General features: G+C 64.4%; 58 protein-coding genes (2 of these 58 only partly in view). 26 read left to right on the plus strand and 32 right to left on the minus strand.

Annotated elements, in window-relative coordinates:
* The 3 genes from XI04_RS20015 to XI04_RS20025 all read right to left on the minus strand — a co-directional run.
* On the minus strand, positions 1–1,640 hold the 5' portion of the coding sequence (locus XI04_RS20015; RefSeq protein ID WP_271610354.1) for an acyl-CoA synthetase. Its footprint begins 268 nt before the window's first position; the window shows 1,640 of its 1,908 coding nt (coding positions 1–1,640); it begins with the start codon at positions 1,638–1,640; its stop codon lies off the left edge, out of view.
* A 168-nt stretch (positions 1,641–1,808) separates the two neighbouring features.
* On the minus strand, positions 1,809–2,630 hold the full coding sequence (locus XI04_RS20020; RefSeq protein ID WP_028142870.1) for a hypothetical protein: 822 nt from the start codon (positions 2,628–2,630) through the stop codon (positions 1,809–1,811).
* Position 2,631: 1 nt separating this feature from the next.
* Positions 2,632–2,976 (minus strand): hypothetical protein, encoded by a 345-nt coding sequence (locus XI04_RS20025; protein ID WP_244439158.1) that lies wholly within the window; start codon positions 2,974–2,976, stop codon positions 2,632–2,634.
* Between the two features lie 199 nt (positions 2,977–3,175).
* On the opposite strand from XI04_RS20025, the gene XI04_RS20030 reads away from it, so the two are divergent.
* Positions 3,176–4,270 carry a SecDF P1 head subdomain-containing protein gene (locus XI04_RS20030; RefSeq protein WP_028142868.1) on the plus strand — a complete coding sequence of 365 codons (1,095 nt, stop codon included), beginning with the start codon at positions 3,176–3,178 and terminating at the stop codon, positions 4,268–4,270.
* 252 nt (positions 4,271–4,522) lie between these two features.
* Positions 4,523–5,329, plus strand: a complete 807-nt coding sequence (locus tag XI04_RS20035) for a Crp/Fnr family transcriptional regulator (RefSeq protein ID WP_038948040.1) — start codon at positions 4,523–4,525, stop codon at positions 5,327–5,329.
* Positions 5,330–5,339: 10 nt separating this feature from the next.
* Here the strand turns inward: XI04_RS20035 and XI04_RS20040 are convergent, their stop codons facing one another.
* Positions 5,340–5,981, minus strand: coding sequence for a glutathione S-transferase family protein (locus XI04_RS20040; protein WP_095426140.1), 642 nt, complete (start codon positions 5,979–5,981; stop codon positions 5,340–5,342).
* A gap of 243 nt (positions 5,982–6,224) precedes the next feature.
* Between XI04_RS20040 and murI the strand changes: the two genes are divergently transcribed.
* The 6 genes from murI to XI04_RS20070 all read left to right on the plus strand — a co-directional run bounded on the left by murI (position 6,225) and on the right by XI04_RS20070 (position 11,147).
* The gene (gene murI / locus XI04_RS20045) at positions 6,225–7,016 is read left to right on the plus strand and encodes a glutamate racemase (RefSeq protein WP_028142865.1); all 792 of its coding nucleotides are present in this window, start codon (positions 6,225–6,227) and stop codon (positions 7,014–7,016) included.
* A gap of 61 nt (positions 7,017–7,077) precedes the next feature.
* Positions 7,078–7,851 (plus strand): HpcH/HpaI aldolase family protein, encoded by a 774-nt coding sequence (locus tag XI04_RS20050; protein WP_028142864.1) that lies wholly within the window; start codon positions 7,078–7,080, stop codon positions 7,849–7,851.
* 67 nt (positions 7,852–7,918) lie between these two features.
* The gene (locus tag XI04_RS20055) at positions 7,919–8,302 is read left to right on the plus strand and encodes a cupin domain-containing protein (RefSeq protein WP_028142863.1); all 384 of its coding nucleotides are present in this window, start codon (positions 7,919–7,921) and stop codon (positions 8,300–8,302) included.
* A gap of 103 nt (positions 8,303–8,405) precedes the next feature.
* The gene (locus XI04_RS20060; RefSeq protein ID WP_028142862.1) at positions 8,406–9,173 is read left to right on the plus strand and encodes an acyltransferase; all 768 of its coding nucleotides are present in this window, start codon (positions 8,406–8,408) and stop codon (positions 9,171–9,173) included.
* A 199-nt stretch (positions 9,174–9,372) separates the two neighbouring features.
* A complete protein-coding gene (rpsD, locus tag XI04_RS20065) occupies positions 9,373–9,990 on the plus strand; it encodes a 30S ribosomal protein S4 (RefSeq protein ID WP_018316575.1) in 618 nt (205 codons plus the stop codon).
* Positions 9,991–10,079: 89 nt separating this feature from the next.
* Complete coding sequence (locus XI04_RS20070; protein WP_212476865.1) at positions 10,080–11,147, plus strand: threonine aldolase family protein; 1,068 nt, start codon at positions 10,080–10,082, stop codon at positions 11,145–11,147.
* On the opposite strand, the gene XI04_RS20075 is transcribed toward XI04_RS20070, so the two are convergent.
* The 4 genes from XI04_RS20075 to grxD are packed head-to-tail and all read right to left on the minus strand — an operon-like array spanning position 11,148 to position 14,623.
* Entirely contained in the window at positions 11,148–12,407 is a 1,260-nt protein-coding gene (locus XI04_RS20075; protein WP_271610353.1) for a serine hydrolase domain-containing protein, read from the minus strand.
* A gap of 1 nt (position 12,408) precedes the next feature.
* The gene (locus XI04_RS20080; RefSeq protein WP_028142859.1) at positions 12,409–13,695 is read right to left on the minus strand and encodes a serine hydrolase domain-containing protein; all 1,287 of its coding nucleotides are present in this window, start codon (positions 13,693–13,695) and stop codon (positions 12,409–12,411) included.
* A 46-nt stretch (positions 13,696–13,741) separates the two neighbouring features.
* Positions 13,742–14,293, minus strand: coding sequence for an O-acetyl-ADP-ribose deacetylase (locus XI04_RS20085; protein WP_038948047.1), 552 nt, complete (start codon positions 14,291–14,293; stop codon positions 13,742–13,744).
* Positions 14,294–14,296: 3 nt separating this feature from the next.
* Complete coding sequence (gene grxD / locus XI04_RS20090) at positions 14,297–14,623, minus strand: Grx4 family monothiol glutaredoxin (RefSeq protein ID WP_018316580.1); 327 nt, start codon at positions 14,621–14,623, stop codon at positions 14,297–14,299.
* Positions 14,624–14,862: 239 nt separating this feature from the next.
* Here grxD and egtB point away from each other — a divergent pair, with 239 nt between their 5' ends.
* Both egtB and egtD read left to right on the plus strand, forming a co-directional pair.
* Positions 14,863–16,158, plus strand: a complete 1,296-nt coding sequence (egtB, locus tag XI04_RS20095; protein ID WP_038948048.1) for an ergothioneine biosynthesis protein EgtB — start codon at positions 14,863–14,865, stop codon at positions 16,156–16,158.
* 50 nt (positions 16,159–16,208) lie between these two features.
* Complete coding sequence (egtD, locus tag XI04_RS20100) at positions 16,209–17,180, plus strand: L-histidine N(alpha)-methyltransferase (RefSeq protein ID WP_028142856.1); 972 nt, start codon at positions 16,209–16,211, stop codon at positions 17,178–17,180.
* A gap of 198 nt (positions 17,181–17,378) precedes the next feature.
* On the opposite strand, the gene XI04_RS20105 is transcribed toward egtD, so the two are convergent.
* Both XI04_RS20105 and XI04_RS20110 read right to left on the minus strand, forming a co-directional pair.
* Positions 17,379–18,572 (minus strand): low temperature requirement protein A, encoded by a 1,194-nt coding sequence (locus tag XI04_RS20105; protein ID WP_038948050.1) that lies wholly within the window; start codon positions 18,570–18,572, stop codon positions 17,379–17,381.
* A gap of 25 nt (positions 18,573–18,597) precedes the next feature.
* Positions 18,598–18,834: a BolA family protein gene (locus XI04_RS20110; RefSeq protein WP_018316584.1), complete on the minus strand. Its 237-nt coding sequence runs from the start codon at positions 18,832–18,834 to the stop codon at positions 18,598–18,600.
* A 176-nt stretch (positions 18,835–19,010) separates the two neighbouring features.
* On the opposite strand from XI04_RS20110, the gene XI04_RS20115 reads away from it, so the two are divergent.
* Positions 19,011–19,370: a DUF427 domain-containing protein gene (locus XI04_RS20115; RefSeq protein ID WP_028142854.1), complete on the plus strand. Its 360-nt coding sequence runs from the start codon at positions 19,011–19,013 to the stop codon at positions 19,368–19,370.
* A gap of 65 nt (positions 19,371–19,435) precedes the next feature.
* The gene (locus XI04_RS20120; RefSeq protein WP_028142853.1) at positions 19,436–20,539 is read left to right on the plus strand and encodes an alpha/beta fold hydrolase; all 1,104 of its coding nucleotides are present in this window, start codon (positions 19,436–19,438) and stop codon (positions 20,537–20,539) included.
* A 20-nt stretch (positions 20,540–20,559) separates the two neighbouring features.
* On the opposite strand, the gene XI04_RS20125 is transcribed toward XI04_RS20120, so the two are convergent.
* Complete coding sequence (locus tag XI04_RS20125) at positions 20,560–20,733, minus strand: DUF1328 domain-containing protein (protein WP_028142852.1); 174 nt, start codon at positions 20,731–20,733, stop codon at positions 20,560–20,562.
* 202 nt (positions 20,734–20,935) lie between these two features.
* Between XI04_RS20125 and XI04_RS20130 the strand changes: the two genes are divergently transcribed.
* Positions 20,936–22,123 (plus strand): acyltransferase family protein, encoded by a 1,188-nt coding sequence (locus XI04_RS20130; RefSeq protein WP_271610352.1) that lies wholly within the window; start codon positions 20,936–20,938, stop codon positions 22,121–22,123.
* Positions 22,124–22,245: 122 nt separating this feature from the next.
* On the opposite strand, the gene purL is transcribed toward XI04_RS20130, so the two are convergent.
* Positions 22,246–24,456, minus strand: a complete 2,211-nt coding sequence (gene purL, locus XI04_RS20135; protein WP_095426136.1) for a phosphoribosylformylglycinamidine synthase subunit PurL — start codon at positions 24,454–24,456, stop codon at positions 22,246–22,248.
* A 184-nt stretch (positions 24,457–24,640) separates the two neighbouring features.
* Here purL and XI04_RS20140 point away from each other — a divergent pair, with 184 nt between their 5' ends.
* The 3 genes from XI04_RS20140 (at position 24,641) to XI04_RS20150 (ending at position 26,954) form a co-directional block, all read left to right on the plus strand.
* Complete coding sequence (locus XI04_RS20140) at positions 24,641–25,120, plus strand: PaaI family thioesterase (protein WP_038971650.1); 480 nt, start codon at positions 24,641–24,643, stop codon at positions 25,118–25,120.
* A gap of 76 nt (positions 25,121–25,196) precedes the next feature.
* The gene (locus XI04_RS20145; RefSeq protein ID WP_271610351.1) at positions 25,197–26,162 is read left to right on the plus strand and encodes a DMT family transporter; all 966 of its coding nucleotides are present in this window, start codon (positions 25,197–25,199) and stop codon (positions 26,160–26,162) included.
* 222 nt (positions 26,163–26,384) lie between these two features.
* A complete protein-coding gene (locus XI04_RS20150) occupies positions 26,385–26,954 on the plus strand; it encodes a CPBP family intramembrane glutamic endopeptidase (RefSeq protein ID WP_244611246.1) in 570 nt (189 codons plus the stop codon).
* A 13-nt stretch (positions 26,955–26,967) separates the two neighbouring features.
* On the opposite strand, the gene XI04_RS20155 is transcribed toward XI04_RS20150, so the two are convergent.
* Both XI04_RS20155 and XI04_RS20160 read right to left on the minus strand, forming a co-directional pair.
* Positions 26,968–27,711 carry a tetratricopeptide repeat protein gene (locus XI04_RS20155; RefSeq protein WP_028142846.1) on the minus strand — a complete coding sequence of 248 codons (744 nt, stop codon included), beginning with the start codon at positions 27,709–27,711 and terminating at the stop codon, positions 26,968–26,970.
* A gap of 175 nt (positions 27,712–27,886) precedes the next feature.
* Entirely contained in the window at positions 27,887–28,492 is a 606-nt protein-coding gene (locus tag XI04_RS20160) for a TetR/AcrR family transcriptional regulator (protein ID WP_028142845.1), read from the minus strand.
* Between the two features lie 139 nt (positions 28,493–28,631).
* Here XI04_RS20160 and XI04_RS20165 point away from each other — a divergent pair, with 139 nt between their 5' ends.
* Entirely contained in the window at positions 28,632–29,021 is a 390-nt protein-coding gene (locus tag XI04_RS20165) for a RidA family protein (RefSeq protein ID WP_028142844.1), read from the plus strand.
* Positions 29,022–29,071: 50 nt separating this feature from the next.
* Here XI04_RS20165 and XI04_RS20170 read toward each other — a convergent pair whose 3' ends face one another.
* Both XI04_RS20170 and purQ read right to left on the minus strand, forming a co-directional pair.
* A complete protein-coding gene (locus tag XI04_RS20170; protein ID WP_028142843.1) occupies positions 29,072–30,043 on the minus strand; it encodes a tripartite tricarboxylate transporter substrate binding protein BugD in 972 nt (323 codons plus the stop codon).
* Positions 30,040–30,741, minus strand: coding sequence for a phosphoribosylformylglycinamidine synthase subunit PurQ (gene purQ, locus XI04_RS20175; RefSeq protein ID WP_038948059.1), 702 nt, complete (start codon positions 30,739–30,741; stop codon positions 30,040–30,042). The genes XI04_RS20170 and purQ overlap by 4 nt, the downstream gene beginning before the upstream one ends.
* Positions 30,742–30,908: 167 nt before the next feature.
* Between purQ and XI04_RS20180 the strand changes: the two genes are divergently transcribed.
* Positions 30,909–31,925 carry a magnesium and cobalt transport protein CorA gene (locus XI04_RS20180; protein WP_028142841.1) on the plus strand — a complete coding sequence of 339 codons (1,017 nt, stop codon included), beginning with the start codon at positions 30,909–30,911 and terminating at the stop codon, positions 31,923–31,925.
* Positions 31,926–31,986: 61 nt separating this feature from the next.
* Here XI04_RS20180 and purS read toward each other — a convergent pair whose 3' ends face one another.
* Positions 31,987–32,226 (minus strand): phosphoribosylformylglycinamidine synthase subunit PurS, encoded by a 240-nt coding sequence (gene purS, locus XI04_RS20185; RefSeq protein WP_028142840.1) that lies wholly within the window; start codon positions 32,224–32,226, stop codon positions 31,987–31,989.
* A 12-nt stretch (positions 32,227–32,238) separates the two neighbouring features.
* Positions 32,239–33,006, minus strand: coding sequence for a phosphoribosylaminoimidazolesuccinocarboxamide synthase (gene purC, locus XI04_RS20190; RefSeq protein WP_173015815.1), 768 nt, complete (start codon positions 33,004–33,006; stop codon positions 32,239–32,241).
* Positions 33,007–33,329: 323 nt separating this feature from the next.
* Here purC and XI04_RS20195 point away from each other — a divergent pair, with 323 nt between their 5' ends.
* A complete protein-coding gene (locus tag XI04_RS20195) occupies positions 33,330–33,653 on the plus strand; it encodes a DUF1476 domain-containing protein (protein WP_028142839.1) in 324 nt (107 codons plus the stop codon).
* A 15-nt stretch (positions 33,654–33,668) separates the two neighbouring features.
* On the opposite strand, the gene XI04_RS20200 is transcribed toward XI04_RS20195, so the two are convergent.
* The 8 genes from XI04_RS20200 to XI04_RS20235 form a co-directional block, all read right to left on the minus strand.
* A complete protein-coding gene (locus XI04_RS20200) occupies positions 33,669–34,052 on the minus strand; it encodes a hypothetical protein (protein ID WP_028142838.1) in 384 nt (127 codons plus the stop codon).
* A 115-nt stretch (positions 34,053–34,167) separates the two neighbouring features.
* On the minus strand, positions 34,168–34,656 hold the full coding sequence (gene cynS / locus XI04_RS20205) for a cyanase (protein WP_049801764.1): 489 nt from the start codon (positions 34,654–34,656) through the stop codon (positions 34,168–34,170).
* Positions 34,657–34,671: 15 nt separating this feature from the next.
* Positions 34,672–35,595 (minus strand): ABC transporter ATP-binding protein, encoded by a 924-nt coding sequence (locus XI04_RS20210; RefSeq protein ID WP_271610349.1) that lies wholly within the window; start codon positions 35,593–35,595, stop codon positions 34,672–34,674.
* A 5-nt stretch (positions 35,596–35,600) separates the two neighbouring features.
* On the minus strand, positions 35,601–36,440 hold the full coding sequence (ntrB, locus tag XI04_RS20215) for a nitrate ABC transporter permease (RefSeq protein WP_038971645.1): 840 nt from the start codon (positions 36,438–36,440) through the stop codon (positions 35,601–35,603).
* A gap of 166 nt (positions 36,441–36,606) precedes the next feature.
* Complete coding sequence (locus XI04_RS20220) at positions 36,607–37,983, minus strand: CmpA/NrtA family ABC transporter substrate-binding protein (RefSeq protein ID WP_212476871.1); 1,377 nt, start codon at positions 37,981–37,983, stop codon at positions 36,607–36,609.
* A gap of 118 nt (positions 37,984–38,101) precedes the next feature.
* Positions 38,102–38,980: a sulfurtransferase gene (locus tag XI04_RS20225; protein ID WP_271610348.1), complete on the minus strand. Its 879-nt coding sequence runs from the start codon at positions 38,978–38,980 to the stop codon at positions 38,102–38,104.
* A 52-nt stretch (positions 38,981–39,032) separates the two neighbouring features.
* On the minus strand, positions 39,033–40,166 hold the full coding sequence (locus XI04_RS20230; protein ID WP_038948065.1) for an acyl-CoA dehydrogenase family protein: 1,134 nt from the start codon (positions 40,164–40,166) through the stop codon (positions 39,033–39,035).
* Between the two features lie 35 nt (positions 40,167–40,201).
* Positions 40,202–40,744 carry an OsmC family protein gene (locus tag XI04_RS20235; RefSeq protein ID WP_028142832.1) on the minus strand — a complete coding sequence of 181 codons (543 nt, stop codon included), beginning with the start codon at positions 40,742–40,744 and terminating at the stop codon, positions 40,202–40,204.
* A gap of 244 nt (positions 40,745–40,988) precedes the next feature.
* Between XI04_RS20235 and XI04_RS20240 the strand changes: the two genes are divergently transcribed.
* Together XI04_RS20240 and XI04_RS20245 are read left to right on the plus strand one after the other, a co-directional pair.
* The gene (locus XI04_RS20240) at positions 40,989–41,666 is read left to right on the plus strand and encodes a TetR/AcrR family transcriptional regulator (protein ID WP_038948066.1); all 678 of its coding nucleotides are present in this window, start codon (positions 40,989–40,991) and stop codon (positions 41,664–41,666) included.
* 53 nt (positions 41,667–41,719) lie between these two features.
* Entirely contained in the window at positions 41,720–42,478 is a 759-nt protein-coding gene (locus XI04_RS20245; RefSeq protein WP_271610347.1) for a GGDEF domain-containing protein, read from the plus strand.
* A 109-nt stretch (positions 42,479–42,587) separates the two neighbouring features.
* On the opposite strand, the gene XI04_RS20250 is transcribed toward XI04_RS20245, so the two are convergent.
* Positions 42,588–44,144, minus strand: a complete 1,557-nt coding sequence (locus XI04_RS20250) for an alpha/beta fold hydrolase (protein ID WP_271610346.1) — start codon at positions 44,142–44,144, stop codon at positions 42,588–42,590.
* Positions 44,145–44,292: 148 nt separating this feature from the next.
* Between XI04_RS20250 and mddA the strand changes: the two genes are divergently transcribed.
* Genes mddA through XI04_RS20265 form a run of 3 tightly spaced genes read left to right on the plus strand, consistent with a single transcriptional unit; the run spans position 44,293 to position 46,810 of the window.
* Positions 44,293–45,075, plus strand: coding sequence for a methanethiol S-methyltransferase (mddA, locus tag XI04_RS20255; RefSeq protein WP_038971643.1), 783 nt, complete (start codon positions 44,293–44,295; stop codon positions 45,073–45,075).
* A complete protein-coding gene (locus XI04_RS20260; protein ID WP_212476879.1) occupies positions 45,072–46,049 on the plus strand; it encodes an NADPH:quinone oxidoreductase family protein in 978 nt (325 codons plus the stop codon). The genes mddA and XI04_RS20260 overlap by 4 nt, the downstream gene beginning before the upstream one ends.
* Before the next feature lie 8 nt (positions 46,050–46,057).
* Positions 46,058–46,810, plus strand: a complete 753-nt coding sequence (locus XI04_RS20265; protein WP_028142827.1) for a hypothetical protein — start codon at positions 46,058–46,060, stop codon at positions 46,808–46,810.
* 42 nt (positions 46,811–46,852) lie between these two features.
* Here the strand turns inward: XI04_RS20265 and XI04_RS20270 are convergent, their stop codons facing one another.
* The 3 genes from XI04_RS20270 to XI04_RS20280 form a co-directional block, all read right to left on the minus strand.
* Complete coding sequence (locus XI04_RS20270) at positions 46,853–47,290, minus strand: DUF2721 domain-containing protein (RefSeq protein ID WP_095425250.1); 438 nt, start codon at positions 47,288–47,290, stop codon at positions 46,853–46,855.
* Between the two features lie 44 nt (positions 47,291–47,334).
* A complete protein-coding gene (locus XI04_RS20275) occupies positions 47,335–48,774 on the minus strand; it encodes a DUF1254 domain-containing protein (protein WP_095425251.1) in 1,440 nt (479 codons plus the stop codon).
* Positions 48,775–49,130: 356 nt separating this feature from the next.
* Complete coding sequence (locus tag XI04_RS20280; protein WP_038948071.1) at positions 49,131–50,330, minus strand: TrmJ/YjtD family RNA methyltransferase; 1,200 nt, start codon at positions 50,328–50,330, stop codon at positions 49,131–49,133.
* Positions 50,331–50,679: 349 nt separating this feature from the next.
* Between XI04_RS20280 and XI04_RS20285 the strand changes: the two genes are divergently transcribed.
* Entirely contained in the window at positions 50,680–51,894 is a 1,215-nt protein-coding gene (locus XI04_RS20285) for an NADP-dependent isocitrate dehydrogenase (protein WP_028142824.1), read from the plus strand.
* Between the two features lie 96 nt (positions 51,895–51,990).
* Positions 51,991–52,491 carry a DUF3455 domain-containing protein gene (locus tag XI04_RS20290; RefSeq protein ID WP_038948072.1) on the plus strand — a complete coding sequence of 167 codons (501 nt, stop codon included), beginning with the start codon at positions 51,991–51,993 and terminating at the stop codon, positions 52,489–52,491.
* 4 nt (positions 52,492–52,495) lie between these two features.
* Here the strand turns inward: XI04_RS20290 and XI04_RS20295 are convergent, their stop codons facing one another.
* A complete protein-coding gene (locus tag XI04_RS20295) occupies positions 52,496–53,722 on the minus strand; it encodes a cyclic nucleotide-gated ion channel (protein ID WP_271610345.1) in 1,227 nt (408 codons plus the stop codon).
* Positions 53,723–53,726: 4 nt separating this feature from the next.
* A protein-coding gene (alaS, locus tag XI04_RS20300; protein WP_271611140.1) for an alanine--tRNA ligase crosses the window boundary here: on the minus strand, positions 53,727–55,370 show its 3' portion. 1,038 nt of this gene lie beyond the right edge of the window; the window shows 1,644 of its 2,682 coding nt (coding positions 1,039–2,682); its start codon lies beyond the right edge, outside the window; the stop codon is at positions 53,727–53,729.

The following is a 55,370-nucleotide window of genomic DNA, read 5'->3' on the forward strand; positions in this document are numbered from 1 at the left end:
ATCGGAATGACCTGCACCGGGACAGCGGCCCGCTCCGGCGTGCGCTCGCGAACCCAGGATTCCAGTTCGCCGGGCTCCACGGTCGCGCCGGGCTTCAGCTGCACGTAGCCCACCGGCAGTTCGCCGGCATAGGCGTCGGGCTGGCCGACGACGGCGGCGAAGCCGACCGCGGGATGCCGGAACATGATCTCCTCGACCGGCGCGGGATCGATGTTATGGCCGCCACGGATCACGAGATCCTTGGCGCGACCGGTGATCCAGAGATAGCCGTCTGCGTCGAGCCGGCCGAGATCGCCGGAATTGACCCAGACCTCGTCGACGAAGGCGCCCTTGTTGTGCTCGTCGTTGAGATAGCCGCCGAATACGCCGGGCCCTGCCATGATGACGACGCCGATCTCATCAGGCGCGCAGTCGCGGATCAGGCGGCCATCGGCATCGAGTTGCACGATGCGCACGCGCGCATAAGGCATGGGAAGGCCGACCGACCCGAGCCGGATCGGCCGTGATGGATAGGCCAGCGTGTGCACGCTCGAGGTCTCGGTCATGCCGTAGACCTCGACCACTGGCAGCTTCAGCTTGTCCTGGATCGCCGAGCCGACCGCGACGGGGATCGCCGAGCCGCCGCCGGCGGCATATTTGAGGCTGGAGATGTCGGCATGATCAGGCGGCACCGCGAGCGTTGCGGCGAGCACCGTCGGCACGCTCGACAGCGCTTCCGGCTTGAAGCGCTCGACCAGGCGCCAGATGTTCTTCACCGCACTCGGATTGCGCCAGCCGCTCGGCGACAGCACGACCAGCGAGCCGCCGCTCGACAGCATCGTCAGCACCTGTGTCAGCGATCCCCCGACGTGAAACAGCGGCATGCCGAACAGCAAATTGGCGCCGGGCTTCGCTCTCAGCAGCAGGTTGAGCGCCCATGCCTGATAGACTTGGTTGGTATGCGTGTGCCGCACCAGCTTGGGCGTGCCGGTGGTGCCGCCGGTGTGGAAATAGGCCGCGATGTCGGCACCCGAAATCTTGCGCCCGCTGACAAGCCGATCCGACGGTTGCTGCTTGATCAGGTCGCTGAAAGCAAAGATGCCATTCGCCGGATCGCCGCCGCCGAACACTTGCACGATCGCCTTGAGGTGCTTGAGTTGCGGGCGGATCTGCTCGACCTTCTGCCAGATGTCGGTGCCCGGCATCGGCCCGAGCGCCACCAGGATTTTGGTGTTCGCAGCTTCCAGGATCTCCGCAATCTGGTGCGGCTCCAAGAGCGGATTGACGGGATTGGCGATGCCGGCGGCCTCCGCGCCGAACAGCGTCACGAAGGCATCCGGCACCAGCGGCAGCATGAAGCTGATGACGTCGTCTTTCTCCGCGCCGAGCGCGTGAAACATGTTGGCAGCCTGCGTGACGCGCGCAATGAAATCGCGATAGGTGACCACTAGCGGCGTGTCGGCGGGATCAGCGTTTTGCAGAAACTGGATCGCCGCACCGTCGGGATTGCGCGCCGCGCCCAATTTGATGGCGTCAAACGTGCTCTCGGCAGCGATGCGGTCCGCATAGGGGACCCGCTCGAACGCCCGGACCTCCTCGTCGGTCAAATGATCCGGATAGTCATTGCCAATGAGCCGATCGAGCGCGTGGATGCCCGCCATGGAATTCCGTCCTCCCTCAGATACATGTCCCCGCCCCCTGTCTTTTGACATTTTGGGTCGGCGCGGCCCCGACCGATGGCCGGCCCGGCGCGGACAGAATGATGGATGATTTGGCGTTCGTCCATGGCCGGCTGCAACAGGCTCACACGGCGAGACGCCGGCGTGGATCTATGGACGATCCGGCGACCAGCCCACCGCGTTGAAATCGGCTGGCGCAGGCATCACTTCGGGCTCGGCGGTTGCCTTACGCAGAATTGCGTCCGCACGATTTAGGTCCGACATTTCGGTCGGCACGCCCTCTTTGTCCACGGCGAGTATTCCCGTCATCTCGGGCGGTGCGGTCATCACGTAGCGGTCCGCAGCTTCGATCAGACGAAGGACCTCGTCGCGAATGAAAGCCGCTGACCATTCGGATGGCAGGCCTTTCACAGCGGCGAACTCCTCGGCCGGGATCGACAACGCGTGCCGGCGAATTTCGTCGGTGGTTCGACGCGGAGAGAAATTGGGCGGCTTGCCAGCCGCGGCAAGCACGAGCGGCCCGAGCGGGCAATAGTCGTGGCCGATGGCGACGAGATCGGCGATGTCGCGCGCCTTGGAGCGACCTGCGGCAGCGAGCACCTTGTTGACGGCAAGATCTGCCTGATGGAGCCGCGCCCCCCAGTGCTTGTCCTTTACGAGAGGAAAGAAGCGAAGTCGCGTCTCCGCGAACCACTGGATGACGGTCGTTTCGGAAGCGCGCGAGATGGTCGCATCCACGCAGCCATAGATGATGAAGTCGCGATGCGTCTTGAAGCCGGCAGTATCGAGGACGGCAAGATCGGCCCTTGCGCTCTCGGTCACCTCTTCATCCGTATCGTGGAAGATGTCGATGTCGTCGGATCGTCGGTCCCAGTCCTTGTTGAGCATCAGGCCGCCGGCAAGATAGCTGCTGTCCGAGCGATTCTTGGCGAGAAGCCGCAAAATGTCGCTCTGCAGTTTGCTGAGAGCCATCTCAGTTCTCCCTGGCGTTGACGCGGTCGAGTATCTTCCTGCCCATCGCAAAAGCGCGCGCATCGCCGCGCTCGATCATGGCACGCGCGGCGACGGCGGCGCGGGACCGCAGATCGGGAAGCCGATCGAGATCGACATTGTCGAGAATGCGCGGTCCGTAGAGACGGAGCGCATTGTCGAGCAGCGACTGCAGTTCTTTGGTCAGCCGATGCTCCGCCCGCATGCGCGAGGCGAGCGCCAGGACTTCATCGCGTGCCGCCGGCGGAATCAGGACTTCGACGCGCACGAGGTCGGCCGCACCACCCTGGCTGCGATATTTTCTGACGCGTTTATTCGCAGGGATCATCGGCCACTCGCTTTGCGAAACATCAAGCTACCATACGTATCCCGGTTACGCAAATTTGTATCCCGGTTACGAGCGCAACCAATTGGTATGTTTCGTTTTTATTTAACCTTACTCGAAAGGTGAACTTCCTCGCGCCGTAGGCGGACCAACAGGCAGTAGCGGCTTCGCCGGACGGCGCGCCGCGAGACGCGAGGACGCCATGACCACGCCCCTGCGAGATCGCATCACTCCGCTGCTCCTCGCGCTTGCCGTAACATCGGGGATCATCGCATCGACGATCGCGCTGCCCCGCGCGGCGCTCGCCGCGGACGGCCAGTTCGACAAGATGCGCGCCAAGATCGCGGCATTCATCACCGACAAGATGGAGAAGCTGGGCGGATCGCGCATCATCTACAAGGTGGACAGTGATGCCTTGCGGGAGGCGGTCACCACGGATCTGCGCGACGACGTCTACAAGACCCTGCGCGAGGGTCGGATCGCCTTCTCCGGCCTTGCGATTCGTGACGGCGGCGTCGATGTCAAGATCGCGGACGCCAAGGGCCGCGAACTGCTCACGCGCAAGCTCGCCTCGGCGGCAGAGGGATTGCCCACGCACGCGCTCGCCGTGACCGACGCCGGAGACGGGCTGACCAGGCTTGCGCCGACCGATGCCGCATCCGCCGCACGGCTGCGCGATCTCGTCGAGGATTCCATCGCCATGATCGAGCAGCGCCTCAAGGACGCCGGCGTCACACTTGCCAGCGTCCAGCCTGAGGGAACCGACCGCATCCGCATCTTCCTGCCAGGTACGATGGAGCCCGAGCGCATCACCGCGATCTTCGCCAGGAAGGTCAAGGTCAGCTTCCGCCTGATCGATGTCACAATGTCGGCGGAGCAGGCGCAATCCGGCACGCCTCCGGCGGGCACGGAAGTCATGTTCGGCTTCAAGGACAAGCGTCCCTATCTCGTCAAGGCCAGCGCGCTCGACGGTGACGACATCAGCTACGCGGGACCGGGATTCACGAGCGACACGAAGGAGCCGATCGCCTCGTTCCGCTTCAACGGCCGCGGTACGCGGCGCTTCGCTCACATCACCGCAGAGAATGTTGGAATGCCCTTCGCCATCGCGCTCGACGACAAGGTGATCTCCGCCCCCGTGATCCGCGAGCCCATCACCGGCGGCTCAGGCCAGATTTCCGGCAACTTCACTCTGGAAGAGGCGAACAGCGTCGCCATGCTGCTGCGCGCCGGCTCGCTGCCCGGACGTCTTGGCCTCGTCGAGCAGCAGGTCATCCAACCCGCCGCCAAGCCATAAGGCGAAGATCGTCAGACGCGCCCCACCCGGGGCATCCGGCCGTTCCGCGACGCCGAAGCCCGCCCCGAATCACGGCCGCGTTGCGGCCGGACGCACAACCAACGGGCAATTGCCGAAACGCCCGATCAGGCTAAAATTTGCCTCTTGCGGCGTGACGGCCAAAGGCTTCATTTCAGGCGGCCGTCATTCGATTTCGGCTATACGTGTCGAGCATACCGACCAGGACTGAAAGCCTTACGCGGGGTTAGTACCATGCCGTCCGGCAGCGCAGACATTTCCTCGATCCTCGACCGCATTCTTGAGGCGGCGACGGATAATCTCAGAATCGCGAAAATCCTGGTGCAGATGGGCCTCGATCCCAACGACGTCACCTACGACGCGATCTTTAACCGGCTGCTGGAGATCTTCGTCCACAACATCACGTTCGCCAATCTGTTCGCCGTGGTCGGGGCCGGCTTCTTCGTCGCCACCCTCTTGATGCGAACGATGGTGCCGCTGCGCGTCGCCAACATGATCGGCTGCGTATTCTTCGCCGTCTTCGGCGCGCTCTCCGCCAACGTCGCGACGTTCCTGCTCTATCTGCTGATGCTTCCGATCAACGCCCTTCGGCTGCGGCAGATGCTCAAGCTGGTCAAGAAGGCGCGCCATGCCGCCGAAGGCGACATGTCGATCGAATGGCTCAAGCCATTCATGACCGAGCGCAAATATCGAAGCGGCGATACGCTGTTCAAACTGGGCGATCCCGCCAAGGAGATGCTCCTCACGGTCACCGGCAAGTTCCTGGTCAAGGAGATCAATGTCGAGATCGGGCCCGGAGCTCTCATGGGCGAGCTCGGCTTCCTGACGCCCGACAACCGGCGAACCGGAACCATCGAATGCGTCGAGGACGGTCAGGTGCTGACGATCACCTATGACCGGCTGCTCGAGATCTACTTCCAGGACCCGCAGTTCGGCTATTACTTCCTGGTCCTGACCAGCCAGCGCTTGCTGCAGAACATCGATCGTTTGCAGAAGCAGCTCGCCACGGAGCGGGCGGCCACGACGAACAGGATCGCGTGATCGCCGCTGCTCAGCCTAGCAGCAGCGCCATGCCGGGATCGCCCTTCTCCATCGCGCGCCGGTAGGCCGGGCGGGCACTGACGCGGCCGAGATACTTGACCACGTTCGGGCAGCGCTGGACATCATAGGGCTGGAAGTAGCGCATCGTCGTCAGCGAAAAGCCCATCATGATGTCGGCGGTGGTGAAGGCGTTGCCCGCCAGATATTCGGCGTCGCGAAGGTGCGCGTCGAGGAGATCGTAGGAGCGATCGAGCCGTCCCTTCATGGCAAGCAGGGTCGGGTTGTCCTGTGCAAGATCGAGCCGGTTCAGAATCATCATCCGCCCCATGCCGGGTTGCAAGGTGCCATTGGCGAAGTGAAGCCAGTACAGGAACTGCGGGAAGGCGGGATCATTGGGGCCGAGCACCAGACGGCCGTTGCCGTACTTTGCGACGATGTAGTCGACGATGGCGCCGGACTCCGCGAGCACGAGATCGCCGTCGGTCACGACCGGCGCGGCCCCGCTCGGGTGCAGCGCCTTGTACTCCGGCGGCGCCAGCATGGTGACGGGATCGCGGGCATAGCGCTTCAGCTCGTAGTGAAGCCCCAGTTCCTCGCACAGCCAGACGATGCGCTCGGACTGAGACTTGCCGAGGTGATGGACGGTGAGCATGAGGCCTCCTGCAGCGGTAAGTTGGGCACGTCGTGACGACGCATATAGCAGCCATTGCCAGGGGTGGGATCTCGGTCTTGTGCCCAGGACGCAGCGCAGCGCCCTCGGCGACGGCGCGCTGCAGAGCCGGGCCCATCCAGCCGGGTTTTTCCTGTCCGCAGCGCGTCCAGCCTCCCCCAAACGGCACCGCCGCAAAATCGCCCTAAAAACCGAATGGTAACCATGGCGGGCTAGGGTAATGACGTGACCAATTCTCCGACGATCCTGGTGTTCGATTCCGGCCTTGGCGGGCTTACGGTCCTCCGCGAGGTTGTCGCCGCGCGTCCGGACGCCCATTTTGCCTACGTCGCCGACGACGCCTTCTTCCCCTACGGCCACCACAGCGAGGACGAGATCATCGCCCGCGTCGTGCCGCTGATGGGTGAACTGATCGGCACGCATGACCCTGATATCGTCGTCATCGCCTGCAACACGGCGTCCACCCTGGTCCTGTCCCACTTGCGCGCCGCTTATTCGGTGCCCTTCGTCGGCACGGTGCCGGCGATCAAGCCGGCCTGCGCGCAATCGAGGACCCGTCGCGTCTCGGTGCTCGGCACCAAGGGCACGGTGAAGCGCGAATACACCAAGGCCCTGATCCGCGATTTCGCGCAAGGCTGCGAGGTGACGCTGGTCGGCTCGCCCGAGCTTGCCTCGCTGGCTGAAGCTGAGCTCAGCGGCACTTCCGTCAGCGACGGCGACATCCTGGCCGAACTCGCCCCCTGCTTCGTCGGCGAAGACGCGACCTCGCGCACCGACACCGTCGTGCTCGCCTGCACACATTATCCGCTGCTGCTCGACCGGCTGAAGCGGCTGGCGCCCTGGCCGGTCGACTGGATCGATCCCGCGCCGGCGATCGCCCGCCGCGTCTCGGATCTGCTCGGCCCGCGCATCGGCGGCATCGCACAGGCCGGTGCCGAGATGATCTTCACCTCGAACCGCGTGCACGGCCTTTCGGCCACGCTGACGCCGTTCTTCGGCGGCCGCGCGCTGGCCTGACTTTGCGCATCGGCGCCGCGCTGCTAGGTTTTGCCGTCGTCATCTCACCGCAGGCCTTTCCATGTCGGTCCAGACCCCGCCGCTCAACCGCCTCCGCCAATTGTGGCGCGATGGCCGCCCCGCTTTCGGCGCGATAGCGACCATCCCGAGCGTGCAGATGGTGCAGATCATGGCGCGCTCGCTCGACTGGATCATCGTCGATCTCGAGCATGGTCCCATCGGGCTGACCGAAGCGCACGCAATGATCGCGGCAACGACCGGCACGCCGTGCACGCCCCTGGTTCGGATCGCGGCGAATGAGCCGTGGCTTGCGAAAGCCCCGATGGACATCGGCGCCTTCGGCATCAACTTTCCGATGATCACGAACCGCAGTGATGCCGAGAAGGCGGTCCGCAGCGTGCGCTACCCGCCGCGCGGCGACCGGCTCTGGGGCCCGTTCCACGCCCCGTTCCGCTGGGGCCAGTCGATGCCGGACTACATGGCAAGCGCCGACGACGAGATGATCTGCATGATCACCATCGAGCATGTCGATGCCGTCAACCGCATCGACGAGATCATGGCAACGCCGGGCATCGACGTCGCGGTGATCGGCCCTGGCGATCTCGCCACCTCCATCAACAAGCGCGGACAGATGGACGATCCGGAACTGCTGGAGCTGGTCGCGCGCGCCGAGGCCGGCATCCTCAGAAGCGGCGTGCCGATCGGCGGCGTGGCCCGCACCGCGGACCAGGCCAACGCCCTGGTCGACCGCGGCTACCGCGCCATCGCGCTCGGCTTCGACTGGTCGCTGCTCCAGCGCGGCATACTGGCGGCGTTCGAGGGCATCAGGCGCTGAGCAGGCTGATTGCCACCTTGCCGGGAACTGCGGCCCTGCTAGGGTCGGCCGCATCGGGAGGAAAACCATGCTTAAGAAGACTTTGCTCGCTCTGACCTTTACCGGCCTTGCCTTCGCGGCCTTCGCCCAGCAGCCCGGCATCAAGCGCACCCCGCTCCAGAAGGTCGAATTTCCGGACGGCTACAATACCATCACTGCCATCGCGGAAGTCCCGGCGGGAGGCTCGGCCGGACGCCATACCCATCCGGGAATCGAGACCGGCTACGTGCTCGAAGGCGAGCTGAACCTCCTGATCGACGGTCAGCCGGAGAAAACCCTGAAAGCCGGTGATTCCTACCAGATCCCGGCAGGCGTCGTGCACGACGCCAAGGCTCATGGAGATAAGGCCATGAAAGTGCTGGGAGTTTACGTCGTCGACAAGACCAAGCCGCTGGCTTCGCCGGCTCCCTGACTGGTCGAACCGTTCAACCCCTGGCGGGTTGGTTCGTGGTAAAGGAACGGCGAGCGGGAGCCCGCTCGCTGCACATTTTTTCATCTATGGGAACCGAAGACCGATGCGGGGGACGCCAAAGCCCATTTCGCTGCCGCGCCGCTTGATTTGCGACCTCATGCGCGCGTCGATGGACGTGCCGTTCGTTTCGCTTTCCCGTTCACTCAATATCCGCCCCTTGCTCGAGGCACGCGCCGCAGCTGCCGCGCCAGCGGGCTGGGCTGCGACCTTCGTCAAGGCGTTCGCCCTGGTCGCCAGGGACGAGCCGATCCTGCGCACTGTCTACGCCAAATGGCCGTGGCCGACGTTCTACGAATTGCCGAACAGCGTGGCGTCGGTGGCGATCGCCCGGGTCGAGGATGGCGAGGAATGCGTGATGCCGCAGCGAATCGCGGCCCCCGAGGCCATGGCGCTGGCGGCGGTCGATGCCGAGATCCGGCGCGGCAAGACGGCGCCGATCGACGACGTCCCGATGTTCCGGAAGATCATGCGGGCAACCCGGCTGCCGCTACCGCTGCGGCGGCTGTCCTGGGCGATCGGCCTCAATTTCGGCCGCCAGCGCGGCAACTGGTTCGGCAGCTTTGCGGTGAGCTCGGTGGCCGCCTATGGCGGCGGCGAGCTCCACCCGATCACACCGGGCCCCTTCATCGTCAGCTACGGCCTGGTTGAGCCCGACCAGACCATTCATGTCGTGATCCGCTGGGACCACCGGGTTACCGATGCGGCCCCGATCGCCCGGGTCCTGACCCGGCTGGAACAAGTCCTGAACACTGAAATCGCTGCCGAATTGCGGGCGGCCGGCGCGAAGCCGATAAGAGTGGTCGGGACATGATTCCGGGCCCATTCGCATTGACAGAACGGCCCAAACTCCCCTAAAAGCCGCCTGCTCGCGGGCCGATTTCGGCCCGCGAAGCGTTTCGCGACCCGTGGTCCTCTCCCTTGAAGCTTTGGGGATCGGACCTGTCAGTGCCGGGCTAGCCCGTCACACAGGAGGGCGCGTTTCCTCAAACCATGTACCTGAAGAGGACGCGATGACTAAGCGCAGTGAGGCGAAGTACAAACTCGATCGCCGTATGGGCCAGAACATCTGGGGCCGCCCGAAGAGCCCCGTGAATCGCCGCGAATACGGCCCCGGCCAGCACGGCCAGCGCCGCAAGGGCAAGCTCTCGGACTTCGGCGTGCAGCTGCGCGCCAAGCAGAAGCTGAAGGGCTACTACGCCAACATCTCCGAGCGGCAGTTCCACGGCATCTATGTCGAGGCGAGCCGCCTCAAGGGTGACACCGGCGAGAACCTGATCGGCCTGCTGGAGCGTCGTCTCGACGCGGTCGTGTACCGCGCCAAGTTCGTCTCGACGATCTTCGCCGCGCGTCAGTTCATCAACCACGGCCACATCAAGGTGAACGGCCGCAAGGTCAACATCTCGAGCTATCAGCTCAAGGTCGGCGACGTGATCGAGGTCAAGGAAGCCTCCAAGCAGCTCGCCCATGTGCTCGAAGCCAGCCAGCTCCCCGAGCGCGACACTCCCGACTATCTCGAAGTCGACCACGGCAAGATGACCGCGAAGTACGTGCGCATCCCCGGCCTCTCCGACGTGCCGTTCCCGGTGCAGATGGAGCCGCATCTGGTCGTCGAATTCTATTCGCGCTAAGATCTGAATATCGAAAGGCCCCGGTTCGCCGGGGCCTTTTTGCTTAAGAGCCACACTTCAGTGGCCGTCATGCCTGCAGGAGGCGTCGCATGCTCTACACCCCTCCCCCCATCGATCCCAAGGCGCCGCCGGTGCGCATCAATCTGCTCTCGGACACGCAGACGAAGCCGACGGCCGCGATGCGCGACGCCATGGCGCGGGCAGAGGTCGGCGACGAGCAGGTCGGTGACGATCCGACCGTGAATGCGCTGTGCGAGCGCGTCGCCGCGCTGATGGGCAAGGAAGCCGCGGTCTATATGCCCTCGGGCACGATGTGCAACGTCACCGCGACGCTGGTGCATTGCCGTCCCGGCGACGAGATCCTGGCGCACGAGACCGCGCACATCATTGCCCGCGAAGGCGGCGCGCATGCCGCGATCGGCGGTTTTCAGGTGACGCAGCTTAGGGGTCCCGACGGCCAGTTCACGCCGGAGACGTTCCGGAAAGCCCTGCATCCCCGCACGCGCTACCAGCCGCCGCAGACCGTCGTCAGCGTCGAGCAGACCGCCAATATCGGCGGCGGCACGATCTGGAAGAAGGCCGCGCTCGACGAGATCGTCGCGATCGCCAAGCAGCACGGCCTCGTCACCCACATGGACGGCGCGCGCCTGCTCAACGCCACCGTCGCCAGCGGCATCTCTCCGCGCGACATGACCGCCGGCTGGGACTCGGCCTGGATCGACTTCTCCAAAGGTCTGGGTGCGCCGATCGGTGGGGTGCTCGCGGGCTCGCGCGCCTTCATCGATGCGGTCTGGCAATGGAAGCAGCGCCTCGGCGGATCGATGCGGCAGGCCGGCATCTGCGCCGCCGCCTGCATCTACGCGCTCGACCATCACGTCGACCGCCTCGCCGACGACCACGCCAATGCGCGCGCGCTCGCCCGCGGGCTGTCGCAGATCCCCGGCGTCGAGGTGCAGGAGCCCGAGACCAATCTCGTGTTTTTCAAGCCCGACGGCGCCGGCATTGCCGGCGACAAGATGGTTGCAGCGCTGCGCCAGCGCGGCGTGACGCTTGCGATGATGGACGGCCGCATCCGCGCCTGCACCCATCTCGACGTCAATGCGGCCCAGATCGAGGAGACGATCGGGTACGTCAGAGAGATCGTGCGCGGGGCGTGATCACCGCCCCATCGCCTGATAGATCAGCGTCTTCAACGCCAGCTGGATCCGGCCGCGTTGCGACGGGGTCTGCACCATGAAGATTCCGAACAGATCGTCTTCGGGATCGATGAAGAAGAAGGTGCCGCCGACGCCGTCCCAGCGATATTCGCCAAGCGGCCATGACGTCCCCTGCGGCACCGAAGTGCGCACCGCAAAGCCGAGGCCGAAGCCGGAGCTGCCGCCCGGATAATAGTTCTGATCGCGCGCGATCTTCATTTCCGGCCCGATGTGATCCGACGCCATCAGCGCGATGGTCTCGGGCTTGAGATAGCGCCGGCCTTCATAGCTGCCGCCATTCAGCAGCATCTGCGCGAAGCGGGCGTAGTCGCCGACTGTGCCGACCATCCCCCCGCCGCCCGATTCCCACTTCACCGGCCGCCTGATATCGCGAACCTGCGTCGTCGGATTGATGTTGCGATCCTCCGGCATCGGCTCGGCAATGCGCGGGAATTTAGCGGGATCGGCGACGAAGAATGCCGTCTCGGTCATGCCGAGCGGATCGAGCAGCCGTTCCCTCTCGAACTGGAGCAGCGTCTTTCCTGAGATCACCTCGACGACGCGGCCGAGCACGTCGGTGGAGAAGCCGTAGTCCCACACCGTGCCCGGCTGCTCGACCAGCGGCAGCGTGGCGATTTTCGCGGCGAAGTCGGCATTGCTGAGATTACTGTTGAAGAGATTGGCTTCGGCATAGAGCTCGCGCACTGCGCCGCCGTCATGATAGCCGTAAGGCAGCCCCGAGGTGTGGCGCAAGAGGTCCTTGATCGTGACGGGACGCTCCAGCGGCTCCAGCGCCAGAGCGACCTTGCTATCCTCGGCCTTCTTCTCCACGCCGACCTTCATGCCGGCGAAAGCAGGAATGTATTTCGAGACCGGATCGTCGAGCGCGAGCTTGCCCTCCTCGACCAGCATCATCGCCATGACTGATGTGATCGGCTTCGACATCGAATAGAGACGGAAGATCGTGTCCGCGCTCATCGAACTCTCGGTCGCGACATCGCGAACGCCGAAATTCTCGTAATAGACCGGCTTCCCATGCTGCTGGAGCAGCAGAATGGCGCCGGGAATCTTGCCGGTGGCGATCTCGTTCCGGATGTAGTCGGAAACCTTTGCCAGGCCCTCGGGCGAGAGGTTGCGCGCGGCGCGCTCGGAGCTCGCCTGCGCACTCACGACACCGAACAGAAAGGCGAGCGCCGCGATCAGCGCGCGGCGCCCGAACATGTCACTTCTCCATGGCTTCATAGACCAGCTGCTTCAATGTCCGCTGCACGCGCTGGCGCTCGGTCGGGGTCTGCTCCAGCAGCACGAAAAACATGTCCTGCTTGGGATCGATCACGAAATAGCAGCCGGAGGCGCCGTCCCATTTCAACTCGCCGAGATTGCCGGGCGGCGGCGGCTTGGCGTTGCCGGGATCGGTGCGCACCGCGAGCCCGAGGCCGAAGCCGAAACCGTCGCCGGGGAAATAGAAATAGTCGCGGTCGACGCCTGATTTGGGGCCGAGCTGATCGGTCGTCATCAGCTTGAACGTCTCGGGCTTGAGAATGGTCTTGCCGTCGAGGCTGCCGCCGTTGAGCAGCATCTGCGCGAAGCGCTCATAATCGGCCATGGTCGTCACCATGCCACCGCTGGCGAACTGCATCTTCTTGACCACGGTCGGATCGTTGATCCGGCCAACGCGGAAGTCGCTGTCGTTCGGCACCGGCTGCGCCAGAAGCTTCTGCTTCTCGGGAGCGGTGACGAAGAAGCCGGTGTCGACCATGCCGAGCGGATCGAGCAGCTTCTCCCGCATGATGTCGATCAGCGGCTTGCCGGCCGCGATCTCCATCACGCGTGCCAGCACGTCGGTGGAATGGCCGTATTGCCAGAGCGCGCCCGGCTGGTTGTGCAGTGGCAGCTTGGCAATACGCTCGGCGAACTCGGCGAGGTCGAAATCGCCCGCGTAGATGTTGGCATCGCGATAGGCCTTGCGGACCAGGCTGTCGCCATAGAAGCCGTAGGTGATGCCGGAGGTGTGCGTCATCAAATCGTGCACCGTCATCGGCCGGTTCGGCGGCACCAGCTCGAGCGACTTGGTGCCGTCCTCCGCCTTCTTCTCGACGCCGACCTTCACGTTGGCGAAGGACGGAATGTACTTCGAGACGGGATCATCCAACTTGATCTTGCCGTCCTCGACCAATTGCATCGCGACCACCGAAGTGATTGCCTTGGACATCGAGAACAGGCGGAAGATGGTCTTGTCCGTGATCGGCGCCTTGCTGACCACGTCCTGCACGCCGAAGGCTTCGTGATAGACCGGCTTGCCATGCTGCCGGATCAGCACGGTCGCGCCGGCGATCTTGCCGGTCGCAACCTCGTTCTTGAAGAATTCGCTGACCTTGCCGAGCTTGTCCTGATTGAAATGCGCACCGGCCGGAATCTCGTAGGTGCCCTCCGCTCGCGCCAGCGACATCGCACCGAGCGACACCAGCGCGCCGCAGACCAGCGCACGCAGTCCAGACTGTGAAATCATATCCCCTCCCCGGAACATGGTCCGGCGGAGTGTACCGACCGCGTCATCAGGCACAAGGGCCGGCGTGTCGCGCAAGTGCCTCGGCATGGAGCTTGGCGCTCGGCTCGGCGAAGCAGCAGAACACCACGCGGGCCACGGACGGCGCCACGGCGAGCCCTTCGATTGTGGTACGAACGGCGATATCGGCCGCCCGGCCGGCGGGGAAGCGGAAAATGCCGGTCGAAATCGCGGGGAATGCCACCGAGGTCAGCTTGTGCTTCCCGCACAGCTCCATCGAGCGGCGATAACAGGACGCGAGCAGATCGTCCTCTCCGAGCGTGCCGCCATTCCAGACCGGTCCGACGGTGTGGATCACATGGGCAGCCTTGAGCCGGTAGCCTTTGGTGATCTTGGCATCACCCGTCTTGCAGCCGTGGAGCATGCGGCATTCGGCGACCAGATCGGGCCCTGCGGCCCGATGGATCGCACCATCCACGCCGCCCCCACCAAGGAGCGACGTGTTGGCCGCGTTGACGATGGCGTCAACGCTCAGTGTGGTGATGTCTGCGACAATGACCTCGAGCTCGGCGCCGCCGATCCGGCGCGTCAGCTGGGTCACCTATCAGGCCGCGACGACGACGCCCTTTTCGGTGAAAAGCTGCTGCAATTCACCGGCCTGGAACATCTCGCGGACGATGTCGCAGCCGCCGACGAACTCGCCCTTCACATAGAGCTGCGGGATGGTCGGCCAGTTGGAGAAGGTCTTGATGCCGTTGCGCAGTTCGGCGGATTCGAGAACGTTGAGGCCCTTATAGCCGACGCCGATATGGTCGAGGATCTGGACGACCTGGCCGGAGAAACCGCACTGCGGAAATTGCGGCGTGCCCTTCATGAACAGAACCACGTCGTTCGACTTCACTTCGTTGGCGATGAATTCCTCGATGCTCATTTCCGTGTCCTTCTGGGGCGGAGCCCTCACCAATCAATTCGGGCTGGCTCCGCCGATCTAACCCGATACCTGCCTATATATGTAGCCCAAACCGTTGTGCATCCAAAGTAAAATGGCGGCGACACGCCCCGCTGGCCGGTTTGCCCCCCAGCCAGATCCATAGGCTGATGACATCAATATCATCGCCGGGGAGGACTTTCATACCGTAACGGAGCCCCTATCTAGGACGAACCCAGGTTTTGGAACCGGGCAACGCCAACAACGTTCTCTTGTCCTGTCTGGAGAAAAACGTGACGAAACAAGCCTCCGCTACGGCCGCCACCTCGCTTTCGTCACTGTCCTCCGCCGGTAACCTCGCCCAGCGGCTGGAAGATGCTTTTCTCGCCGTCCGCAACGAGACCGAACGCCGGGCTGCGCCGCTGTCGCCGGAGGACCAGCAGATCCAGTCCATGCCCGATGCGAGCCCGACGAAATGGCACCGGGCCCATACCACCTGGTTCTGGGAGCAATTTTTGCTCGGCGAGCACGCGGCCGGCTACCGGCCGTTCCACCCCGATTTCGCATTCCTGTTCAATTCCTATTACGTCAGCGCCGGCCCGCGTCACGCGCGCAATCATCGCGGTGATATCACCCGTCCCAGCGCAAACGAGGTCGGCGTCTATCGCAACTATGTCGATGCGGCCGTCGTCAAATTCTTCCGCGAGGCCGGGGAAGACAAGCTTCGCGCGATCGCAGCGCTGGTCGAGGTCGGGCTCAACCACGAGCAGCAACACCAGGAATTAATATTCACCGACATCCTGCACGCCTTCGCGCAGAACCCGGTCTATCCGGCCTACGACCCGGACTGGCGCTTTCCGGCCGCGACGCGCGCCGGCGATGACTGGCTGACGCTGAACGAGGGCATCCACACCGTCGGCCATGTCGACGACAGCTTTCATTTCGACAATGAGAAGCCGGCGCATCGCGCCCTGGTCGGCCCGGTCCGGGTCGCGCGCAATCTCGTCACCAATGCCGAGTGGCTGGCCTTCATGCGGGACGGCGGATACCGGACCGCAACGCTGTGGCTGATGGACGGCTTTGCCGCGGCCAGCCAGGAAGACTGGCAGGCCCCGGGTCACTGGCGCGAGATCGATGGCCAGTGGCACGTGATGACGCTGGCCGGTGTGAAGCCGGTCGATCCCACCGCGTCGGTCTGTCATATCAGCTACTACGAGGCCGACGCCTTCGCGCGCTGGGCCGGCAAGCATCTGCCGACCGAGATGGAGTGGGAGGTCGCGGCCCGCGCCGGCCAGCTCAACGATGCCTTCGGCATCGTCTGGCAGTGGACCCGCAGCTCGTACGCACCCTATCCCGGCTACCGCGCCGTCGAAGGCGCGCTCGGCGAGTACAACGGCAAGTTCATGGTCAACCAGCTGGTGCTGCGGGGCTCTTCGCTTGCAACTCCGGAAGGCCACAGCCGTATCACCTATCGCAACTTCTTTTATCCGCACCACCGCTGGCAGTTCACGGGACTGCGGCTCGCCGATTACGACTAGTTCTCATCCGACGACAAATGCGCGCCGGACAGCGCGTTCAGGAGAGTATCATGAATGTGCACGCCAGCGCTTTGGCCGAAGCCCATCTTCCCGACGAGCAGACCACCGCCTTCGCCCGCGAGGCGATCAAGGACCTCTCGCAGCAGCCCAAAACACTGTCGCCGAAATATTTCTACGACGCGACCGGATCGGAGCTGTTCGAGGCAATCACGCGCCTGCCGGAATACTATCCGACGCGGACCGAGCTCTCGATCCTGAAGGACCGTGGCAGCGAGATCGCAAAGATCATTCCCGAGCATGCCGCGCTGGTCGAGTTCGGCGCCGGCGCGACGACGAAGGTCCGCCTGCTGCTCAACCATTGCAGGTTTGCGGCCTATGTCCCCGTCGACATCTCCGGTGACTTCCTCAAGGCGCAGGCGAACGGCCTGAAGCGCGATTTCCCCTCGCTCGGCATCTATCCGGTGGCTGCCGACTTCACCACGCCGTTCGAGTTGCCGAGGGCGGTCGCGTCGATGCCCAAGGTCGGCTTCTTCCCCGGCTCGACCATCGGCAATTTCGAGCCGCATGAAGCCCAGGCTTTCCTGAAGAGCGCACGCCAGATCCTGGGCCGGGGCGCGCAGATGATCATCGGCGCCGACCTCGAAAAGGATGAGCGGGTGTTGCATGATGCCTATAACGATGCCGCCGGCATCACCGCGCGCTTCAACCTCAATGTTCTGGTGCGGATCAACCGCGAGCTTGGCGGCAATTTCGACCTCTCCGCCTTCACCCACCGCGCGATCTACAATCGCGAGCGGCACCGCATCGAGATGCATCTGATCAGCAGGAAGAGCCAGACCGTGCGCCTGCTCGGCACCAGCTTCTCGTTCCGCCCCGGCGAGAGCATCCACACCGAGAACAGCTACAAATACAGCATCGAGCGTTTTGCTGCGCTGGCACAGGGCGCCGGCTGGCGGGTGCGCGAGAGCTGGACGGATGCGGCGAAGATGTTCTCGGTGCATGCGCTGGAGGTGGCGGAGTAAACGCTCCGGCGGTTATCCGCGAGAGCGCTTTCCCCGCAGCGCATCCTTCGAGACGCCCGCTTAGGCGGGCTCCTCAGGATGAGGACGGAGTGCGTGGCAGGCAGTTTCAACAAGCGCCGACGCCAAATAGCCTCATCCTGAGGAGACCGCGCAGCGGTCGTCTCGAAGGACGAGGCGCTTGCTCAGGCCGCTCGCAGTTCAATGTTCCTTGGCGTCTTCTCTGTCCGCCCCCAGCGACACCGATTCCCACACCGCGACGACGATCATGATCACCGTCGACGCGATCGACAGCCAGAGCGGCGGGAGGTCGGCTGCGAACCACCACAGCACCAGCAGCAGCATGATGCCGATGCCGTGCGAGAGCTGGAGGAAGCCGCGGATCGCGTGCTTGAACAGGATGGTGCCGATCAGAAACACCAGCGGCCCGCCGATCGTGCTCAGAACCGTCCTCATATCGGAATGGCCGGTCGGGTGCTTCAGCACCAGCTCGTCCGAGACCGCGGTCAGGATGATGCCGGCGATGATCGGCGTGTGCAGATAGGTATAGGCGAGCCGCGCGAGGCGGCCGGATTCGGCGGACTTCGAGATCCGCTCCGAGCCGGCCTCGGCGCCCTTGTGGAAATAGACCCACCACATCGCGATGGCGCCGACCAATGCGGAGACGAAGGCCATGATGTTGTCCGCGGTCCACTCCAGTTCGGCAAAGGTCGCCCCGTTGACGACGACGGCTTCGCCGAGCGCGATGATGACGAAGAGAGAGCAACGCTCGGCCATGTGGCCGCCCTCGACGGCCCAGGCTTCGACCGACGAGAAGCCGAGTTTGGGAACCCAGAAGCGCGCCGCCGGCGAGACGTATTCCCACGTGACCGCCGCAATCCACAGCCATAGCCGCGTCTCGCCTTCGGACAGGCCGCCCGCGATCCACAGCACCGCGGAGATCGAGAGCCAGCTCAGAATGCGGATCGCGTTGTGGCGGACCGCGGTCCGATGCCGCGGCGTTGCGAACAGCCAGAAGGCGGTGCGCCCGAGCTGCATCGCCGCGTAGGCGATCGCAAACCACAGGCCCCGCCCCTCGAAAGCGGTCGGAATCGTCGTCGACAGCACCAGCCCGCCCAGCATCATCAGGAAGAGCATGACGCGGACCGGGGTCAGCTCCGGATTGAGCCAATTGGTGACCCAGGCGGTGTAGACCCACACCCACCACACCGCGAGAAACAGCACCGTGACGTGCACCGCGCCGAGCGGCGTGAAATGGTGCAGCAGCGTATGCGACACCTGCGTGACGGCGAAGACGAAGACGAGGTCGAAGAACAGCTCGACATTGGTGACGCGGCTGTGCTGGTTCGGCACGATGACGCGAAACATCGCGCCGCGAGAATTGTCCGCAGCCATCGTCGTCTCCCGTCGCGCGATCAGGTCAGGCGCCCGGCACGCCGGTTTGCAGCGCCAGCGCGTGCAGCACGCCGCCCATCTGGCCGCGCAGGGACTGATAGACGATCTGGTGCTGCTGGACGCGGGATTTGCCGCGGAAGGATTCCGAGATCACGGTCGCGGCATAGTGATCGCCGTCGCCGGCGAGGTCACGGATGGTCACCTCGGCATCGGGGATCGCCGCCTTGATCATCGCCTCGATATCGTGGGCGTCCATGGGCATTCGGGTCTCGCTCCTTCTGGTCTCGAATCGCTGCCGGGGTCCCCTCGCCGGCAGCGCCAAACTTAGCGTGAACGGACTTCTGCGTCACGCTTTCCGGCACTATATCCATGATCCCATCAGGATAAAGGCACGACAAAGTGCCGCGCGCGGCAGATTGATCGAAAAGGCGTGAAATCATGAAGCTTCCAGGGCCCGACCATCCCATCACCATCACCCAAAATCCCCGGCGCGTCCGTGTGACCGCCGGCGACATCGTGATCGCCGAGACCGGCAAGGCGCTGACGCTGAAGGAGGCCAAATATCCGGCGGTGCAATATGTGCCGCGGGAGGACACCAACATGGCCTTGCTGGCGCGTACCGACCGCGTCACCCACTGCCCCTACAAGGGGGATGCGAGCTATTACAGCGTAAAGGCCGACGGCAAGGTGCTCGATAATGCGATCTGGACCTACGAGACGCCCTTTCCCGCGATGAGCGAGATTTCCGGCCATCTCGCCTTCTATCCGGACAAGGTGAAGATCGAGGAAGTGGGGTAGGCTCGCGGCGCTGTGACGCCGGGGCGATCCTGGATCGCCTCCTTCCAGTCGACACAAGGCACGAGATGCCGCGCCGGGCCGCAAGACTGATTGGGGTCTCGTTGCTGGGATTGTCCGGCATCCTTGTTGTGCTCGCTGCTGCCGGGCTGGGTTTTCGTGCCTATCGTCAGCACCTTGCTGCCCAAACTCTCGCGATCCGCTCTCCCGCCGGCGTGCAGGAGGGAGAGTTCATCGAGATCGGCGGCATCAAGCAATGGATTCAAATCCGCGGTGAGGATCGGGATAACCCGGTTCTCCTGTTCGTCCACGGCGGCCCCGGCGGCTCCACCCTGCCGATCTCGTCGGGCTGGCGCCCCTGGGAAGAGCATTTCACCGTTGTCCAATGGGACCAGCGCGGCACCGGCCGCACCTTTGGCGCAGCTGGAGACGCGCTCGCCCCCACGATGACACTGGAGCGGATGACGCAAGACGGCATCGAACTGGCCGAGTACCTGCGCACGCATTTGCACAAGGACAAGATCGTCCTGGTCGGGCATTCCTGGGGCTCATTCCTGGGAATTCGAATGGCGAAGCAACGTCCGGATCTGTTCTCGGCCTATGTCGGCACAGGCCAGGTGGTCGGCAAGGCGACCTTCGAGAAGGCCTTCGAACTCACGATCGCGCGTCTGCAACGGCTTGCGGCAGCGGCCACCAACAGGGAGGCCCTGGCCGAATTGGCGCCGATCGCTTCACAACCGGTCCTCACCCCGGAAAATCGCCTGATTGCGGACAAATGGAGCAATGTGCTGGGTCTGCCGCTCGCCGACGGCTTCCAACTCGCCGGTCCCATCCCGCCGCTCTTCATGCCGGATGTCTCGCTGCTTGATCTGTACAATTGGCGGAGGGGCGCCGCCTTCTCAGCAAAGTACCTGACGGGACGGAACGGGCCGATGTTTCAGAGCGATATGGCCTCGCTCGGGTTCGAATTTTCGATCCCGATGTTCTTCATCGAGGGCGATGCGGATGGCGTCACGCCGAGCGAACCCGCCGAGCAATATTTCAAGGAGGTCACCGCCCCGCACAAGGAGTTTGCTCGGATTCGCGGCGGCGACCATTTCATTCCGTTCGATCGTCCTGATGAATTCTTGGCCGAGCTGATGGCCCGCGTCATGCCGTTCGCAGCCCACTGAGGACTGGTGCAGCCGCCCGGCTACGCCCTGAAGATCGTGAGCCCAAGTATCAGCAACACCAGGAAGATCACGACGAAGACATAAAACAGGAAGCGGGCGATATCGGCGGAGACGGCCGAAATGCCGCTGAAGCCGAGCACGCCGGCCACGATCGAGACAAGTAGGAAGATCAACGCCCATTTCAGGATCGTCATTGCCAGCTCCGAATTGTGCCGCTCCTCGCGGCCGTCAGCCCTTCCCTTCGGCGGACGCTAACTTCGCTGTTCGGAACTGGTTCCTACGGGTGTCAGGACCCAAGTTGGGGCTCAAGTCGGGCCTCAACTACGGCGCAAACGAGCCTTGCTGAATCGGGCTCGCGGCGGCACAGTCCGGCCCGGGGCAGGCGCGCGGGGGACCATGATGACGATGGCGGATTCAGCGACGGTCGGCGCGGAGGCACACGCCGCGCCGATAACCAAAGCGCGCAATCTGTCGCTCGATCGCGCCCGCACCTTCCTGACCCTCGTGGTGCTGCTGCATCATGCAGTGATCCCCTACACGCATTTCGGTCACACCGATCCGGCCTCCTTTGCCGGTTTCGACATGATCGTGCTCGCCACCGACAGCTTCTTCATGGCGATGTTCTTCTTCCTGTCGGGCCTGTTCACCTGGCCGGGCATCGCGCGCAAGGCGCCGTCGGTCTTTTTGCGTGACCGCCTGCTGCGGCTCGGGCTGCCGTTCGCGATCGCGGCCTTCACCATCATCCCGCTCGCCTATTACGCCATCGCGCTACGGGCCGAGCCCGAGCTGACCTTCGCAGCGTTCTGGTGGAAGACGGTGACGTCGGGCCCATGGCCGAGCGGCCCGATCTGGTTCGTATGGGTGCTGCTCGCCTTCGACCTGACCGCGAGCCTGCTCTACCGGGTCTCGGCGCATCTGGTCGATCCCGGCAACCGCGTCTCGTTGCTCGGATTTCAGCAGCCGGCCGTGTTCTGGCTGATGCTCGTCGCCGTAAGCGTCATCGTCTATCTGCCTGCGCTGCTCTATTTCGGTACCAACAAATGGTTCGAGTTCGGACCGTTCTCGGTGCAGGCGAGCCGGATCCTGCTCTACTTCAGCTACTTCTTCATCGGCGCCAGCGTCGGTTCGGCGAATTTCGATCGCGGCATCCTCAGCGCCGACGGTCAGTTGCCGAAGCAGCGCTGGCTATGGGTGATCGTCACGCTGATCCCCTACTGCCTGATGTGGTGCATGATCTACATCAAGCGCGAGATCCTCGGGAATCCCGATCACCTGCCGCACTGGTACCACGTGTTCTACGGCACGTTCTTCGTGCTGTTCTCGGCCTCGATCCTGCTCGCGATCCTCGCCTTCTTCCTGTATTCGAAGGCGCCGGGGCCGACCCTGCTCGACCGCATGCAGGCGGATGCCTATGGCATCTTCCTGGTGCACTACCCGATCGCGCTGTGGATCCAGTACGCGCTGTTCGACTATGCGTGGCCTGCGATCGTGAAGGCCACGATCGGCCTCGTGCTCACGGTGATCCTGAGCTGGGGCCTGACGGCGGCATTGCGGAAGATTCCGGGGGCGTCCCACGTGTTGTGAGGCACGAGGTCCCTCCACGCGTCATTGCGAGCGCAGCGAAGCAATCCAAAGTCCCTCGGCGGAGGTAGTCTGGATTGCTTCGTCGCTTCGCTCATCGCAATGACGGAGTGCGTGGCAGCAGCTCAGGCCGCCTTCCCGCCCATATATTCCGGCAGCCAGCGCTCGAACGATTTGCGCAAGCTGTCGATCGCCACGGGCGCTTCGCCCGCGATCGCGATCGCATCGCCGCCGGTGGTGCCGATTCGCACGCAGGGCACTTCGCAGCCGCGCATCTTGGCCAGCACGCGGCCGGCTTCGGTTTCCGGCACGGTGACGAGATAGCGCGCCTGGTCCTCGCCGAACCAATAGGCCTGCGAGACCAGTGAAGTCGGCGCCGCCAGCAGCTTGGCCCCGATGCCGCCCGCCATCGCCATCTCGGCCAGTGCGATCAGGAGGCCGCCGTCGGAGAGGTCGTGCACGGCGGTCGCGGTGCCGCCATGGATCATGCCGCGCACGCAATCGCCATTGCGCTTCTCGGCGGCGAGATCGACCGGCGGCGGCGCGCCCTCCTCGCGGCCGCAGATGTCGCGCAGGTAAACGGACTGGCCGAGCCAGCCATGGGTCTCGCCGATGAGGAGGATCGCTTCGCCCTCGGCCTTGAAGGCGAGCGAGGCGGATTTGGTGAAATCGTCGAGCAGGCCGACGCCGCCGATCGAGGGCGTGGGGAGGATCGCGCGGCCGTTGGTCTCGTTGTAGAGCGAGACGTTGCCGGAGACGACCGGGAAGTCGAGCGTGCGGCAGGCTTCCGAGATGCCCTTCAGGCAGCCGACGAACTGGCCCATGATCTCGGGCCGTTCAGGATTGCCGAAGTTGAGGTTGTCGGTGATCGCGAGCGGCTTGCCGCCGACCGCGGTGATGTTGCGCCAGGCTTCCGCCACCGCCTGCTTGCCGCCTTCGAACGGGTCCGCCTCGCAATAGCGCGGCGTGACGTCAACGGTCAGCGCCAGCCCCTTCGGCCCGTCCTCGATGCGCACCACGGCGGCATCGCCGCCGGGACGCTGCATGGTGTTGCCGAGAATGACGTGGTCGTACTGCTCCCAGACCCAGCGCTTGCTGCACATGTCCGGCGTGCCGATCAGCTTCTCCAGCGCGCTACCTACGCCCATCGGCGCCGGCACATCGCGCGCATGCACGACCGGCAACGCGGCGGAAGGGACATGCGGACGGTCGTAGAGCGGCGCCTCGTCGCCGAGTTCCTTGATCGGCAGGTCGGCCATGACGTCGCCGCCATGCTTGACCACGAAACGCTTGCTCGGCGTGGTGTAGCCGACCACGGCGAAGTCCAGGCCCCACTTCTTGAAGATCGCCTCGGCTTCCTTTTCCTTCTCGGGCTTGAGCACCATGAGCATGCGCTCCTGGCTTTCCGAGAGCATCATCTCGTAGGCGCTCATCCCGGTCTCGCGGGTCGGCACCGCATCGAGATCGAGATCGACGCCGAGGTCGCCCTTGGCGCCCATCTCGACCGCCGAGCAGGTCAGGCCCGCCGCGCCCATGTCCTGGATCGCGATGACGCAGCCCTTCTCCATGATCTCGAGGCAGGCTTCCAACAGCAGCTTCTCGGCGAAGGGATCGCCGACCTGCACGGTCGGGCGCTTCTCCTCGGACTTGTCGTCGAACTCGGCCGAGGCCATCGAGGCGCCGTGAATGCCGTCGCGCCCCGTCTTGGAGCCGAGATAGACGATCGGCATGTTCACGCCGGACGCCGCCGCATAGAAGATCTTGTCGGCATCGGCGAGGCCGACAGCCATCGCGTTGACGAGGATGTTGCCGTCATAGCGGGTGTGGAAGCGCACCTGGCCGCCCACCGTCGGCACGCCGAAGGAATTGCCGTACCCCCCGACGCCGGCGACGACGCCGGAGACCAGATGCCGTGTCCGGGCATGTTCGGGCGCGCCGAAGCTGAGCGCATTGAGGCAGGCGATGGGACGCGCGCCCATGGTGAAGACGTCGCGCAAAATGCCGCCGACTCCCGTGGTGGCGCCCTGGTAGGGCTCGATGTAGCTCGGGTGGTTGTGGCTTTCCATCTTGAAGACCACCGCCTGGCCGTCGCCGATGTCGATCACGCCGGCATTCTCGCCGGGGCCCTGGATCACCCAGGGCGCCTTGGTCGGCAGGCCCTTGAGATGGATGCGCGACGACTTGTACGAGCAGTGCTCGTTCCACATCGCCGAGAAGATGCCGAGCTCGGTGAAGGTCGGCTCCCGCCCGATCAGCTTCAGGATGCGCTCATATTCGTCGGGCTTGAGCCCATGGGCGGCAACCAGTTCGGGGGTGATCTTGGGTTCGTTCTTCATGGATTCCAGGCTTTCGGCGGCGGTTTGGCCGTTCTTAGGAACATCCAGGGCTCGCGAAAAGCCCTTTATGGCGCATTTTCCCGCTGTCCCACGTTTTGCAGGCGGGGACGGCGGGAACAGGAATTGCACGGCGCGGACGGATCGGATTTAAGGGCTGAAGACCCGCAATTGAAGGCCCATTTCCTTGCACGAATTGACCAAAGCGCCCCCACCCCGCCGCCCTGACCTCCACGTCGCCACCGAGGGCGAATTTGTGGGCTGGCGGACCTGGATTCGCGACAGTTTTGAGTCCCATGTCGGCCCCTTCTGGCACCGGATCGAGGCGGATGGCAACGTCCGCAGCGCCTTCCGGGTCGAGAAAAAGCACCTCAACGGCTCCGGGAACGTCCACGGCGGCTGCTACATGGCCTTTGCCGATTACTCCCTGTTTGCGATCGCCACCCATGTCCTGGACAGCCGGGCTGTGACGACCAATTTTGCCTGTGAATTCCTCGACGCGGCACGCGAGGGTGAGCTGATCGAATGCACCGGCGAGGTCACCCGCGCCGGCGGCTCGCTGATCTTCCTGCGCGGCAAGATGACGTCCGGGACGCGGGTGCTGCTCACCTTTTCCGGCACGATCAAGCGGATGAAGCGGAAGGCGCTACCTCAGCCAAACGCATAGCTCGGCGCCTTCCCTTTTCGCGCCCCCTCGCCCAGACTTCCCGGCAAGCGCTGTCGCGCCGGGGAGCAGGAACAAGGTGCCGCAGAGCACATCGGAGGCGGGGCGCTCAGCGGCCTCCGTTTCATCGCCGTTGCCGTCCATGGCCGCCACCGGCGCGCGCAACTGGCGCGACTATGCGCTGCTGCTCGCGCTCGCCTGCTGCTGGAGCTCGACCTACCCGCTGGCCAAGCTGGCGCTTCCCACCATCCCGCCCATCACCTTCATCTCGGCACGCTCACTGATCGCGGCTGCCTTCCTGTTCGCGATCCTGTGGATGCGCGGCATCAGCGTCCCGACCGACGCGAAGGCGTGGAAGCTGTTCGCGACCCAGCAGCTGATCAACTCGACCTTTCCGTTCCTGATCATCACCTGGTCGCAGCTCTATGTGCCGGCGTCGAACACCGTGGTGCTGGCCTCGACCACGCCGATCTTCGCGTTCCTGATCACCTCGCTGATCACCCGGCATGAGCCGGCAACGCTGCTCAAGCTCGCCGGCGCGATCCTCGGCCTCGCCGGCACCATTCTCATCGTCGGCCTCGATGCACTGCGCGGCTTCGGGATCGAGATCGTGGCGGAGATCGCGATCCTGCTCGCCACCATCTCCTTTGCCTGCGCCACGATCTTCGGCCTTCGCCTCTCCGAATGCGACCCGATGGTGGTGGCGGCCGGCTCGCTATTGTTCGGCGGTCTCATCCTGCTGCCGCCATCGCTGATCATCGACCAGCCCTGGACGCTGCAGCCGACGCCGACCGCGATCGTCGCCACCATCGTCATGGGCATCGTCTCGAGCGCGCTGGGCTTGATGCTGTTCTACGTCTGCCTCGGCCGCCTCGGTACGCTAACCACGAATGCGCAAGGGTATCTGCGCATTCCGATCGGCGTCGGCCTCTCCGTGCTGCTGCTCGGCGAGAGCGTGCCGTCGAACCTGGCGCTGGGGCTAGTGCTGGTGATGGCGGGTGTCGCCGCGATGACCGTGCCGGCGGAGAAGTTCAAGCTGCGCTAGGCCGATTGCGCGGGCTTTGAGCGCCAGCGCGGGCATAGCTCGATTGACACACGCGGGACGAATATGAGGTAGTCGGGCGCAAGCCTGTCGTGACGCATCCCTCCCTCAGGGCCCAGCATGGAAAGTCGTTCACCGGACGCCATTGGCGATTCAAAGGCCGATCGCGCGCCCAGCCTCTGGTGATTTGCGCTCGCGCTCTTCCCGCTCGTTGCATCCCAACTGATGCGACTGCATCAGCATAGTGCCGCGGGCTGGCTCGTCTGGGACTATGCCGGCCGAGTCGCCGCTCTGGTCATCCTTGCGGCGATTCCGGCAGCACGCGCTATCGCCTATCGCAGGGAGAAACGCCGGATCTCTCTACTCGAAATCGGGGTCTGGATTGCTGGGTCAGTGCTGCTGGACCGGTTGGGTCAGTGGCCGCTACGTCTCATGAATGCGACATTTCCGGCGACCATCGTCGGCAAGTATCCGCACCCAATCGGCTGGCTCAACGTCTTCGATCTTGTCGTTGGCCTGATACTGATCGCGGCCAGCGAAGAGATCATCTTCAGGCGATTGCTTCGGAACACCGCCCGACCTTACCTGGGTGACGGCGCCTTTGCCGTTCTCATCAGTTCTCTCATGTTCGGTGCCCATCATTGGTGGTCCGGGGTCGGGAACATCCTTCTCGCCACAATATTCGGCATCCTTTTCATGGTGATGTATCGGCGGTCAGGCGCCCTTTGGCCGGTCGTGCTCGCGCATTACCTCGTTGACCTGGTCGCGTTTGCCGGAATTTCGCGCTGGTTCTAAAGCGCGAAGGCAACTAGCGCGACGCCGACAATTGCTTCTCGGCGATCGACAGCCATTCCGCCTGCGCGTTGCGCAGATATTTCGGTGCGCGGCGCATCTGGATCAGCAACTCGTTGAAGACCATTCGCGCCTCGGCGGTGCGGCCGACCACCTGCAGCAGCAGGCCGTAGCGCACCCGCGCTTCGGCGCCGGGGTAGTAGCCGGCGAGAGCGTGATATTCCTCCAGCGCCTCGTCGGTCCGGCCGACCTCGACGAGCGCGCGGGCGTAGAGCAGATGCGCATCCGCGGAATCGAAGTCGGGCCATTGTTTCTGGAGATCGTCGAGCGTCGTAAGCGCGTCGGCCGGACGCTTGGCGGAAAACTCGGCCTGCGCCTTGCGAAACGCATAGGCGGGATCGTGCCCCATCGGCAGCTTCAGGATGTGGTCATAATGCTGCTCGGCCTCAGCGAACCGGCCGATATTCGCGCACTCGTCCGCCAGCGCCGCGCGGTTGGCGATGGTGTCGGCGTCAGCCAGCCGGTCCGACAATTCGCGATAGCGCTTCTCCGGATCGAGCCGGTTGGCGACGCGCTGGCGCGCCTGCCGGGCACCGTGACTGGAAAACCATTCGGGAATGAGCTCGACCGCGATATAGGCGAGCGCGCCCATCATCGGCACCAGCAGGATAATGAAGGCCCAGGGCCGCAACCGCCCGGTTCGCGAGGCGTGATAGATCAGCGTGAGATCGAGCAGCAGAACGATCAGGGCAACGGGCATGTGACATCCACGGGCACAGCGACAGCGCACGCTCCGTGATATCGCAATTGCAGCGGCGGAACAACTTTGAGTTGCTCCCCTTGCAGAAAATCAGCGACCCCGGACGCACGCGCCGTGATGGCGACGAGGAGTCAGTCGCCTCAAGCGTGACGGAGGTTCACGAGCGAAATTTGCATCATGCGCGGCCATTCGAGTCGCGCAGCAATCCGCTCGCCAACTGTCGAAACGCGTCCACGGCCTTGTTCAGCACGACTTTCGGATCGTTGGCTGCGGCGACCCATAATGCGGCACTGAGCGCGGCGCCGTTCAGCAGTCGCCCGGCTGCTTCAACATCCAAAGGCTTCACCACCTTCTCGTCGATCAGTGACCGGATCGTTCGCATGGTGATATCCAGGCAGGCGTTCTCGCCGGGCCATTTGGACGGATCACCGAGTACGGCAGGTCCATCCAGAAGCATGATGCGCTGAATTTCAGGATCGAGCGCCATTTCGATATAGGCACTGCCCTCTGCAAGCAGGCCCTGCCACAAGGTTGGCGCTTGCTCCCGGATCGCGCGCAGCCGCTCCGCCATTTCGCCATCGATCTGCGCGACGACGGCCCAGAGCAGCCCCTTCTTGTCCTCGAAATTGTGATAGAGCGCGCCCCGTGTCAGCCCGACCGAGGCCGTCAGCTCATCCATCGACGCTTCTGCATAACCCTGCGTGGCGAAAGCCTTGCGCGCAGCGCGGATGAGCTTGGCCCGATTTTCCGCCATGGCTGCGGCACGTTTTCCCTCGATCATGCTCGACCCATTTTCTGTTGACATACGCCCCGTATGTGAGCGATAAGCCCACATACGAACCGTATATGAACAATGTCACGACCGGCGCCGCAAGGCAATTCGCGGTCCCTGCCCCTGATCTTTCGAAAGGCACAGCCACATGCTCCAGCGCGAGGCTATCTTCCCCGCTCACCGTCACGCACTTTATGAAGCTCATCGGTATTCGGCCGCGATCCGGTCCGGCGACTTGCTGTTCGTCTCGGGACAGGTCGGCAGCCGCGAGGACGGCTCACCCGAGCCCGTGTTCGAGGACCAGGTCCGGCGTGCGTTTGCCAATTTGCGCGCGGTGCTCGCAGCTGCCGGATGCACGCTGGACGACGTGGTGGATGTCACCACGTTTCACACCAATCCTGCCCAACAGATCGATACGGTGATGGCTGTCCGCAGCACCGAGATCGGCGACGCGCCCTATCCGAATTGGACGGCTGTTGGCGTGAATTGGCTTGCCGGGTTCGACTTCGAGATCAAGGTCGTCGCGCGGATTCCTTGAGTCGCGCAAAGCCGACTCCCGCCAATGCGGGAGCCGGCAGGAGCGGCCTACTACTTGGCGTCGTCCGCCAGCATTTTCCGATATTTTTCGACGTCCCGTGTCACGAGCTGCTGCAGCAGCTCCGGCGTATGCTCATTGGCATCGGGCGCAACGGTCGACAGGTCGGCAAAGCGCTTCTTGACCGCGTCGGTCTCGACGGCCGTGCGCGCCGCGGCGTTCAGCTTGGCAATCACGGCCGGCGGCGTGCCCTTGGGCGCGAACAGACCGTTCCAGCCTTGCGCCTCGAATTCGGGCAGACCCGCTTCCGTCGAGGTCGGCAGGTCCGGCAGCGTGGCGAGCCGCACGGTCGAGCCGACCACGAGCCCCTTCACCAGCTTCTCGTTGATCGATTGCGAGACCGAGGCCGCCGCATCGCAGACGCCGTCGATCTGGCTGCCGACGGCATCGGTCAGCGCGGGCGCGGCGCCGCGATAGCCGACCAGCGTCGCGTCGATGCTGGCGGCGGTGACGAAGCTCTTGCAGATCAGATAGTTCGAGGAGCCGACGCCGGCATGGCCGAGATTGATCTTGCCGGGATTGGCCTTGGCGTAGGCGATGAACTCCTTGAGGTCCTTCGCCGGAAAGTCCTTGCGCAGCGCGATGATGCCGAACGTCTTCGCCACCATGGCGATCGGCACGAAGGAATCAGGCGTGAACGGCAGCTTGGGATAGATCGTGTAGGTCGCGGCATTGGTGCCGGCATTGCCGATTGCGATGGTGTAGCCGTCGGGCTCGGCACGGGAGGCGCGCGCCAGCGCGGTCGAGCCGCCGGCCCCGGCGACGTTCTCGATCACGATGGTCTGGCCGAGCGCGATGCCCATCTGCTCGGCCACCGCGCGCGCGATCACGTCCGAGGTGCCGCCGGCCGCGAACGGCACGATCATGGTAACCGGACGTTTTGGATAATCCTGCGCGAACGCGGCCGTCGCGAATGCCAGCGCCGCGATCGCAGCGAGAGCCCGCTTCACCGCGAACGCAATCACGCGGCTTTTTCCAGATGCGCGGTCAGGCCCGCGAACAAGCCGCGGCCGTCGGTGCAGCCCATGATGTCTTCGACGTGGTTTTCCGGATGCGGCATCATGCCGAGCACGTTGCCCTTGTCGTTGACGATGCCGGCGATCGAATGCGCGGCGCCGTTGATGTTGTGAGCTTCGTCCACCACGCCCTCGGCGGAGCAATAGCGATAGAGCACCCGCCCCTCGCCTTCGAGCCGCTTGATGGTCTCTTCGTCCGCCTCGTAATTGCCTTCGCCATGGGCGACCGGCACGCGGATCACCTGTCCGGCATTGTAGCCGCGGGTGAACGGCGTGTCGGACCGCTCGACGCGCAGATGCACGTCATGGCAAATGAATTTCAGCCGCTCGTTGCGCATCAACACGCCGGGCAGCAGGCCGGACTCGCAGAGGATCTGAAAACCGTTGCAGACGCCGAGCACGATGCCGCCCTTGGCCGCATAGTCGCGCACCGCGTCCATCACCGGCGCGCGTGCCGCGATGGCGCCGCAGCGCAAATAGTCGCCGTAGGAGAAGCCGCCCGGCACCACCACGAGATCCGTGCCCGCGGGCAGCGACGGCTCGGCGTGCCAGACCATCGCCGGCTCGCTGCCCGAGATCATCCTCAGCGCCCGCGCCATGTCGCGTTCGCGGTTGATTCCGGGAAAGACGAGGATGGCGGCTTTCATGGCAAAAGTTCCGACGGTGATGGGAATCGGGCTGGCCAAAGGGCCAATTCGCGAAGAGACATAGCCATTTGACGGGGATTTTACCAGTGCTAGCCTTGCCGGACGGCCTTGTACACAGGCCATAGCCGAGGCACTTTTGCCCGACGATCTTGCCCGGGATTGAAGCCATGAACGTCCCGTCGCTGCCCACATCCCCTTCCGAGCCCGTGTCCACCGAGGGCGTCGTCGCCGCCGGCGCCTATGTCGATGGCCGCCGTATCGCCAATATCGCCATCAGCGAGGCCTCGAGCTGGCGGGCCAAGCCCGGGCACGTGGTCTGGATCGGCCTGCACGAGCCCGACATGGCGCTGCTCGGCGCAGTGCAGAAGCAATTCGACCTGCACGAACTCGCGATCGAGGATGCCAACCACGCCCATCAGCGGCCCAAGATCGAGCAATATGGCGAAGCCCTTTTCATCGTGGCGCGGACGGCGCAGCTGGTCGAGGGCCGCATCGTCTTCGGCGAAACCCACATCTTCGTCGGCGAAGGTTATCTGGTCTCGGTGCGCCACGGCGCCTCGACGTCCTACAGGCCGGTGCGCGAACGCTGCGAAAGCTGCCCGCGGGCGCTCGCCCGCGGCGAGGATTACATCCTCTATGCGATCCTCGATTTCATCGTCGACAATTACTCGCCCGTGCTCGAGAGCATTCACGACGAAGTCGAGGGTATCGAGGACGACGTGCTGTCCAAGGCGATCAGCAAAGCCCAGATCGAGCGGCTCTACATGCTGCGCCGCGACCTATTGCGGCTGCGCAACGCGATCGGGCCGCTGGTGGAGGTCTGCCGCCGGCTGGAGCATGACGAGCTGTCGATGGTGCGGCAGGCCATGCAGCCGCTATTCCGCGACGTCACCGACCACGTCCGCAACATCCAGGAGCGCATCGATTCCATGCGCGAGGTGCTGGCCTTCGCATTCGAGGCCAGCCTGCTGGTGGGCCAGGCGCAGGAGACGGCGGTGTCCAAGAAGCTCGCGTCCTGGCTCGCGATCATCGCGATCCCGACCGCGCTTGCCGGCATCTACGGCATGAACTTCAAGCACATGCCGGAGCTGGAATGGGACTACGGCTATTACATGCTGCTCGGCGTGATGCTGACGGCGTGCACCGCGTTGTACTGGCGTTTTCGTCGCGCCGGATGGCTATGAGGAAATCGCTTCGTAGCCCGGATGGATCGAAGCGCAATCCGGGCTACCATGGCGGACAGGCCTAGACGATTTCGACCCGATAGTTCTCGATCACGGTATTCGCCAGCAGCTTGTCGGCGGCTTCCTTCAGCGCGGCTTCCGCCTTGGTCTTGTCGGCGCCGGCGAGCTCGATGTCGAACACCTTGCCCTGGCGGACGCTGGCGACGCCGTCGACGCCGAGCGACTTCAGCGCGCCTTCGATGGCCTTGCCTTGCGGATCGAGGATGCCCGTCTTCAAGGTAACGGTGACACGTGCCTTCACGTCGAAATTCCCTCAGCTCTTCACCAGCACCGGGCCGGAGCCCTGCGGACGCTCGTTCTCCATGAGGATGCCGAGACGTTTTGCAACTTCAGTATAGGCCTCGAGCAGGCCGCCGAGATCCCTGCGGAAACGGTCCTTGTCGAGCTTCTCGTTCGACTTGATGTCCCACAGACGGCAGCTATCCGGCGAGATCTCGTCGGCGACGATGATGCGCATCATCTCGTTCTCGAACAGACGTCCGCATTCCATCTTGAAGTCGACGAGGCGGATGCCGATTCCGAGGAAGAGGCCGGTGAGGAAGTCGTTGACGCGGATGGCGAGCGCCATGATGTCGTCGATCTCCTGGGGCGTCGCCCAGCCGAAGGCCGTGATGTGCTCTTCCGACACCATGGGGTCGTTGAGCTGGTCGTTCTTGTAGTAGAATTCGATGATCGAACGGGGCAGCTGGGTGCCCTCCTCGATGCCGAGGCGCTGCGACAGCGAGCCCGCGGCGACGTTCCGCACCACCACCTCGAGCGGCACGATCTCGACCTCGCGAATCAACTGCTCGCGCATGTTGAGACGGCGAATGAAGTGGGTCGGCACCCCGATGTCGTTGAGGTGCTGAAACAGGTACTCCGAGATCCGGTTGTTGAGGACGCCCTTGCCCTCGATTACCTGATGCTTTTTCGCATTGAACGCGGTCGCGTCGTCCTTGAAGTGCTGGATCAGGGTACCGGGCTCCGGGCCTTCATACAGAACCTTTGCCTTGCCTTCATAAATGCGACGCCGCCGGCTCATGGGGATGTACCGTGTTTTGTTGAAATCCATGTATTTGGTGTGCTCCGGTTACTAGGATTTACGACCCACAGCGGAGCTGCCGTGAACGACCCGGAACCCCGTCCATAACCCTTGGAAACAGAACGGGAACCAAGCCTTCAGGCAACCTATCCGATTGGCTGACCGAGCACAATCGATCCGGCCGTCCGGCGCCAACTTATACCATCTTGCCTGCGGCTTAACGGCCCGTTGTTTTGCCGATTCGTGCTATCTATGTAGGCATGCAGTCGGGTCGCCGCAACGGAAGGCTCCCGCTCCATTCAGCAGGGGATTTGGAACAAGGCATGAGCGAGTTCGACAAGCGCCAGGAAGGTTTCGAGAAGAAATACGCCCTCGACGAGGAGCAGAAATTCAAGGCGGAGGCCCGCCGCAACCGGCTACTCGGGCTGTGGGCGGCTGAAAAGCTCGGCATGTCAGGCGATGCCGCCACCGCCTATGCCAAGGAGGTGGTCGCGGCCGATTTCGAGGAGGCCGGCGATGCCGACGTCCTGCGCAAGATCACGGCCGATTTCACCGCCAAGAACGTCGCCGTCACCGAGCAGGCGATTCGCGCCAAGATGAGCGAGCTGCTCGCGGTGGCGGCTGCCGAGGTGAAGGCGGGGAAGTGACCCCGCCGTCTGGCTCTATTTCAGCGTGATCTGAAAACCCATCGATCCGCTAATATTGAATCCCTCCGCTTGTTGCGGTCCGAACTGCCGGTTGATGTTGGTGTTGACCGACTCCATCCGGCAATCGCGGGCGAGCACCTCGCGCAGGAGATCACATTCGCGCGCCGCCATCTCGTAGACTGTGCGGCGCGCGCGGTCGCGCAGTTTCTGGGCCTCCTCGCTGTCCCCGGTCGGACCGGCGACAAAGAAGTTGATCGAAGTCTGCACACGCACCGATCCTTCCTGCCGCAGACCACCGCCGCCTTGCTCGGCGATGACACGCTGGGACTGGGCCTTGGCGGGAGCTATCACGACCAGCAGACCAACGCCTGCCAAGACAAAACGCGAGCGAAATTTCATCACGGGTACCTGTGGTTGAAGCGAGGCCCGTTACCTAGCCTCCAGAGGTTGCCGTCAGGCAAACCATGGACCGCAAACACCGGGCCGCCGCTTCACCAGCGGTTAACTGCGTCGGTCACTCCTCCTTGAAGCCGTATTCCGGCACGTTGCCGCTGGCGCCGTAATATTTGTACGGCAGGAATTTGCCGCTCATGGTGATCTTGACGCGGTCGCCCTTCGGGTTGGCGACGCGCTCCATGGCCATGTCGAAGTCGATCGCCGACATGATGCCGTCGCCGAATTCTTCCTCGATCAGCGCCTTCCAGGCCGGGCCGTTCACCATCACCATTTCGTAGAAGCGATAGATCAGGGGATCGGTCGGCGGCATCGGCGTGCCGGTGCCGCGCATCGGCACCTCGTTGAGCATCGCAACTTCCGCCTTCGACAGGCCGAACAGCTCGCCGGCATTGGCAGCCTGCGGCTTCGTCAATTTCATCTGGCCGAGGATGGCGCCGACGATGAGGACCTCGGAATACCCCCCGATCTTGTCGCAGATGTGCTTCCAGCTCCAGCCCTTCTCGCGCTTGATGTCGAGCAGCTTCTCAGTGAGGTCTTCGCGTTTCATGTCAGGGTCTCCTTTTCAAGCAGTCAGTCCGGGACTGGTCCCGGGCGTCCAGGTCTGGCGTTGCTCGTCACCACTGGATGCGATCGTCAGTCCGGGCTTGCCGATATGCACCAGCGGCACATTACGCGGATCGTGGTCGGGTGTCTCGGCGGTAAACGTCTTGCTGCGCGTCACCAGGAAATCGATGATGTGGTTGCGCAGTGCGTAGTAGAGCGGGTGGCGGTGCAGATCAGTGCGGCCGCGGTCCCTCGGCAGCGGGTTCTCGACGACCTCGGCCAGCACCGCACCGGGTCCGTTGGTCATCAGGAAGATCTTGTCGGCGAGGTAGATCGCCTCGTCGACATCATGGCTGATCATGAACGCGGTCTGCCCGGTCTCGAGGCAAATGCGCCGCACCTCGTCCTGCAGCGTGCCGCGCGTCAGCGCGTCCAGCGCCGAGAACGGCTCGTCCATCAGCATGATCTTCGGCGTGATCGAGAGCGCACGTGCGATGCCGACGCGCTGCTTCATGCCGCCCGACAGCTCCGACGGCCGCTTGTGCTCGGAGCCGGTCAGGCCGACGAGATCGATGAAGGTCTGCGCGTGCACCTTCACCTTGGCGCGGTCCCAGCTCCGCCATTTCGAGCTGACGGCATAGGTGACATTGCCGAGCACGGTGCGCCAGGGCAAGAGCGCGTGGCTCTGGAAGATCACGGCGCGGTCGAGGCTGGTGCCCGAAATCGCCTGCCCGTCGACGATGACGGCGCCCTCGCTCGGCGCATCGAGGCCGGCGAGAATGTTGAGCACCGTGGTCTTGCCGCAGCCGGAATGCCCGATCACGCAGGCAAACGCGCCGCGCGCCATCGACAGCCACAGGTTCTCGAACACGGTGGTCGTGGCGCCGCCGGCGCCGGGATAGCGCTTCGCGATGGCTTCGATGGAGATGAATTTGTCGGTCATCGCCCCTACTCCGGAAACGTGACCATGCGCGTGAAGCGCGCCAGGATCTGGTCGAGCAGCATGCCGACGATCCCGATCAGCAGGATCGCGATGATCACGTTGGTGATCGACAGATTATTCCACTCGTTCCAGACGAAATAGCCGATGCCGGTGCCGCCGACGAGCATTTCGGCGGCGACGATGACGAGCCAGGCGATGCCGATCGAGATGCGCATGCCGGTCAGGATCGTCGGCGCCGCCGCGGGGAGGATCACGGTGAAGGCCCGCCTGATGGTGCCGACCTCAAGCGTGCGCGCGACGTTGATCCATTCCTTGCGCACGCTGGCGACGCCGAACACGGTGTTGAGCAGCATCGGCCAGATCGAGCAGATGAAGATGACGAAGATCGCCGAGATCGAGGAATCCTTGATGGTGTAGAGCGCGAGCGGCATCCAGGCCAACGGCGAGATCGGCTTCAGCACCTGGATGAAGGGATCGAGCGCCTTGCTCAGCAGCGGCGACATGCCGATCAGAAATCCGAGCGGGATCGCGACCAGCACCGCCAGCAGATAGCCGGTGCCGACCCGCGCGATCGAATAGGCAAGCTGGATGCCGAGCCCCTTGTCGTTCGGCCCGTTGTCGTAGAACGGCCGCCGCAAATGCTCCCACAACTTGGCGCCGACATCGAGCGGCCCGGGCATCGCCGATTTGCCCTGCGTCGCGGTCAGCCCCATCAGCTTGGCGTATTCGGGGCTCATCGTGGCGACGGGGCCTGTCGAGCGCGTGGCGAGATGCCAGATGCCGAGGAATGCAGCGAGCAGCGCGATGGAGACGAGACCGGCGCGGAGGCGGAGAGAAGAAGTCATCGCGCGAGACCTCTCCGCCCGTCGTCCCGGCGAACGCCGGGACCCATAACCCCAGGGAGAAGTTTGGCGAAGACTCGTCGTTCGGTACTCCCATCGATAGCAATCGATGGATTCCGCGGTATGGGTCTCGGCGTTCGCCGGGACGACGATGCTGAGAGAGATCTCATCACGACGACTTCCTGATCTTGAAGCTCGCGACATAGTCCTCCGGCTTGGCCGGATCGAAAGTCTTGCCCATCACCGCAAACGACTTGTACGCGCTCGCAGGCGGTGTGAGCCCCATCTCGGCCATCAGCTTCTTGGTGTCGGTCGCCAGATACACCTGCTCGGCCACCGCCTTGTAGTCGACGTCGCCCTTGATCTGGCCCCAGCGCTTCATCTGCGTCAGCATCCACACCGCAAAGGACTGCCAGGGGAATGGATCGAAATCGACGCGCTTCGCATCGGTCTTCACGCCGCCGAGGCCGTCGGCATAGGTGCCGGTCAAGACCTGCTCCAGCACCGTCACCGGCGCGTTGATGTAATTGGCCGGCGCGATGGCTTCCGCGATCTGCTTGCGGTTCTCCGCCTTCGAGGCATAGGCGGTCGCATCGACGATGGCGCGGGTCAGCGCCGCAAAGCTGTTCGGCGCGCTCGTGATGAACTCGCGGCTGGCGGCGAAGCTGCAACAGGGATGACCGTCCCAGATCTCCTTCGACAACAGATGCATGAAGCCGACGCCGTCATAGATCGCGCGCTGGCAGATGTTGTCGGGGGCGAGGAAGCCGTCGATATTGTCGGCACGCAAATTGGCGACCATCTCCGGCGGCGGCACCGAGCGCAGCTGCACGTCGGTATCGGGATCGAGCCCGTGCTCGGCGAGATAATAGCGCAGCAGGTAATTGTGCATGGAATAGTCGAAGGGGATCGCGAATTTCAGGCCCTTCCAGTCCTTCGGGTCGCGCTTGTCCTTGTGCTTGGCCGCCAGCACGATGCCCTGCCCGTTGATGTTCTCGATCGCCGGCACGGCAAAGGGAATGGCGTTCGCACCGAGGCCCAGCGAGATCGCGATCGGCATCGGTGCCAGCATGTGCGCGGCGTCGTATTCCTTGTTGATGGTCTTGTCGCGGATCACGGCCCAGCCGGCGGTCTTGACCACCTCGACGTTGAGACCGTGCTTGGCATAGAAGCCCATCGGCGCCGCCATGATGATGGGTGTGGCGCAAGTGATCGGGATGAAGCCGACCTTGAGGTCCTTCTTCTCGGGCGCACCGGCTTGCGCGAATACTTCGGTTGCGGTCTGCAGCGGAAAGAACTGCGACAGCGCGGCCAGTGCGGTGGACGCCCCGACCGACTTCAGAAACGCCCGCCGTGCCACATCCTGCGGGAACATCGCGCGCATCACGGCCGACGCAATCACGCCCTCGTAGCGTTTCTCCTCGCTCTCGACCGGCTCGCAGCGCAGCGCCACCTGCTCGTGCTCCCTCGCCGAACGGTGCTGGCCGCAAACGCAGCCCGCCCCGAGATTGCGGTCGGCATCGAACGGATCGTCGAACGTGGACATGCTGCTGCGCCCCTTTGTCACACTGCGCGGCGGACGCCGTTGTCCGCCGCGTCAGGTCAAAATTCCATCGTGGCCCGGCTACCGCTTGCGCAGCCGGGCCATTGGAAACATGCAGGTTCTATGCCGCCTTGCCTGTTACCGGGGCAGCAATGGGCAACCCCTGCTCGATCGGCAGCGACGGGTCGCGCGACCATTCATTCCAGGAGCCGAAATACATCCGCACGTCCTTCACGCCGGCGTTCTTCAGCGCCAGGAAGGTGTTCGAAGCGCGCGCGCCCTTGAAGCAGTAGAGATAGACCGGCGTTGCCGGCGTGATGCCGACGGTGGCGCATTCGGCCAAAATCTCGTCCTTGGACTTGAAGCGGGGTCCTTCCGCGGTCGGCTTCATCATGCGGTACCATTCCAGCCACACCGCGCCGGGGATGCGGCCCTTGCGCGGGCAGAAATCCTTGCCGTAGGGCGAAGAGCTGTCGCCGATCCATTCGTCGACATCGCGCACGTCGAGAATGGCGATGCCGGGCTTGCCGACCGCGGCAAGCATGGTCTTCGCGTCGATCAGGATCTCGCCGGCTTCCGGCACGATCGCGAACGAGGCCTTCGCCGGCGCCGGGACATCCTTCGTCATCGGAAGACCCGCGGCCGACCACGCATCGAAGCCGCCATGCAGCACCTTGACCTTGGGATAGCCGAGCATGGTGAGCAGATAATAGCCGCGGCAGGACTGGCCGAAGCCGGAATTCATCGACTGCTCGTAGATCACCGCGGTCTCCTTGCCGGAGAGACCGGCAGCGCCGAAGGCGTCGGCGAATTTGGTCTTCAGCTCGCTCATGCCTTCCGGCGTCGAGGTCGCGAGAAACGTGAAGATCTCGTGCACGTTCACCGCGCCCGGCAGATGCCCGGCGCCATAGGCATCGGGATTGCGGGTGTCGATGACGACACAGGGTTCGAGCTTCAAGAGATCGGCAAGTTCGCTGGCAGAGATCAGAACGTCCGTCATTGGCAGCCTCTCCGTTGAGGTTAAGTGGTGGTCTGAGGTAGACTCGTGAAGCTCAGGACTCGGCGAGCATCTTGCGCAGCTGCTTGGTGGCCGGCGTGACGATCGCGACGAAATAGGCCTCGCGCAGCCGCCGCTGTGCGCGGTGGCTCCTGAGGTAGCCGCGCGCGCCACAATGCAGCATCGCCGCATGTGCCGTCGCGACGCTGGCTTCCCCGGCGCGCAGGCGCAGCGCGATCACCTTGCGCCAGTAGGTCTCGTCCTCGTTGTAGGGATCGCGCGCCAGCGCCATGGTCTCGGCCTCGAGCTCGGCGGCGAGGTCGCGGAAGTGCACCGGCTGCTGCGGCAGATAGCGGTTGATATGGCCGAGCGGACTATCGACCTCGCCCATGATGTTGATGCAGTCCTTGATGAGGCCGAGCGCCATGCCGGCCTGCAGCAGGATGAAGCCGGCGCGGATCTTCTTGACGAAGGGGCCGGCGGGGTCGGCGAGGATCAGCTCGTCCGGCACGAAGACGTCGCGGAACTGAACGCCATAGGTGCCGGTGCCGTCCATCGCCATGAACGGCTTGCACGGCGTCAGCGTGATCGCGGGATCGGAGCAATCGGCCAGGAACATGACCGTGCCGGGCTCGCCACTTGCGACGCCCTGATCGTCCTCACGCTCGAAGATGGTGCCGAAATAATGGTCGGGACCGAGATTGGAGACCCAGGGCAGCGCGCCGCGCACGATGTAGCCGCCCTCGACCTTGCGCCCTTTCAGCTTCAGTTTCTCGATGCCGAAAAAGCTCTTCATCGGGTTGGAGAGCCCGGTGCCGCCGAGCACCCGGCCGGTCGAGAAAGCATCGCCGAACCGCTTGGCGAGCTTCAGATTGGTCGAGTTGGCGGCGTACCAGACCAGCGTGTTCTGGCACCAGGCCATGAAAGCCGTGGCGCCGCAGACCTCGCCGATAGCGGCCATCGCCTGGATCGCGCAGCGCAAATCGGCGGGACCTTCGTGCGGCACGTGACTGCCCCAGGCGCCGACCGCACCGAACTTGCGCAACACCTCGGCCGGATAGACCGAGCCGTCGTCGATGCCGGCGGCGAGCGGCGCGAGATCTTCGCGCGCGATCCGCGCCACCTCCCCTGCAATGGACGGTGCGGGCTGATCCAAACTTTCGGCCCGCGATAAAGCCAGTGAACCCATGATCGTCTCCCGCACCTTGTCCTGGTTGCGATCAGCTAGACGCCGACCTCGAGATTGACCGGGCGCGTGAAGGTGTTGGCGACCGGCGACCATTTCTTCACATGGGCGACCAGCGCGTTGATCTCGTCCTGCGAGACGCCCTCGCACGCCATGTCGACCTTGACCCGCACGTCGGTGAAGCCGACCGGCTTGTCCGAGGTATCGCCGGTGCCCCAGACCGCGGTGATGTTGAGGTCGCCTTCGAGCTCGAGCTCGAGCTTGTTGACGATCCAGCCGCGATGCACGGCGTTGGCGTGCAGGCCGACGGCGAGGCACGAGCCGAGCGCGGCAAGCGAGGCTTCCGACGGATTGGGCGCGGTGTCGTCACCCAAAAGGCCCGGCGGCTCGTCGACGATATAGGGCGGCAGATTGCGGATGTAGTTGGCGTGACGGAATTTGCCTTCCGCGACCGTCTTGCACTTCAAGGTCTTGACGACCTTCGGATTGGCCTTGCCGCTCGCGATCAGTTGCTCGAGGCCATTCTTGTCGATGGGCGCAAGGCACCCCGTCAGCACTGTCTTTTGAACGACGGCAGTCATCATCTTCTCCCTGGCAGCCGTGGAAAAGCAGGATACCGAACGGTCTGTTTCCTTGCATGGAGCGTGCCAGAAGAGGCCGAAAACGAAATGCGAGGCATTGGAGCCGCTTAGCGATGGCTGCCTGCGGATTGATCAGCCGCGCTCTGCTCAAAGGCGATGCAGCTGAGATGGCCGATGCGAATCTTTTTAGCGCGAAGCAGATGCGGCTTGATGATACCGCGCGGCTGCGATTAAGTTGCAATCCATGGCCAAACCTTCACTGAAAAAGCCCTCACTGAACAAGATGTCGTCGAAGAAGAACGCGCCGCATTCAGGCGCGGGCGATGACGAATCCGCGCGCGGGCGCCTGCTCAGCGCCGCCTCGCATTTGTTCTGCAAGAACGGAATCAACGCCACCGGCATCGATGCGATCATCGAAGAGGCCGGGACCGCGAAGACCACGCTTTACAAATTGTTCGGCTCCAAGACCAACCTCGTCAACGCGGTGCTGGAGAGCGAAGGCAAGCAATGGCGCGAATGGTTCATCGGCGCCATGGAAGACGGCGGCGGCGATGCGCAGGCCAAGCTGGCGCGCATCTTCCCGGCCCTGAAGAGCTGGTTTGCCGAAGAGCGCTTCTACGGCTGCCCCTTCATCAACGCGGTCGGCGAGCACGACAAGGACGCCAAGCAGTTCCGCAACATCGCACTGAAGCACAAGAAGATCGTGCTCGGCCACATCGAGAAGCTCGCCGGTGAGCTCGGCTCGAGCGAGCCCGCGGTGCTCGCCCATCAGCTCGGCCTCCTGATCGACGGCGCGATCGTCGCCGCGATGATCTCGCGTGATCCCGGCGTCGCAGATACGGCGGCGCTGACGGCCGGCCCCCTGCTCGGCCAATCCAAGTCGAAGAAGAAGCGCGCGGCGGATCAGCTGGAGGCGGTGTGATCGCCTCCCACCCCGTGTCGTAGATCTCGTAGGGTGGGAAGGCGCAAAGCGCCGTGCCCACCAAACTCGTTCAGCTTCGTCGATCGAGATGGTGGGCACGCTTTGCTTTGCCCGGCGCCGCGCTCGCGGGCGAGCCGCTGTTCTACATCGTCTTCCTCCAGGTGCCGATGTATCTGGCCGCGATGACGGCCGCGGCCTTCCGCCTCAACCGGATGCTGGTCACCACCATGCGCGCCGAGCGCGAGAACAGCCATCGCGCCCATCACGACGCGCTCACGGGCCTGCTCAATCGCGCGGGCTTCGTCGAGGCGCTTGGCGGCAGGCTTGCCGCGCGCGCCGAACGGCCGTTCGCGGTGATGTTCTTCGACCTCGACAATTTCAAGCCGATCAACGACACGTTCGGACACGCGGCGGGGGACGCGGTGCTGAAAGCGGTGGCCGCGCGCGTGCGCCGGCTGCTGCCTGATGACGCATTGGTCGCCCGAATGGGCGGCGACGAATTCGTGGTGCTCCTCGACGGCGTCACCGCCGAGATGGCACAGCAGACGGGACATCGCCTCATCAGCGAGGTCGCATTGTCCTATGAGCTCAGCGGCGAAATGCACGCCTGCATCGGCGCCAGCGTCGGCATCGCGCTGTCACCGGATCATGGCGCCGACGTCGCCGGATTGCTGGCGGTCGCCGATGCCGCGCTCTACCAGGCGAAGTCGGGCGGCAAATCGCGTTGCTGCCTGGCGTCGGTCGAGTCCAACCTCGCGGCGTTGCGCCAGCTCCAGCAGAGCCCGAAAGCCCCTCTCCCAAGCGCGGCCTGAGGCGGAGCTCGTAGGGTGGATTAGCAAGGCGTAATCCACCAGATCGAATCAGCGAGCAATGGAAGTGGTGGGTTACGCCATGCGGCCTGCGCTTTGCGCAGCCGCAAGGCTAACCCACCCTGCGAAGCGGCAACGCATCCGTGAATCGCTTGATGGCAGCCAGCACCGGCTGCTGATCACCCGCGAAGAACCAATGATCGTTGCCGTCGAGCTCGACGAACTCCGCACCGCTGATCCGGCTCGCGATATCGCGGCCGGCCGCGATCCGCACCGCCTGGTCGCCGCGCCGGTGCAGCACCAGCGTCGGCACCGCGATCTGCGCCAGGAGATGCCGGACGTCGGCGTCGCGAAAGGCCTCGAGCACGGCCGAGATACCGCCGGGACTGGACGCCGCGCGCAATAACCCGGCCCACCAGGCGCATGCCTGGGGATCACCGGCCAGACTCGGCGCAAAGGTCTCGATCCCGACCGGGCCGCCCCATTGTGCGACGAGCTGCCTGCTCCAGGCGTCATACTGGCTGGCGCGCAACGCGTACGGATAGTCCTCCGCCCAACATCCCTTGGCCAGTGCGCCGAACAGGATGAGCCCGGCCACGAGGCGCGGCTCATCGATCGCAAATTTGACGCAGGCCGGCCCGCATTCGGAGGCGCCGAACAGCACGACGCGGCGGGAATCCACCGCCCGCAGCACGGTGCCGATATCCTCCGCGGTGACGTCGATCCCCGGGGCCGATCCGACCCGGTCGGACAGCCCGATCCCGCGACGATCGAAAACGATCAGCCGTCCAAGCTTCATCAACGACGCCAGGAACGTCCGGCTTGCAGGGCTCTCCCAGGCCCGCTCCACATGCGACACGAAGCCGGGCATCACCAGGATATCGAGCGGGCCGCTGCCATAGGTTTGGTACGCCAGATGCACGCCGGCGCCCTTCACATAGCGCGTGGTTGGAACAGCGTGCAGCGCCGTTGCGGGACTCATCAGCGCCTCGGTCTCGGCTTCCGGCGCAACCCCGAGTTCGTCCCGCAGCCGCTGTGTCAGGGCAGCATGCTGACGTTCGGCCGCGCTGCGGTCGCCGGCCAGCAGAAGGCTGCGGATCAGATGCCGGCCATAGACCTCGCTGAGCGGATCGAGTTCAGCCAGGCGTCCCGCATGCGCGGCCGCGGCAAAATGGTCGCCGGCGGCATTCTTGTCCTGTACGAGACGCTCGAGCGCATGCATGAGCCGTCCCCTCAGCGCCTCCCGGCGAAAGAACGCCCAATCGTCGAATTCAGGGCAATCGTCGAGAGCGAAGCCCGCAAGGAAGTCGCCGCGATAGATCCGGCAGGCCGCTTCAAAGTCGCCGCGGTCGCAGGCGCTCTCGAATGAATGCGCATCGGCCTTCAGCACGGTCGCCGGAGACCACCGCACGCTGGTGCGGTCGGTCTCGAATACCGGCTGACCGAGCGCGAGCTCGACGCGATGAAGCAGCCGCCGCAGCCGCGCAAGGCCCGTCTCGCGATCGGTCTCAGGCCAGAGCAGCGTGGCAACGACGTCGCGCGCGACCGCCGCCTTGGCCTCCGCCAAATAGACGAGCAGCGCAAGACCCTTGCGCAGGTTCAACTTGATCGGACGGCCGTCAGCATGGACCTCCGGGAACCCGAATGTCTCCAGCGAGAAAGCCGTCATGGAAATCCTCTCTCCCCCTCGGGACGCCCCCAGGGGACGCACAGGGGACGGCGCCGCGGTAGCCATGGGCCCAGATCGAGCCGGCTCGCCGGCGACCGCCTCGAGCTCTGCATGCGGCACCGCTGGATCAGGCACAATAGGAAAAACCATGTTCTCACGCCTCGCAATCCTGCTCTACGCAATCGTGAGCTATGCCGTATTCACGGTGTCCTTCCTCTATGCACTCGGTTTCGTCGGCAATTATGTCGTACCCAAGTCAATCGATCAGGGGACCGACGTCGGCAGCCTGACCGAGGCCATCCTCGTCAACCTGCTGCTGATGAGCCTGTTTGCAATCCAGCACAGCGTCATGGCGCGCCCGGCCTTCAAACGCTGGTGGACCAAAGTTCTTCCGGTGGCCTGCGAGCGCAGCACCTATGTGCTGCTCTCCAGCCTCATCCTCCTCCTGCTGTTCTGGCAGTGGCGTCCGATCCCGATACCGGTTTGGCAGACCAGCGGAATCGTGGCGTGGCTACTGACCGGCGTCCATTGGCTCGGCTGGCTGATCGCATTCGCCTCGACCCACATGATCGATCATTTCGACCTGTTCGGCCTGCGCCAGGCCTTCTCGGCGCTGCGCGGGACCGAGCCGGAGGATCACTCCTTCAAGGCGCCGCTGCTCTACAAGATCGTTCGGCATCCGATCATGCTCGGCTTCCTCCTCGCATTCTGGGCCACGCCCGAGATGACCGCCGGCCATCTGCTGTTCGCGCTCGCGAACACCGCCTATATCCTGGCCGCGTTGCAGTTCGAAGAGCGCGATCTGATCGCAGAGTTCGGGGAAACCTACCGGCAATATCGCCGCCGCGTTCCGATGCTGGTGCCGCGCCTTTTCGCGCGGACCCGGACCAAAGACCAGGACGTGGCCCGGAGCATCGGAGTGCCCCGATGAAAGCGGTTCTGTGCCATTCGTTCACTGGTCCCGGCGATTTGCGCCTCGGCGAGATCGATGCGCCCAAGCCTGCCGGCGATGAGATCCTCATCGACGTCCACGCGGCCTCCGTCAGCTTCATGGACCAGTTGCTGGTCTCGGGCCTCTACCAGATGCGGCCGCAGACGCCCTTCGTGCCCGGCACGGAAGCATCCGGAACCGTCGTCGCGGTCGGCGGCAAGGTGACAAAGTTCGCGCCCGGCGATCGCGTGGCCTGCAGCAGCTGGACCGGCGGCTACGCCGAACGGATGATCGCGAAGGAGTCGAAGACCGTACGCCTGCCTGACGGCGTCGCGTTCGAACCGGCGGCAACCATCCTGCACAATTACGGCACGGTCTATTATGCGCTGGTCGAACGGGCACGAGCCGAGCGCGGCGAAACGCTGTTCGTCACTGGCGCTGCCGGCGGAGTTGGACTTGCCGCCGTCGACCTCGGCCGGCATCTCGGCCTGCGCGTCGTCGCCGGTGTCGGCTCTGACGACAAGGCGGCCCTGGTCCGCGGCTACGGCGCCAGCGAGGTCATCAACTATCGCAGCGAGGATCTGCGCGACCGGATCAAGTCGATCACGTCAGGAGACGGCATCGATGTCGGCTTCGACAATGTCGGCGGTGGGATTTTCGAGCAGATGGCCCGGCTGATGAAATGGGGCGGACGGCTGATGCCGATCGGCTTCACCGGCGGCGAGATTCCCTCCATCCCGATGAACCTGCCGCTGCTGAAGAACTATTCCATCATCGGCGTCTTTGCCGGCGCCTGGGCGGAGAAATTCTCCAACGAGGCAGCGCGCATGAACGCCACGCTGATGCGATTGCTGGCCGAAGGACAAATCCGCCCGCATATCGACCGCGTCCTCCCTTTGGAGGAGGCCGGCGACGCCATGCGCGCCGTGGCCAACCGGACAGTTCAGGGACGAATTGTGCTCAAAATCAGATAGAGTGCGCCATGGCTTCGATCATCATCGACAAGCGCTATTGCGGTCCTCCGAACTCCGGCAACGGCGGCTATGTCTGCGGCCGGCTCGCCCGTCACATTCCCGGGGCTGCAGAGGTGACGCTGCGCGCGCCGCCCCCGCTGGACTCGCCGCTCGATGCCATCGCGACGGACGACGGCACATGGGAGCTTCGCGATGGCGGCAAAGCCGTCGCCACCGCCCGCGCCGTGAGCGTCGAGCTTGCGCAGATCGAGACAGCTGACTTGCTGGAAGCACGTGCGGCCGAATTGCATGCGCTGTCCAGGCCGCACGAACATCCGCTGCCACACTGTTTCGTCTGCGGTCCCGCAAGGGCGAAGGGCGACGGCCTGCGCATCTTCGCCGGCCCGCTCCGCCGTCAAGCACAAACTCCCGTTCTCGCCGCGAGCTGGGCACCCGATCCAAATCTCACGGCCGGGGATGGCCTCATCGCGCCCGAATTCCTCTGGTCCGCGCTCGACTGCCCCACCGGCTTTGCCTGCAATTACGATCAGCAGAGCGGCAGCTTCGAGAAGACCCCGCTCCTGCTCGGACGGATGTCAGCCCGCATCGAAGCGCGCCCCCGCCCCGGCGAGCTCTGCATCGTCACGGCCTGGCCCACCGGCCGCGACGGCCGCAAGCGCACGGCCGACGCTGCGCTTCATGATGAAGCCGGCAGATTGCTGGCGTTGGCGCGGACGACATGGATTGCGGTGGAGCGCGACGTGCAGCTCGGGCGCGGGTAATTCGCCGCCGACGGACATGCGCAGGCGGCGGTTTCCGCGGCACTAGTTCCCCAGATCGTACTCGTGCACGGAAACCCTGATCTCGCGGACGAGATTTATCAGCGCCAGGGTGAAAAACCCGAGAGCAATGACGAAAAGCACAGCGACACCGTATTCGTGTCGCAGTTGATAGTATGCGCTGATGAACGCCACGATCACGAGTAGGCATGTCAGGATCGCGCTTGTTCCGGAGAACAGGATAGCCCGGTTCAGCAATTCGGCACGACGCCGCAGCTGAGGCAGATCCTTGTTGAGCCTCAACCTGGCGCCGTCACCATCCAGGACAGCATTGAGCGCTTGAATCCGGTCGCTGACCCGGTTCATGCGGGCGATCAGCAGCGAGACAAACCCGGCAACCGCTCCGAGAACGAAGGAAGGAGCGGTGACTTGAACGATCACCTGCGACAATTGCTCGACCCACGGGGTATCCGGAAACAGCATCTCGCCTCCCGCGCCATCGTTCACCGGCTGAGCAGGATATCTCCCTAGCTGCTCGTCACTTGCCGGACGGGAGGCGGCTTCCAGGTCCCGTTGACGATCGAGGGTGACTTCTCGTTCGGCCAGTACATCCGCAACATCAGGACGAACTTGCCCGCCGGCGCGGGAAGCCAATTGCTCTCCTTGTCGGGGCCGGGACTGTCCTTCTGGATGTAGAGATCGACCGAACCGTCCGGATTGGCTTTGAGATTCTGGCGGGCGCTGATCGACTGGCGGTTGATCGGATTGGCGACGAAGAAGTAGTTCTCGTCATACATCGTGATCGACCAGAAGCCTCCGACCGGAGGAAGCTGCCCCTTCGGGAAACGCATCACGTATTTGTTGCTGCCGACGTACTCTTTCCCGTCGGCGTCCTTCTGGGATGTCGGATAGCACGCATCCTGGATCCGGTTGGCGCCAAGGCCGATGGCCGTGACAAGCGCACGGTTGAGATAATTGGTGCCGTAGATACCGGCTTCGCTGTCGAAGGCCCAGCCGTTGATGTTCTTGATCGCCTTGTTGACCTTGAACTGGAGCATGATGCGGTCGAATGCCACCTGCGGGACGCGCTTGGCGAAGGCAGCATCGAATTTGCTCGCGTCAAAATCCTTGCCGGGGACAAGACCGATCTTCGCGAATTTGGCGACCTCAGCTGCGTCGACGGCGGCCGGCGGATTGCGCTTCATCAATTGCGCGAGAAGGGTGAAATAGGCCGCGGCGTCCAGGCGGTTGACCTGCTCGCGCACCGCCGTCTTCATGTCGATCGACGCATCGACCTTGCCTGCCGGGGGCGTAAAGGACTTGTCGTATGCGCTGAGCGGCACGAGCTTGAACTGGTCCTGCGCGGCGTGCACGGCCGCGTAGTCCTCCGGCGTACCGGTGCAGTAGATGCGGCCCAAGATCCACACCATGCACGTGGGGGATTTGTATTCCTTGACGCCGGCGGGAAGCGTTCCCTTCCAGCCCGGGCCGGTGATCGCATAGGTCTGCGCCTTGGTGCCGGTGGTGCGCTTGCCAGGCACCTGGAAGACATTGGTCCAGCCGTCCAGCATCGGAAACAGGAAGTAGCGGTCCTTCATGTCCGGCATGCTCAGGACCCAGGGCTCGTCTCCCACGTCGATCCAAGCCGTCGTGTAGAGCGTATCGGCATTGGGTGCCGTGACATCCTTGAAGGTGGCATCAGGGTACTTACGGAGCTTGACGAATTGCCCCATCGGCCCGCGCGTGCCTTCCACCGCCGCAACGTTCGTCATGACCCGGCGGGTCATCTCCATCGTCACGAGAGGGTATCCGTAGATATAGGCATCCTGGGCGAGCCAGAAATCTTCGCCGCCCTCCAGGGCCCTGACAACAGGACCGTCAAACTCGGCACGTGCGGTGCGGGAAATCGCGAGCGCCGATACAGCGGCGCTGAAGGCGGCAAGTGCTTGGCGACGGCTGATTGACATATCGAACCCTCCCTGTTGCCTCAAAACCGTAACGGGCGGGGTTCGATGTTCCTTGACATGCATCAATGGGGCTGGATGGTCTTGGGCGCAGCGCCGTTCGCTCGCCTGGGCGTGGCCGCCACGCCTGCGTCAACTGGCGGTAGAGGTGGTGGTTACGCCAACGCTAGCCTTCTCTAGACGACGTGTGCTCTTGGCACTCCCAACTCGTAGGGCGGGCAAAGGCGCGTAGCGCCGTGCCCACTACCTCTGTCTGAGCTTCGTCGATCGACATAGGTGGGCAAGCTTCCGCCTTCGCTCTTCGAGCTACGGCGGACAAGCCGCTTTGCCCACCCTACGAGACCGGCGCTCGACGACAGCTACGTGCTCTGCTCCATCATCCCCTGCAGCCGCACCAGCTCCGCCTCGAGATCGCGCTCGATGTCCGCCGCCCGGATCTCCAGCACCCGATAGTCCCGCGCCTCGAGCCACGTCCGCCTTCCTGCGCGATCAGCGGCAATCGCCTCGCCCTCGCCCGGATTCACCAGCTCGATCGCGATCCGATGCGGGAACGAGACGAAGTCCGGGATGTGGCGGCCGACCGGGGTCTGGCGCTTGAACTGGCCGGCGAAGCGACGGTCGCGGGTCAAAGCCTGCCAGAGCAGACGCTCGGCGTCGGTCGGGTTGCGGCGAAGCAGGCGGGCGAGGCCGCGCACAGTGGAGCCGCTGTCGGGCACGCCGCCGCCCTGCCCGTGCTCGGCCAAAAGCGCGCGCAGGCGCGTCGCCTGCTCGCCATCGAGCACGCCTCCCTTGGCCGGGCCCTTGCGTCCCTCGGCGATCGCCATGATCACGCCGTGCAGGGTGTGCATGTCCTGCTTGGTCGGCTCCATCCGACTGAAGATGTTGCGCAGGTTGACCAGCATGGTGTCGCGCTTCTCGGCGGGGCGCAAAAATTCCACCTTGTCGAGTTCGCGGATGAGGTTGTCGAAGAACGCCTGCATCTGGTGCTGCGAGGCGCGCTCGGAGCGCTCCGGCATGGCGTGCGGCAGTTCGCCGGACGTTGCTCGCTTGAACCATTCATAGCCGACCAGCAGCACGGCCTGGGCGAGGTTGAGCGAGGCGAAGCCCGGATTGACCGGGAAGGTGATGATGCGGTTGGAGAGCCCGACCTCCTCGTTGGTCAGGCCCCAGCGCTCGCGGCCGAACAGGATACCGCACCTGCCGCCGGTCGCGACGTGACCCGCGATCTCGCTGGCCGCCGCCTCCGGCCCGACCACCGGCTTGGCCTGGTCGTGGGGACGTGCGGTAGTAGCGAACAGCAGGTCGAGGTCGGCGACCGCCTGCTCCACCGTCTCGAACAATTCGACCTTTTCCAGAATGTGGTCGGCGCCGGCCGCGGCGCGCTGTGCCGCGATGTTGGGCCAACCGTCCCTGGGGTTGACGATGCGCAAGGCGCCAAGGGCAAAATTTCCCATGGCGCGTGCGGCCATGCCGATGTTTTCGCCGAGCTGCGGCTCGACCAGGATCACGATGGGACCGTCGAGGGACAAACCCGCCTTGCTCTTGTCAGTCCCCGACATCTCGTTTCGCTTTCACTCTTCGTCTCAAGGCCTTGCCAGGGCACTCTCAGGAATTGATTCAAGCCGGCCTTTCCCAAGTCGTCCTTGGGCCGGCCGGCGCTGTCCGCCTCGTTTGCCTGTCCTGACGAAATTCTCAAGGGAAATAACGGGTTGGAATCGACTTTTGAATCTCCTCCGGATCCTCGGATCCGGTCCTGCGGCAGGGCGGCCCTGCCCCCACGTCTGGGGAAGCTGGATGAGCTAAAAGTGCATAATCCCTTGGCTTTCGCCCGCCGCGTCCGGGTGCTAAGAGGCGGCGGATATTCCCGTGGCGCGCCAAAAGCGCCGTTCCCAAGAGGCTTCCCCGATCATGGCAAAAATCAAGGTATCCAATCCCGTCGTCGAACTCGATGGCGACGAGATGACCCGGATCATCTGGCAGTACATCAAGGACAAGCTGATCACCCCGTTCCTGGATGTCGAGCTGATGTATTTCGACCTGGGCATGGAGTACCGCGACCACACCAACGATCAGGTCACCATCGACGCCGCCGAGGCGATCAAGAAGGTCGGCGTCGGCGTCAAGTGCGCAACCATCACCCCGGACGAGGCCCGGGTGAAGGAGTTCAACCTCAAGCAGATGTGGAAGTCGCCGAACGGCACCATCCGCAACATCCTCGGCGGCGTGATCTTCCGCGAGCCGATCATCTGCAAGAACGTGCCGCGCCTGGTTCCCGGCTGGACCAAGCCAATCATCATCGGCCGCCACGCCTATGGCGACCAGTACCGCGCCACCGATTTCAAGTTCCCGGGCAAGGGCACGCTGTCGATGAAGTTCGTCGGCGAGGACGGCACCGTGATCGAGAAGGAAGTGTTCAAGGCGCCCGACGCCGGCGTCGCGATGGGAATGTACAACCTCGACGACTCCATCATCGACTTCGCCCGCGCCTCGCTGAACTACGGCCTGCTGCGCAACTACCCGGTCTACCTCTCGACCAAGAACACGATTCTGAAGGTCTATGACGGCCGCTTCAAGGACATCTTCCAGGACATCTACGACCGCGAATTCAAGAAGGAATTCGAGGCCAAGGGCCTGACCTACGAGCACCGCCTGATCGACGACATGGTGGCCTCGGCGCTGAAATGGTCCGGCGGCTATGTCTGGGCCTGTAAGAACTACGACGGCGACGTGCAGTCCGACACGGTCGCGCAGGGCTACGGCTCGCTCGGCCTGATGACCTCGGTGCTGCTCACCCCCGACGGCAAGACCGTGGAAGCCGAAGCTGCCCACGGCACGGTGACCCGCCACTACCGCGAGCACCAGAAGGGCAAGGAGACCTCGACCAACTCGATCGCGTCGATCTTCGCCTGGACGCGTGGCCTGTCGCACCGCGCCAAGCTCGACAACAATGCCGAGCTCGCCAAGTTCGCCAACACGCTGGAGAAGGTCTGCGTCGACACCGTCGAGGCCGGCTACATGACCAAGGACCTCGCGCTCCTGGTCGGCGCCGACCAGCGCTGGCTCTCGACCACCGGCTTCCTCGACAAGGTCGCCGAGAACCTGACCAAGGAGCTGGCGGCCTGAGCCGTCCGCAATTTCGCCCGACTGGGCCAGACATCATCACGGGCCGCGCCGAAAGCGCGGCCCGTTTCTTTTTTGAGAGCTTTCGCGGAGACCATCATGTTCATCAAGCTTGCTGCCCCCACCCTGCTAGTCGCAGCCCTGATCGGACCAGCCGGGGCCGCGGAGCCGCTCCCCGAGGCCATCGCAGCACCTGGCGAGAGCGTGGTGGTGAGCCTCCACGCCGAGGGCGTGCAAGTCTATGAGTGCAAGGCCGCCGCCGACGGCAAGCTCGCCTGGGCCTTCCGCGAGCCGGTCGCGACGCTGCTGTCCGAGGGCAAGACCATCGGCCGCCACTATGCCGGCCCCAACTGGGAGCTTGCCGACAGCAGCGCCGTCGTCGGTAAGGCCATCGGCAACGCGCCCGGCGCAACGGTTGCCGATATCCCCTGGCTGAAGCTGGAGGTCACCTCCCATCGCGGCAGCGGCACCCTGACGCCCGTCACCACCGTCCAGCGCATCAACACCCATGGCGGCAAGCTCGACGGTGCGTGCGACAAGGCCGGCGAGTTCAGAAGCGCGCCCTACTCCGCCGAATATGTCTTCCTGAAGAAAGGCTGACCGCTCAGCGGTCGGTGTCGTCCTTCTCGGCCTGCGCCAGCTCTGCCGCCGCGAGATCGCCGCTGTCGGCGAGCCGCGCCTTGGCGGTGGTGTGGACGTGGTCGGCGAGCGTCGGCATGCGCGCGATCAAGGCATGAAAATCCTGGGCGTCGAGCACCAGGAGGCGCGTCTTGCGCGTCGCCGTCACCGTGCCGCTGCGTTTTGTCTTATGCAGCAGCGCGATCTCGCCGAAGAAGGTGCCGTCCGTGAGGTGCACATGCTGGCTCGGCAGCGCAATCTCGACCTCGCCGGCGGTGATGAAATACATCGACGAGGCCGCATCGCCGCGGCGGACCAATATCTCGCCCTGCTCGATGGTGCGCGCCCGCAACAGCCGCATGATGTCGGCGATCTCCGCGGCCGACAGATGCGAGAACAGCGGCACCCGCGCCAGCATGCCCCAGGTGACGACGAAATCGCGCCGCTTCACCTCTTCGGCAAAGGCGGTTGAGATGATCGCGACCGGCAGCGCGATCATGGCGAAGCCGCTGATGATGGCGAAGGTGGAGACCAGCTTGCCGAGCGGCGTCACCGGCACGACGTCGCCATAGCCGACGGTGCCGAGCGTCACGATCGCCCACCACATCGCCTGCGGGATAGTGCCGAGCTTGTCCGGCTGCACGTCGCGCTCGATGGCGTAGAGCAGCGAGGCGAACGTCAGGACCGCGCCGATCAGGATGACGATGCAGCCGATCAGCGCGCGACGCTCGGCATGCACGGCGGCGAGCAGCGAGCGCATCGCCGGCGAATAGCGGATCAGCTTGAAGAACGGCAGCACGCCGAGCGCCGCCAGCGTCGCGTGCCGGCCGGTGGCGAGCACGATGGAAGCGGGCAGGAACGCCATGAGGTCGATGATGCCGAGCGCGGAGAAGGCATAGCCGAGCCGGTCGGACAGCGCGGAGCCCTTGCGCTGGGTGTGGCCCGCCACCGTCCACAGCCGCGCGGCATATTCCAGCGCGAACACGAACACCGACAGAATGGTGATCGCGGAGAACACGACGCCGAACTGCGCGTCCAGCTTCGGCACCGAGGCGAGGATCATCGCGGCCACATTGAGCACGATGACGCCGATGATGACCTGGATGAAGCGCGACCCGGCTGAATAGGCCAGCGGATCGTGCTCCAGCAATTCGTACAGGCGATCCCTCAAATTCGGATCGGCTGAGCCACGTCCTCGCGGAACGGGGCGCACGGCCTCACGCGCCCGCCATCGCTTTTTCGATCGCGCTCAGCGCCTCGGACGCCTTGGCTCCGTCAGGTCCGCCGGCCTGGGCCATGTCGGGCCGGCCACCGCCGCCCTTGCCGCCGAGCGCCTCGGAGGCGACACGCACGAGGTTCACCGCGTTGAAGCGCGCGGTGAGGTCCGCGGTGACGCCGACCACGATGCCGGCCTTGCCGTCCTCGGTGACGCCGACGATGGCGACCACGCCGGAGCCGATCTGCTTCTTGCCGTCGTCGGCGAGGCTCTTGAGATCCTTCATCTCGATGCCCTCGACCGCGCGCGCCATCAGCTTGACGTTGCCGACCTCGCGCACGCCGCTGGCTGCGCCATTGCTGCCGGCCGAAGCGCCGCCGCCCATCGCCAGCTTCTTGCGGGCGTCGGAAAGCTCGCGCTCGAGCTTCTTGCGCTCCTCCATCAGCGCGGTGATGCGCGCCGGGACGTCGTCGAGCGAGGTGCGCAGCTCGTTCGCCGCGGTCTTGGCCAGCGCCATGGTCTCGTTGGCGTGCCTGCGCGCATAATTGCCGGTCAGCGCCTCGATGCGGCGCACGCCGGAGGCGACCGCGCTCTCGCCGGTGAGCGTGATCAGGCCGATATCGCCGGTGCGTCGCACATGCGTGCCGCCGCAGAGCTCGACCGACCAGCCGAGCGCGTTGGCGCCGCGCTCGCGCGCGGTCCGGCCCATCGAGACGACGCGGACTTCATCGCCGTATTTCTCGCCGAACAGGGCGCGTGCGCCGGCTTCGCGGGCCTCATCCACGCCCATTACACGCGTGGTGACCTCGTCGTTCTCCAGCACCACGTCATTGGCGATGTCCTCGACCCGGGCCAGCTCCTCCGCCGAGATCGGCTTCGGATGCACGAAGTCGAAGCGCAGGCGATCTGGCGCAACCATCGAGCCGCGCTGGGCGATGTGGTCGCCGAGCACCTGGCGCAGCGCCTCGTGGATGAGATGCGTCGCCGAATGATGCGCCCGGATCGAGGAGCGCCTGGAATGATCGACCTCGAGCTGCAGCGCGGTGCCGAGCTTGACTTCGCCGCTCTCCACCGTGCCGACATGCACGAAGAAATCGCCGAGCTTCTTCTGCGTGTCGGTGACGCGGAACTTGATGCCGCCCTCGCCCGTGAGCACGCCGGTGTCGCCGACCTGGCCGCCGGACTCCGCGTAGAACGGCGTCTGGTTCAGCACGATCGCACCGGTGTCGCCGGCCTTCAGGCTGGCGACCTCTGCACCGTCCTTCACCAGGGCAGAGACCACGCCTTCAGCGCTCTCGGTCTCGTAGCCCAGGAATTCAGTAGCGCCGAGCTTTTCGCGCAGCAGGAACCAGATCGCTTCGGAAGCCGCCTCGCCAGAACCCTTCCAGGACTCGCGCGCCTTGGCCTTCTGGCGCTCCATCGCATCGGAGAAGGAAGCCTGGTCGACGCCGATGCCGCGCGACTTCAGCGCGTCCTGCGTCAGGTCGAGCGGGAAGCCGTAGGTGTCGTACAGCGTGAAGGCGACGTCGCCATCGAACATGTCGCCCTTTTTCAAGGACGCGCTCTTCTCGTCGAGGATGGCGAGGCCCCGCGACAGCGTCTTGCGGAACCGGGTCTCTTCCAGCCGCAGCGTTTCCTCGATCAG

The sequence above is a fragment of the Bradyrhizobium sp. CCBAU 11430 genome, from assembly GCF_028128855.1.
GTDB classification, from domain to species: domain Bacteria; phylum Pseudomonadota; class Alphaproteobacteria; order Rhizobiales; family Xanthobacteraceae; genus Bradyrhizobium; species Bradyrhizobium ottawaense.

What these genes read in the sequence shown, in the direction of transcription:
- XI04_RS20225 (WP_271610348.1), bottom strand. Translation starts at nt 38,980, where the DNA reads ATGACGGACGTTCTGATCTCTGCCAGCGAACTTGCCGATCTCTTGAAG.
- XI04_RS20180 (WP_028142841.1), top strand. Translation starts at nt 30,909, where the DNA reads ATGAACGTCCCGTCGCTGCCCACATCCCCTTCCGAGCCCGTGTCCACC.
- XI04_RS20240 (WP_038948066.1), top strand. Translation starts at nt 40,989, where the DNA reads ATGGCCAAACCTTCACTGAAAAAGCCCTCACTGAACAAGATGTCGTCG.
- XI04_RS20115 (WP_028142854.1), top strand. Translation starts at nt 19,011, where the DNA reads ATGAAGCTTCCAGGGCCCGACCATCCCATCACCATCACCCAAAATCCC.
- XI04_RS20070 (WP_212476865.1), top strand. Translation starts at nt 10,080, where the DNA reads ATGCTCTACACCCCTCCCCCCATCGATCCCAAGGCGCCGCCGGTGCGC.
- egtD (WP_028142856.1), top strand. Translation starts at nt 16,209, where the DNA reads ATGAATGTGCACGCCAGCGCTTTGGCCGAAGCCCATCTTCCCGACGAG.
- XI04_RS20285 (WP_028142824.1), top strand. Translation starts at nt 50,680, where the DNA reads ATGGCAAAAATCAAGGTATCCAATCCCGTCGTCGAACTCGATGGCGAC.
- XI04_RS20120 (WP_028142853.1), top strand. Translation starts at nt 19,436, where the DNA reads ATGCCGCGCCGGGCCGCAAGACTGATTGGGGTCTCGTTGCTGGGATTG.
- XI04_RS20055 (WP_028142863.1), top strand. Translation starts at nt 7,919, where the DNA reads ATGCTTAAGAAGACTTTGCTCGCTCTGACCTTTACCGGCCTTGCCTTC.
- XI04_RS20275 (WP_095425251.1), bottom strand. Translation starts at nt 48,774, where the DNA reads ATGTCAATCAGCCGTCGCCAAGCACTTGCCGCCTTCAGCGCCGCTGTA.
- XI04_RS20165 (WP_028142844.1), top strand. Translation starts at nt 28,632, where the DNA reads ATGCTCCAGCGCGAGGCTATCTTCCCCGCTCACCGTCACGCACTTTAT.
- XI04_RS20260 (WP_212476879.1), top strand. Translation starts at nt 45,072, where the DNA reads ATGAAAGCGGTTCTGTGCCATTCGTTCACTGGTCCCGGCGATTTGCGC.
- XI04_RS20025 (WP_244439158.1), bottom strand. Translation starts at nt 2,976, where the DNA reads ATGATCCCTGCGAATAAACGCGTCAGAAAATATCGCAGCCAGGGTGGT.
- XI04_RS20030 (WP_028142868.1), top strand. Translation starts at nt 3,176, where the DNA reads ATGACCACGCCCCTGCGAGATCGCATCACTCCGCTGCTCCTCGCGCTT.
- purC (WP_173015815.1), bottom strand. Translation starts at nt 33,006, where the DNA reads ATGAGCCGGCGGCGTCGCATTTATGAAGGCAAGGCAAAGGTTCTGTAT.
- XI04_RS20110 (WP_018316584.1), bottom strand. Translation starts at nt 18,834, where the DNA reads ATGCCCATGGACGCCCACGATATCGAGGCGATGATCAAGGCGGCGATC.
- XI04_RS20265 (WP_028142827.1), top strand. Translation starts at nt 46,058, where the DNA reads ATGGCTTCGATCATCATCGACAAGCGCTATTGCGGTCCTCCGAACTCC.
- XI04_RS20270 (WP_095425250.1), bottom strand. Translation starts at nt 47,290, where the DNA reads ATGCTGTTTCCGGATACCCCGTGGGTCGAGCAATTGTCGCAGGTGATC.
- XI04_RS20040 (WP_095426140.1), bottom strand. Translation starts at nt 5,981, where the DNA reads ATGCTCACCGTCCATCACCTCGGCAAGTCTCAGTCCGAGCGCATCGTC.
- XI04_RS20250 (WP_271610346.1), bottom strand. Translation starts at nt 44,144, where the DNA reads ATGACGGCTTTCTCGCTGGAGACATTCGGGTTCCCGGAGGTCCATGCT.
- XI04_RS20035 (WP_038948040.1), top strand. Translation starts at nt 4,523, where the DNA reads ATGCCGTCCGGCAGCGCAGACATTTCCTCGATCCTCGACCGCATTCTT.
- XI04_RS20235 (WP_028142832.1), bottom strand. Translation starts at nt 40,744, where the DNA reads ATGACTGCCGTCGTTCAAAAGACAGTGCTGACGGGGTGCCTTGCGCCC.
- ntrB (WP_038971645.1), bottom strand. Translation starts at nt 36,440, where the DNA reads ATGACTTCTTCTCTCCGCCTCCGCGCCGGTCTCGTCTCCATCGCGCTG.
- XI04_RS20020 (WP_028142870.1), bottom strand. Translation starts at nt 2,630, where the DNA reads ATGGCTCTCAGCAAACTGCAGAGCGACATTTTGCGGCTTCTCGCCAAG.
- XI04_RS20195 (WP_028142839.1), top strand. Translation starts at nt 33,330, where the DNA reads ATGAGCGAGTTCGACAAGCGCCAGGAAGGTTTCGAGAAGAAATACGCC.
- XI04_RS20155 (WP_028142846.1), bottom strand. Translation starts at nt 27,711, where the DNA reads ATGCCCGTTGCCCTGATCGTTCTGCTGCTCGATCTCACGCTGATCTAT.
- XI04_RS20230 (WP_038948065.1), bottom strand. Translation starts at nt 40,166, where the DNA reads ATGGGTTCACTGGCTTTATCGCGGGCCGAAAGTTTGGATCAGCCCGCA.
- XI04_RS20210 (WP_271610349.1), bottom strand. Translation starts at nt 35,595, where the DNA reads ATGACCGACAAATTCATCTCCATCGAAGCCATCGCGAAGCGCTATCCC.
- XI04_RS20125 (WP_028142852.1), bottom strand. Translation starts at nt 20,733, where the DNA reads ATGACGATCCTGAAATGGGCGTTGATCTTCCTACTTGTCTCGATCGTG.
- XI04_RS20160 (WP_028142845.1), bottom strand. Translation starts at nt 28,492, where the DNA reads ATGATCGAGGGAAAACGTGCCGCAGCCATGGCGGAAAATCGGGCCAAG.
- XI04_RS20075 (WP_271610353.1), bottom strand. Translation starts at nt 12,407, where the DNA reads ATGTTCGGGCGCCGCGCGCTGATCGCGGCGCTCGCCTTTCTGTTCGGT.
- XI04_RS20200 (WP_028142838.1), bottom strand. Translation starts at nt 34,052, where the DNA reads ATGAAATTTCGCTCGCGTTTTGTCTTGGCAGGCGTTGGTCTGCTGGTC.
- rpsD (WP_018316575.1), top strand. Translation starts at nt 9,373, where the DNA reads ATGACTAAGCGCAGTGAGGCGAAGTACAAACTCGATCGCCGTATGGGC.
- purL (WP_095426136.1), bottom strand. Translation starts at nt 24,456, where the DNA reads ATGAAGAACGAACCCAAGATCACCCCCGAACTGGTTGCCGCCCATGGG.
- mddA (WP_038971643.1), top strand. Translation starts at nt 44,293, where the DNA reads ATGTTCTCACGCCTCGCAATCCTGCTCTACGCAATCGTGAGCTATGCC.
- XI04_RS20060 (WP_028142862.1), top strand. Translation starts at nt 8,406, where the DNA reads ATGCGGGGGACGCCAAAGCCCATTTCGCTGCCGCGCCGCTTGATTTGC.
- purQ (WP_038948059.1), bottom strand. Translation starts at nt 30,741, where the DNA reads ATGAAAGCCGCCATCCTCGTCTTTCCCGGAATCAACCGCGAACGCGAC.
- grxD (WP_018316580.1), bottom strand. Translation starts at nt 14,623, where the DNA reads ATGAGCATCGAGGAATTCATCGCCAACGAAGTGAAGTCGAACGACGTG.
- XI04_RS20130 (WP_271610352.1), top strand. Translation starts at nt 20,936, where the DNA reads ATGATGACGATGGCGGATTCAGCGACGGTCGGCGCGGAGGCACACGCC.
- XI04_RS20105 (WP_038948050.1), bottom strand. Translation starts at nt 18,572, where the DNA reads ATGGCTGCGGACAATTCTCGCGGCGCGATGTTTCGCGTCATCGTGCCG.
- XI04_RS20220 (WP_212476871.1), bottom strand. Translation starts at nt 37,983, where the DNA reads ATGTCCACGTTCGACGATCCGTTCGATGCCGACCGCAATCTCGGGGCG.
- XI04_RS20050 (WP_028142864.1), top strand. Translation starts at nt 7,078, where the DNA reads ATGTCGGTCCAGACCCCGCCGCTCAACCGCCTCCGCCAATTGTGGCGC.
- cynS (WP_049801764.1), bottom strand. Translation starts at nt 34,656, where the DNA reads ATGAAACGCGAAGACCTCACTGAGAAGCTGCTCGACATCAAGCGCGAG.
- XI04_RS20080 (WP_028142859.1), bottom strand. Translation starts at nt 13,695, where the DNA reads ATGATTTCACAGTCTGGACTGCGTGCGCTGGTCTGCGGCGCGCTGGTG.
- XI04_RS20280 (WP_038948071.1), bottom strand. Translation starts at nt 50,330, where the DNA reads ATGTCGGGGACTGACAAGAGCAAGGCGGGTTTGTCCCTCGACGGTCCC.
- XI04_RS20150 (WP_244611246.1), top strand. Translation starts at nt 26,385, where the DNA reads ATGCGACTGCATCAGCATAGTGCCGCGGGCTGGCTCGTCTGGGACTAT.
- XI04_RS20290 (WP_038948072.1), top strand. Translation starts at nt 51,991, where the DNA reads ATGTTCATCAAGCTTGCTGCCCCCACCCTGCTAGTCGCAGCCCTGATC.